General features: G+C 37.0%; 52 protein-coding genes (2 of these 52 only partly in view). 21 read left to right on the top strand and 31 right to left on the bottom strand.

What is annotated here, in order from left to right; genetic code table 11:
- From NAG76_05335 to NAG76_05400, 14 genes are all read right to left on the bottom strand, one after another.
- Nucleotides 1-777: the 5' portion of an iron ABC transporter permease gene (locus tag NAG76_05335; GenBank protein ID URN95669.1), read on the bottom strand. It extends 276 nt beyond the left edge of the window; only the first 777 of its 1,053 coding nucleotides appear in the window; it begins with the start codon at nt 775-777; the stop codon falls past the left edge of the window.
- Between the two features lie 63 nt (nt 778-840).
- Nucleotides 841-2,556: an ABC transporter ATP-binding protein/permease gene (locus NAG76_05340; protein URN95670.1), complete on the bottom strand. Its 1,716-nt coding sequence runs from the start codon at nt 2,554-2,556 to the stop codon at nt 841-843.
- Nucleotides 2,557-2,792: 236 nt separating this feature from the next.
- Nucleotides 2,793-4,775 carry an AraC family transcriptional regulator gene (locus NAG76_05345; protein URN95671.1) on the bottom strand — a complete coding sequence of 661 codons (1,983 nt, stop codon included), beginning with the start codon at nt 4,773-4,775 and terminating at the stop codon, nt 2,793-2,795.
- 75 nt (nt 4,776-4,850) lie between these two features.
- Nucleotides 4,851-6,458 carry an AraC family transcriptional regulator gene (locus NAG76_05350; protein ID URN95672.1) on the bottom strand — a complete coding sequence of 536 codons (1,608 nt, stop codon included), beginning with the start codon at nt 6,456-6,458 and terminating at the stop codon, nt 4,851-4,853.
- A 156-nt stretch (nt 6,459-6,614) separates the two neighbouring features.
- Nucleotides 6,615-7,631, bottom strand: a complete 1,017-nt coding sequence (locus tag NAG76_05355) for an ABC transporter substrate-binding protein (protein URN95673.1) — start codon at nt 7,629-7,631, stop codon at nt 6,615-6,617.
- Nucleotides 7,632-7,886: 255 nt separating this feature from the next.
- Nucleotides 7,887-8,621, bottom strand: coding sequence for a response regulator (locus tag NAG76_05360; protein URN95674.1), 735 nt, complete (start codon nt 8,619-8,621; stop codon nt 7,887-7,889).
- A 6-nt stretch (nt 8,622-8,627) separates the two neighbouring features.
- Nucleotides 8,628-10,367: a sensor histidine kinase gene (locus NAG76_05365; protein ID URN95675.1), complete on the bottom strand. Its 1,740-nt coding sequence runs from the start codon at nt 10,365-10,367 to the stop codon at nt 8,628-8,630.
- 69 nt (nt 10,368-10,436) lie between these two features.
- Nucleotides 10,437-11,489 carry an NAD(P)-dependent alcohol dehydrogenase gene (locus NAG76_05370; protein ID URN95676.1) on the bottom strand — a complete coding sequence of 351 codons (1,053 nt, stop codon included), beginning with the start codon at nt 11,487-11,489 and terminating at the stop codon, nt 10,437-10,439.
- A gap of 2 nt (nt 11,490-11,491) precedes the next feature.
- Nucleotides 11,492-13,102 (bottom strand): glycoside hydrolase family 43 protein, encoded by a 1,611-nt coding sequence (locus NAG76_05375; GenBank protein URN95677.1) that lies wholly within the window; start codon nt 13,100-13,102, stop codon nt 11,492-11,494.
- A gap of 26 nt (nt 13,103-13,128) precedes the next feature.
- Nucleotides 13,129-14,391 carry an extracellular solute-binding protein gene (locus NAG76_05380; protein URN95678.1) on the bottom strand — a complete coding sequence of 421 codons (1,263 nt, stop codon included), beginning with the start codon at nt 14,389-14,391 and terminating at the stop codon, nt 13,129-13,131.
- Nucleotides 14,392-14,470: 79 nt separating this feature from the next.
- On the bottom strand, nt 14,471-15,355 hold the full coding sequence (locus tag NAG76_05385) for a carbohydrate ABC transporter permease (GenBank protein ID URN95679.1): 885 nt from the start codon (nt 15,353-15,355) through the stop codon (nt 14,471-14,473).
- 12 nt (nt 15,356-15,367) lie between these two features.
- Nucleotides 15,368-16,255, bottom strand: a complete 888-nt coding sequence (locus NAG76_05390) for a sugar ABC transporter permease (GenBank protein ID URN95680.1) — start codon at nt 16,253-16,255, stop codon at nt 15,368-15,370.
- 247 nt (nt 16,256-16,502) lie between these two features.
- Nucleotides 16,503-17,489 carry a sensor domain-containing diguanylate cyclase gene (locus tag NAG76_05395; GenBank protein URN95681.1) on the bottom strand — a complete coding sequence of 329 codons (987 nt, stop codon included), beginning with the start codon at nt 17,487-17,489 and terminating at the stop codon, nt 16,503-16,505.
- A gap of 31 nt (nt 17,490-17,520) precedes the next feature.
- On the bottom strand, nt 17,521-18,324 hold the full coding sequence (locus NAG76_05400) for an alpha/beta hydrolase (GenBank protein URN95682.1): 804 nt from the start codon (nt 18,322-18,324) through the stop codon (nt 17,521-17,523).
- Nucleotides 18,325-18,616: 292 nt separating this feature from the next.
- Here NAG76_05400 and NAG76_05405 point away from each other — a divergent pair, with 292 nt between their 5' ends.
- The 3 genes from NAG76_05405 (at nt 18,617) to NAG76_05415 (ending at nt 21,517) form a co-directional block, all read left to right on the top strand.
- Nucleotides 18,617-19,123, top strand: coding sequence for an RNA polymerase sigma factor (locus NAG76_05405; protein URN95683.1), 507 nt, complete (start codon nt 18,617-18,619; stop codon nt 19,121-19,123).
- Complete coding sequence (locus tag NAG76_05410; protein ID URN95684.1) at nt 19,116-20,006, top strand: anti-sigma-V factor rsiV; 891 nt, start codon at nt 19,116-19,118, stop codon at nt 20,004-20,006. Before NAG76_05405 ends, NAG76_05410 begins: the two co-directional genes overlap by 8 nt.
- 350 nt (nt 20,007-20,356) lie before the next feature.
- Entirely contained in the window at nt 20,357-21,517 is a 1,161-nt protein-coding gene (locus NAG76_05415; protein ID URN95685.1) for a D-alanyl-D-alanine carboxypeptidase family protein, read from the top strand.
- A 73-nt stretch (nt 21,518-21,590) separates the two neighbouring features.
- Here NAG76_05415 and NAG76_05420 read toward each other — a convergent pair whose 3' ends face one another.
- On the bottom strand, nt 21,591-22,211 hold the full coding sequence (locus NAG76_05420) for a DUF3298 and DUF4163 domain-containing protein (protein URN95686.1): 621 nt from the start codon (nt 22,209-22,211) through the stop codon (nt 21,591-21,593).
- Between the two features lie 222 nt (nt 22,212-22,433).
- On the opposite strand from NAG76_05420, the gene NAG76_05425 reads away from it, so the two are divergent.
- A complete protein-coding gene (locus tag NAG76_05425; GenBank protein URN95687.1) occupies nt 22,434-22,766 on the top strand; it encodes a FlxA-like family protein in 333 nt (110 codons plus the stop codon).
- A gap of 172 nt (nt 22,767-22,938) precedes the next feature.
- On the opposite strand, the gene NAG76_05430 is transcribed toward NAG76_05425, so the two are convergent.
- Nucleotides 22,939-23,418 (bottom strand): DUF6530 family protein, encoded by a 480-nt coding sequence (locus NAG76_05430; protein ID URN95688.1) that lies wholly within the window; start codon nt 23,416-23,418, stop codon nt 22,939-22,941.
- Nucleotides 23,419-23,728: 310 nt separating this feature from the next.
- On the opposite strand from NAG76_05430, the gene NAG76_05435 reads away from it, so the two are divergent.
- The 5 genes from NAG76_05435 (at nt 23,729) to NAG76_05455 (ending at nt 27,575) form a co-directional block, all read left to right on the top strand.
- Nucleotides 23,729-24,157: an SRPBCC domain-containing protein gene (locus NAG76_05435; protein ID URN95689.1), complete on the top strand. Its 429-nt coding sequence runs from the start codon at nt 23,729-23,731 to the stop codon at nt 24,155-24,157.
- Nucleotides 24,158-24,478 (top strand): metalloregulator ArsR/SmtB family transcription factor, encoded by a 321-nt coding sequence (locus tag NAG76_05440; GenBank protein ID URN95690.1) that lies wholly within the window; start codon nt 24,158-24,160, stop codon nt 24,476-24,478.
- 132 nt (nt 24,479-24,610) lie between these two features.
- A complete protein-coding gene (locus tag NAG76_05445; GenBank protein ID URN95691.1) occupies nt 24,611-25,594 on the top strand; it encodes an aldo/keto reductase in 984 nt (327 codons plus the stop codon).
- Nucleotides 25,595-25,867: 273 nt separating this feature from the next.
- Complete coding sequence (locus tag NAG76_05450; GenBank protein ID URN95692.1) at nt 25,868-26,899, top strand: ABC transporter permease; 1,032 nt, start codon at nt 25,868-25,870, stop codon at nt 26,897-26,899.
- 1 nt (nt 26,900) lies between these two features.
- On the top strand, nt 26,901-27,575 hold the full coding sequence (locus NAG76_05455) for an ABC transporter ATP-binding protein (GenBank protein ID URN95693.1): 675 nt from the start codon (nt 26,901-26,903) through the stop codon (nt 27,573-27,575).
- Between the two features lie 60 nt (nt 27,576-27,635).
- Here NAG76_05455 and NAG76_05460 read toward each other — a convergent pair whose 3' ends face one another.
- The 6 genes from NAG76_05460 to NAG76_05485 form a co-directional block, all read right to left on the bottom strand.
- On the bottom strand, nt 27,636-28,016 hold the full coding sequence (locus NAG76_05460; GenBank protein URN95694.1) for a VOC family protein: 381 nt from the start codon (nt 28,014-28,016) through the stop codon (nt 27,636-27,638).
- Between the two features lie 206 nt (nt 28,017-28,222).
- Complete coding sequence (locus NAG76_05465) at nt 28,223-29,263, bottom strand: DUF3137 domain-containing protein (GenBank protein URN95695.1); 1,041 nt, start codon at nt 29,261-29,263, stop codon at nt 28,223-28,225.
- Between the two features lie 5 nt (nt 29,264-29,268).
- A complete protein-coding gene (locus tag NAG76_05470; protein URN95696.1) occupies nt 29,269-29,832 on the bottom strand; it encodes a LemA family protein in 564 nt (187 codons plus the stop codon).
- A 328-nt stretch (nt 29,833-30,160) separates the two neighbouring features.
- The gene (hxlB, locus tag NAG76_05475) at nt 30,161-30,718 is read right to left on the bottom strand and encodes a 6-phospho-3-hexuloisomerase (protein ID URN95697.1); all 558 of its coding nucleotides are present in this window, start codon (nt 30,716-30,718) and stop codon (nt 30,161-30,163) included.
- An 8-nt stretch (nt 30,719-30,726) separates the two neighbouring features.
- A complete protein-coding gene (hxlA, locus tag NAG76_05480; GenBank protein ID URN95698.1) occupies nt 30,727-31,359 on the bottom strand; it encodes a 3-hexulose-6-phosphate synthase in 633 nt (210 codons plus the stop codon).
- A 124-nt stretch (nt 31,360-31,483) separates the two neighbouring features.
- Complete coding sequence (locus NAG76_05485; protein URN95699.1) at nt 31,484-31,822, bottom strand: helix-turn-helix transcriptional regulator; 339 nt, start codon at nt 31,820-31,822, stop codon at nt 31,484-31,486.
- A gap of 285 nt (nt 31,823-32,107) precedes the next feature.
- Here NAG76_05485 and NAG76_05490 point away from each other — a divergent pair, with 285 nt between their 5' ends.
- The gene (locus tag NAG76_05490; protein ID URN95700.1) at nt 32,108-32,515 is read left to right on the top strand and encodes a hypothetical protein; all 408 of its coding nucleotides are present in this window, start codon (nt 32,108-32,110) and stop codon (nt 32,513-32,515) included.
- A 149-nt stretch (nt 32,516-32,664) separates the two neighbouring features.
- Here the strand turns inward: NAG76_05490 and NAG76_05495 are convergent, their stop codons facing one another.
- On the bottom strand, nt 32,665-32,937 hold the full coding sequence (locus NAG76_05495; GenBank protein URN95701.1) for a hypothetical protein: 273 nt from the start codon (nt 32,935-32,937) through the stop codon (nt 32,665-32,667).
- A 304-nt stretch (nt 32,938-33,241) separates the two neighbouring features.
- On the opposite strand from NAG76_05495, the gene NAG76_05500 reads away from it, so the two are divergent.
- The 8 genes from NAG76_05500 (at nt 33,242) to NAG76_05535 (ending at nt 40,552) form a co-directional block, all read left to right on the top strand.
- Nucleotides 33,242-35,305: an anaerobic ribonucleoside triphosphate reductase gene (locus tag NAG76_05500; protein ID URN95702.1), complete on the top strand. Its 2,064-nt coding sequence runs from the start codon at nt 33,242-33,244 to the stop codon at nt 35,303-35,305.
- A gap of 18 nt (nt 35,306-35,323) precedes the next feature.
- A complete protein-coding gene (nrdG, locus tag NAG76_05505) occupies nt 35,324-35,857 on the top strand; it encodes an anaerobic ribonucleoside-triphosphate reductase activating protein (protein ID URN95703.1) in 534 nt (177 codons plus the stop codon).
- A gap of 195 nt (nt 35,858-36,052) precedes the next feature.
- Nucleotides 36,053-36,382: a PadR family transcriptional regulator gene (locus NAG76_05510; GenBank protein ID URN95704.1), complete on the top strand. Its 330-nt coding sequence runs from the start codon at nt 36,053-36,055 to the stop codon at nt 36,380-36,382.
- Nucleotides 36,375-36,932 carry a DUF1700 domain-containing protein gene (locus NAG76_05515; protein URN95705.1) on the top strand — a complete coding sequence of 186 codons (558 nt, stop codon included), beginning with the start codon at nt 36,375-36,377 and terminating at the stop codon, nt 36,930-36,932. The genes NAG76_05510 and NAG76_05515 overlap by 8 nt, the downstream gene beginning before the upstream one ends.
- A gap of 1 nt (nt 36,933) precedes the next feature.
- Complete coding sequence (locus NAG76_05520) at nt 36,934-37,836, top strand: DUF4097 domain-containing protein (GenBank protein ID URN95706.1); 903 nt, start codon at nt 36,934-36,936, stop codon at nt 37,834-37,836.
- Between the two features lie 134 nt (nt 37,837-37,970).
- Entirely contained in the window at nt 37,971-38,786 is an 816-nt protein-coding gene (locus tag NAG76_05525) for a prolipoprotein diacylglyceryl transferase (GenBank protein URN95707.1), read from the top strand.
- Complete coding sequence (locus tag NAG76_05530) at nt 38,770-40,191, top strand: radical SAM protein (protein URN95708.1); 1,422 nt, start codon at nt 38,770-38,772, stop codon at nt 40,189-40,191. Before NAG76_05525 ends, NAG76_05530 begins: the two co-directional genes overlap by 17 nt.
- A 1-nt stretch (nt 40,192) precedes the next feature.
- Nucleotides 40,193-40,552, top strand: a complete 360-nt coding sequence (locus NAG76_05535) for a hypothetical protein (GenBank protein URN95709.1) — start codon at nt 40,193-40,195, stop codon at nt 40,550-40,552.
- A gap of 123 nt (nt 40,553-40,675) precedes the next feature.
- Here the strand turns inward: NAG76_05535 and NAG76_05540 are convergent, their stop codons facing one another.
- The 4 genes from NAG76_05540 to NAG76_05555 form a co-directional block, all read right to left on the bottom strand.
- Nucleotides 40,676-41,017 carry a zinc ribbon domain-containing protein YjdM gene (locus tag NAG76_05540; protein ID URN95710.1) on the bottom strand — a complete coding sequence of 114 codons (342 nt, stop codon included), beginning with the start codon at nt 41,015-41,017 and terminating at the stop codon, nt 40,676-40,678.
- An 80-nt stretch (nt 41,018-41,097) separates the two neighbouring features.
- Nucleotides 41,098-42,573: a YdiU family protein gene (locus tag NAG76_05545; protein URN95711.1), complete on the bottom strand. Its 1,476-nt coding sequence runs from the start codon at nt 42,571-42,573 to the stop codon at nt 41,098-41,100.
- Nucleotides 42,574-42,720: 147 nt separating this feature from the next.
- The gene (locus NAG76_05550) at nt 42,721-44,286 is read right to left on the bottom strand and encodes a sensor domain-containing diguanylate cyclase (GenBank protein URN95712.1); all 1,566 of its coding nucleotides are present in this window, start codon (nt 44,284-44,286) and stop codon (nt 42,721-42,723) included.
- A gap of 169 nt (nt 44,287-44,455) precedes the next feature.
- Nucleotides 44,456-44,992, bottom strand: a complete 537-nt coding sequence (locus NAG76_05555) for a hypothetical protein (protein URN95713.1) — start codon at nt 44,990-44,992, stop codon at nt 44,456-44,458.
- A gap of 96 nt (nt 44,993-45,088) precedes the next feature.
- Between NAG76_05555 and NAG76_05560 the strand changes: the two genes are divergently transcribed.
- Entirely contained in the window at nt 45,089-46,003 is a 915-nt protein-coding gene (locus NAG76_05560; GenBank protein ID URN96771.1) for a phosphatidate cytidylyltransferase, read from the top strand.
- Between the two features lie 142 nt (nt 46,004-46,145).
- On the opposite strand, the gene NAG76_05565 is transcribed toward NAG76_05560, so the two are convergent.
- Together NAG76_05565 and NAG76_05570 are read right to left on the bottom strand one after the other, a co-directional pair.
- Nucleotides 46,146-46,343 carry a YwbE family protein gene (locus NAG76_05565; GenBank protein ID URN95714.1) on the bottom strand — a complete coding sequence of 66 codons (198 nt, stop codon included), beginning with the start codon at nt 46,341-46,343 and terminating at the stop codon, nt 46,146-46,148.
- Nucleotides 46,344-46,492: 149 nt separating this feature from the next.
- Nucleotides 46,493-47,335 (bottom strand): aldo/keto reductase, encoded by an 843-nt coding sequence (locus NAG76_05570; protein URN95715.1) that lies wholly within the window; start codon nt 47,333-47,335, stop codon nt 46,493-46,495.
- 158 nt (nt 47,336-47,493) lie between these two features.
- On the opposite strand from NAG76_05570, the gene NAG76_05575 reads away from it, so the two are divergent.
- Nucleotides 47,494-47,856 (top strand): winged helix-turn-helix transcriptional regulator, encoded by a 363-nt coding sequence (locus NAG76_05575; protein URN95716.1) that lies wholly within the window; start codon nt 47,494-47,496, stop codon nt 47,854-47,856.
- A gap of 436 nt (nt 47,857-48,292) precedes the next feature.
- Here NAG76_05575 and NAG76_05580 read toward each other — a convergent pair whose 3' ends face one another.
- Nucleotides 48,293-51,079, bottom strand: coding sequence for a glycoside hydrolase family 3 C-terminal domain-containing protein (locus tag NAG76_05580; protein URN95717.1), 2,787 nt, complete (start codon nt 51,077-51,079; stop codon nt 48,293-48,295).
- A 282-nt stretch (nt 51,080-51,361) separates the two neighbouring features.
- On the opposite strand from NAG76_05580, the gene NAG76_05585 reads away from it, so the two are divergent.
- Nucleotides 51,362-54,490, top strand: coding sequence for an ATP-binding protein (locus tag NAG76_05585; GenBank protein ID URN95718.1), 3,129 nt, complete (start codon nt 51,362-51,364; stop codon nt 54,488-54,490).
- Nucleotides 54,491-54,625: 135 nt separating this feature from the next.
- Here the strand turns inward: NAG76_05585 and NAG76_05590 are convergent, their stop codons facing one another.
- Nucleotides 54,626-57,671: the 3' portion of an NPCBM/NEW2 domain-containing protein gene (locus tag NAG76_05590; GenBank protein ID URN95719.1), read on the bottom strand. The gene runs 2,120 nt beyond the window's last position; 3,046 of the gene's 5,166 nt are visible here — the last part of the coding sequence; its start codon lies off the right edge, out of view — the gene reads right to left on this strand; it ends in the stop codon at nt 54,626-54,628.

Below are 57,671 nucleotides of genomic sequence, written 5' to 3' on the forward strand. Positions count from 1 at the left end.
TATTACTCCTACAAACTTAACGAGTTTCGTTCTTTGCCCTAATCCAGCAGCAATATCTTCTCCTAGACTTAGTAGAGATATCGATCTGGAAAGAATCATCGCTGTAATTAATGCACCTATAACCCACGGTAGCATTATTTTCAGTTGATACCACTTCGTTCCTGCAACACCGCCTGCATAAAAATATGCTAGATCAAGCCCAATTTTAAAGTAAAGAGCTATTCCTTGACTTAGAGCAATAAGCAGTGCACTTACTGCTGCACCAGCGAGAACTAGCCTTATAGGAGTAAGTCCACCTACAGCAAGAGACCCAACGCCAAATACGATAATTGCTCCCATTGCTGCTCCGATAAAAGAGTATATAATAAGCATCGAGAACGAAAGTCCCGGAAAAAATGCAAAGCAAAGTGCAATAACAAATCCAGAACCAGCATTAATGCCAAGCAAACCTGAATCTGCCATTGGATTGCGCGTCATTCCCTGCATAATTGCTCCTGCTACCGCAAAGCTTGCACCAATCATTGCGCCTCCTATAACACGTGGAAGACGCAATTCTTGAATAATATTATGTTCCGTTATGTTCGGATTAAATTGAAATATTGCTTCCCACACTAACGACAAAGGAATCTTTGCTGCACCAAATGAAACAGACACAGCCATACTTATTAGCAATGCCGCAAAACCTCCAATTAATATAAGTGTTGCAGTAATTGGACGGGTTCTAAGTTTCACAGGTGATGTAGTTATCATATTGTTAGATTCCTGTATAGCTGCCATCTTACTCTCCCTATCTGTATATTTATCGTTTACGGCTTTTTGTGTGAACTTAACGGAATTTCATTACGCACCGAATTGAGCCTGATGTAGTCGACTATAAATTCCTTCCGATTGTAATAATTCTGCATGTCGTCCTTCTTCAGCAATTCCTTGCTCTGCTACAACAATAATGCGGTCAGCATTTTTGATTGTCGCTAGACGATGAGCAATTACAAGCGTTGTACGCCCTTCAGACAATTCTTCTAGCGCAGATTGAATTGCTGTTTCTGTTTCTGTATCTAGTGCAGAAGTTGCCTCATCTAGAATAAGAATTCGAGGATTTTTCAAGAACATTCGAGCAATCGATAACCGTTGCTTCTGCCCACCGGACAGTTTCACTCCCCGTTCACCAATCAAAGTATCCAATCCTTCGGGCATTGACTCAATCGTATCCACTAATTGTGCACGACGAGCTGCTTCACATATTTCTTCCTCGTTAGCATGTAACTTACCGTAAGCAATATTTTCACGAATAGAACCATCGAATAAGAACACATCTTGTTGTACGATTCCGATGTGAGAACGTAAAGAATGAAGTGTAAGATCCCTAATATCCAATCCATCTATTGTTATAGAACCTTCAGTAACATCATAAAAACGTGGAAGTAATGAACAAAGTGTAGTCTTTCCACCACCAGATGGACCGACAAGTGCAACAGTTTCTCCCGCTACAACATTAAGGTTAATATTTTTCAGTACAGGCTCCTTTTCATCATAGGTAAAGCTTACATTAGAGAATGATATATCTCCTTTAATCTGATCTAGATGAACCGCATTCGGCTTGTCATCTACATCTGGTACAGTCTCTAGCAGTTCCAAAAATCTACGGAAGCCAGCAATCCCTTTCGGGTATGTTTCAATAACAGAATTTATTTGTTTAATTGGTCCTAAGAAAACATTCGATAACATAACAAACGCAATAAATTCACCGTAGCTCATTTGCTTATTTAGAACAAACCATGTACCGAAGATCAACACAAAGATCGATACAAACTTCATCAGAACAAAGCTGAATGATGAGTTCCAAGCCATAATACGATAAGCAATTAATTTGGAAATTCTGAATCGATTGTTGTTATCAGCGAATTTCGCAATTTCATAGTCTTCATTAGAAAAAGCTTGAACAACACGAATACCGCTAATATTATTTTCAACCCTTGCATTGTAATCTGCGACATCTGAGAACATACGAGAAAATGCTCTAGACATTTTTTTACTGAAATAAAGCGATAGATAGATCATTAACGGCACGATGATAAAGGTAAGTACAGCAAGCTGCCAATTAATGCCGAGCATAATAGCAAATGCTCCAGTCAGCGTCATAATAGCAACAAACAAATCCTCTGGTCCATGGTGTGCAATTTCACCGATATCCATTAAATCATTAGTCATTCTAGAAACTAAATGTCCCGTCTTATTATTATCGAAAAAACGGAATGAAAGCTTTTGAACTCGATTGAATAGTTGCTTTCTCATATCCGTCTCGATATTTATTCCGAGCATATGTCCCCAGTATGTAACAACAAAATGTAAAACCGAGCTAATAATATAGATAACTAGTAATCCAATACAAGCATATAAAATCCAATTCCAATTACCACTTGGTAGTAAGTTATCAACTACACGGTTAACTGCAATTGGAAATGCCAACTCCAACAAAGCTGCCAATATCGCGCAGCCAAAATCAAGAATAAATAACTTCTTATAAGGACGATAGTATTCAAAAAACCGACGAAGCATCTTGTTCCTCCTTGAGCTAGTAATATTTTACGATGAAACCTAAACTTTTATGATAACGATTCTCATTATCAAGTATATAAAAAACTATAAATCATAATGAATGTTTATGCAATGGACGAAATAAATTAATCTTTTGTACAAAATATCGATGCCCTATGCTAATGGACGAATTAAATGACTATTTTACAAAGAAAAAAGGAGGTTGTGATTACCTTCGGTTTTCAAGTAATGTTCTATTATTTGTTGCTTTCTACTAATAGAGTTGTAATAGTATCAAGCTGCTGTTCAAGAGAATATGGATCTTCCATAACAAATTCATCTCCAAATTCTCCGTACATATAAACATTTCCTTTCTTAACAGCCTCAACACTATTCCACATAGCACTACTTAAAATTTCATCTGCATCTTCTTGGGAATTAATATATACAAAGATATGATCACCCAAATATTCTGGTAAAACTTCCTGTGATACCAATTCAAAGCCTTCAGTCATTTGTAGCGCCTGTTCAGTTGGTGGCAATTGAAGCATACTATAAATTGTCGGAGCTCCGTAGTTTCCACCTTCAGCTGCTAATACATACAACGCTTTGGAACCAATCTGTACAATCGATACCGTTTCACCATCTTTGACAATCCCTTTTATTTGTTCTCTAGCTTTCACTACGCTTGCTTCATATTCAGTGATCCATTGCTCGGCTACATCCTGCTTACCGAAGATTTCGCTAATTCTTCTAAATTTCTCAATAGGATCAGCTGTGGACAAACCTTCCCAATATGGAATGAATACTGTTGTGCCGACTTTTTCATATTGTTCAATATTATCTTCAATTGAGCCAATGATTAAGTCTGGTTCGAGTTCAAGTAATTTCTCTAAATTCATTGGAAAAGCACCTAAATTTTCAATCTTTGAAATCGTATCCTCTGTTATTCCTGCCTTTTCAAACCAACCCTCGTTCAACATACCTTCTCTTACACCAATAGGCATAATACCTAACTTAAGCAAGTGACCCATATATTGATCAGACGCCACACGTTGTGGATTTGCCGGAATTTCTACATCCCCCTTTAACGTCGATACAATTCTTGTATCGACTTGATCCGTTGCCTTGTCAGCTGGAATGTTATTTTGAGATGATGCAACTCCGCTATTCGCTACTGTTTGCGAATTTCCATTATTATTTTGTACGTTAGAACAAGCACTCAATAGCAAGGAGAGACAAAGCATCACCGTCATAGCCGTAACTTTCATATTTCTGTACATCTTAATATTCACTTCCCCTTCTAATTGATAATGATTTTCATTACTACTGTAATTGTAGCGTCTCAATTTGGAAGGGAGAATAGCATTTTTTCTTCTGTAAGGTGGCAATTCTTCACCTTTGTTCGTTCGCAGCCAATTATTTTTATATTGGATAGGCGATACTCCTTCTATACGCTTAAAACTCCGGCTTAAAGAATATCCATCCAAATAACCTACACTTTCTGCAATTTCTTGTAATGTAGCATTCGTTTCTATCAATAGTTTTTTGGCATGATAAATTCGTAACTCACTAAGATAGTGCATCGGACTTGTGTTCATATGTAGCTTAAATAATTTAGATAAATAACCTACGCTGCATTCAAGTTCTGTAGCCATCGTCTCTAAGGAAATGGATTCAGCATAGTGCTCCTGGAGATAGTGAATTACTTGAGCAGTCAAATCTGGTTTAACAGGCTCAATGCGTTGCATCTCCATTTGACGAATAAGTTCAACTATAAATTGATACATTAACGCCTTAACTTGTAGCTTCTCCCATTCTTTCTTTTGTTGCCATTGTTGAAACATGCTATCGAAGCTTCTATATAACGGTAGCGGATATAGTGGTTCGAATGCATACTGTGAATGAAATAAGCGAGTATTTCCCCATAATTCTATTAATTCACGACGTGCAGGAAGCGGCAATATCGCTTTATATAGCACCATGTAATATTCAAATGCTTCCTCTGCAGTAATATCTAGTCGTAGCCCCTTTCCTCCGTGAAGAAGATAGAAGCGTTCCACAAGTTGAACATACTCATTCATTTTTATCTGTGCTGTTCCACGAACTGTATATAAAAACGTACTTGTTGGAAATTGATAGTTAACTAACTGCTCTCCCATTTCCAACTTAATATGACGTACATCTATTATTTTTATATAGGCATTGTTCCATAGTAGAAGATGACTAGCCCAATTCATCGTGATCACTAACTCCTTTCTTTCATAAATTCAGGTGCACAAATCTTGCTTTGCTTCATATTAAATGTGGAATAACTATGCTAACACTCGCAAAATATCTTCAATTTTTCGATTATGAGATAACACTCCATAGTTCATCCAAGCATAGAAGTCTACCTCATATACCCGATTACCTTTCACAGCGGGTAGCGCTTGCCAAATGGAAGATTGCAATAACTCTCGACCTGCTCCAACCTCGTCCTCTTTCTCGAAAGTAATAAATATATGATCTGCATCTAACTTCGATAGAGCATCCATAGATAGATTGACTCTCCTTTCATCAGGAGAAATCCGTTGAACCATAGTTGGCTGTGCAAGACCGAGATTTTGATAGAGGAGTGGTCCGGTGTAGCCTCTTGTCGGACCACCATATAGATGAATCCTATTGGATGCAATACGTAGCACAGCTACTGATTCATTACCTAATGTTTGAGAAAGTTGAGCTCTTGCTTGTGCAATATGCTGTTCATGTTCATCAATAACGATGGCGACCTTATCCTTACGTCCAACTATCGTACCAATTGTCTGAAGTGTTTCTCGCCAATTCTCCGCACTACTAAACAGTTTATATACAGGAGATATTTGACTGCACTGCTGTAAACTCCAACGTTCATATCCTTCGCTCAATATGATGAGTTCTGTATCATATTCAGATAGTATTGACCAATTTTCTGCCGTAACATCAAATGTCGGTACCTCACTCATATTCAAGTATTCCTGCTGTCCCCATTGTTTGTGTGAACATTGCAATACCGGCTTAACGTCTAGCGCTATTAAAAAATCTTCGAGAAAAGGCGCAAATATGTTGGAGTTGGCTTTATAACCGCTTCGATATTTTCCCGGAGTTAATCCTACCTTATTTTTGAATTTCCTATTAAAGTAATATTCCGTACTATATCCGATCGTTTGAGCGATCTGTTGTAAATTATCTTCTGTCATCAGTAATAATTGCTGAGCTTTATCAATTCGTAGTGTATTCAAATAATCAATTGGAAGTTGACCTGTAATTTCCTTAAAAAGCTGAGTATAGCTTGAACGATTGGTAGAAGTCATCATTGCAAGTTCTTCAATACTAATCGATTCATGAAAGTTATTATTAATGTACTCAATAGAATCTTGAATATCTTTGCGTAGGTGAGTATCGCGATTAGTACTACGAAATTGCTTCAAAATATATAATAATAGCTTTTGGAATCTAAGCTGATTCTCCATCTGCTCTAGTTCATCTATGAGCATATGCTGCTTATATAACTCCTCTGCTAATAACAAGCAGGAAGAGAATGATTCACAGCTAATAATCGCTTGTTGCAACAATTTGTCTAGTAATGGCTGACCAGTTACAACGGATTCTGAATTGAGACTTCCGAATACTTCAAAGCCAATTCGATAATAAGTAAGAGCTTCATCTCCCACTTTAATAACAATTGCTTCGCCAGGGGGAAGAATAACACAGTCTCCAATTATTACTCTTTCACGCACTTTATTTTTCAGAAAGATGCCACTCCCACTAGTAATAAGCAGCATCGTATACGTTGAGGATACGATTAAAGGAGAACGTGATGCTGGTACTGTCACAAACTCAATATCTCGCCATTGATAGACTACGTTAGATACTTTGTACACATCTGGTTGCTGATCATCCATATTTGCCTCCCGTTATTAAATGATAATGATTATCAATATCTATTAACATAGTCTAATGTAAAAGTTTGTTTCTGTAAACAGCAAGAACCGCCACTTCTCTCAATTGAGAAATGGCGGTAAATATAAGTATGAATATATCATGTAATTACGGATCTGTTATTCCTTCACCAATAATTTCAGTAAATCATCAAGCTTCAAGAAGTTTGAATAGATTGCGCCAGATTGCCAGTGTGATCTTTCTACTTTATAGACATGATCATTAGCAAAGGCCGGTACCGCCTTCCATAGTGGACTATCCAGTAGCTCAATAGAATCTGCATTTTCTGGAGAATTCCAATCGCCGTTAGATACTAATACGATAATATGATCCGCATCAAGTGTGGCAAACGCCTCTTCTGACAGAATTTCTTGGAAATTTTCCATATCCTTTACAAGCTGATGTGGTTCAAGACCGAATTTACTATATAATTCACCAACAAACCGATTTTTAATTCCAAATAAAGCAATCGTTTTGTCACCAGTATTCACTCGAATAACAGCAACCGTTTCTTTCCCGATGGCTTGTTCAAATTTCACTTTTGCTGCTTCAACATCTTCTTGATACTGGGCCAATACACTTTCTGCCTTTTCAGGTATACCTAGAACGTCTGCTACCGCTTTTAACATTTCTTCTGAACTTGATAGTGCTTCATCAGGTATGCGGAACGTTGGTGCGATTTTGGAATACTGATCATACTTCTCTTTATCGCCCCCACCATCCAATATAATAAGATCAGGATCCTCTGCCATCAACGCTTCCAGGCTACCTGTTACATCAAATAATGGCGCGTCTAGCTTAAGATATTCCTGCGTACCCCACATCGGATTATACCATTGTACAACTGGTTCAACATCAAGTGCCTTCAAATAATCCTCGACATAAATACCCGCTACGCGCTTAGGGTTAACTGGAATCGTAACTTCGCCAAATTCACCCATTACTACTCTTGTTGCCACTTCTGTAGTATCTACATCATTATTTTTGTCCACCTTTTGCTGGGATGAACTTGAATTCTGTTCCGATGACTGTTCTGTATTGCCTTTATTGTTAGCAACTGAGCCACATGCAGTCATAACGATTAATAGCAACAATACAATCGCTGCCTTTATTCCTTTTGTTGACTTTCCTATCATTTTTAACTCACTCCTATAACGTTATTGTAACTGATTTTCATTCTCAGTTGATATGGACTATAATATTCCTTTACCCAACTAGAGACAATACACTTTTTATTTCAATATTTTATACTATTCGTAACCTATCTATTTTTTTATGAATGCAAATTACGATGACAAATGTAATTTGCATTCATATTCTTCAAATACTAAACATACTAAAAAGACCTTACATTACGTAATAATGTAAGGTCTTTTTAGACACCATTATTGCTATATATGTTGTCGATTCGTTTCACGATATTGCTTCGGCGTCAAACCTTCTAGCTTTTTGAACATTTTTATGAAGTAGCTAGTCGTTTGCAGCCCAATACTAGCAGTAATCTCATCTAAACTATCATGTGATTCCAATAGCATTTTTTTGGCGGCAATCATTCTGCAATCTGTTATATAATCTGAGAAGCTTTTACCCGTGTTCTCTTTGAAAAGCACACTGAAGTAACTTGGATTTAAGTGTACATGTGCAGCAACTTCTTTTATTGTAATTGGCATATGAAGATTAGTTAGTATATAATTCAATGCTGACTCGATATATGGATTTTGAATGTTGGGTTTTTGCCCTTTAGTTTCTTCATCCAAATTCAATAATAGCCGTTGTACAGTTTCAATTAGCTGCTCTTGTTGAATAGGCTTCAACAAATAATCTGCCGCTCCCAATTGCAAACCTTTTTGAGCATAGTTAAATTCAGCAAAACCCGTCAATAGAATCGTTTTCAGTGAATTATGTTGCTGGCGAATCGCAGTTAATAACTCCAATCCTGTCATGACAGGCATTCTAATATCAGTGATTAGAATATCGTAACTGTTGCTTTGGATAAGTTCAAATGCTTGTTGACCATTTTCCGCTGTATCAATTACTAGTTTATCTTTGCCCCATTGCTCTAACGTTATTGCCACTCCCATTCGGGAATTAAACTCATCATCTGTCACTAATATCCGGAAACTCATCGCTAATCACCTCTCAAATGCAGTCAATAAAGGTAGAGTCAATTTTACTGTAGTCCCTTTATTATGTTCGCTTTGCAATGTTAAACCATATTGTTCACCATAATGTAGCTTTATGACTCGATTAATATTGAATAAGCCAATCCCTTGGTTTTCAGTAACAAAATTCCGTTCAATAACTAACTGCTTTTGGATATGATTCAGATCTTGAGTTGAGATCCCTAGTCCATTATCTGAGACGATAACTTCAATGTTATTATTCTTTCTTTCTACCGTTACCGTAACTTTCCCTCCGTTTTCTAATGGCTCGATACCATGAACGATCGCATTTTCAACAAGTGGCTGAATAACTAATTTCGGTAGTATGCAACTATGCAGTTCATCATCACACGTTATAGATAGCTCCAGACGGTCTTGCCATCTCATTTTCATTAGATCGGTATAACGCTTTACTTGGTCTAACTCTTCTTTAATCGTCACTAATCCATCTGCTCGCTTGGAGTGAATGGAATATCGGAATAAGTCTGCTAATTGAATGATGGATTGTGCAAGTTCCTTCTCACCTTTACGAATATGATCCCAGTAGATGGAATCTAATGTATTGAACAAAAAATGCGGATTAAGTTGGGAGTGTAGTGCTTTCAACTCACTTTGACTTTTCATAAGTTCTTTCTCATATACCGATGTAATCAAATGATCAATCTGCCTAACCATCTGATTGTAGGTAAGATTGAGCTGATTCACTTCTTTATTGAAATATTGAACTCGATTTTCTTTCGGTGTACCATGTTTACTGCCTTGAATAATGGTTGTAAGTCCCTTTATTGGAGACGAGATAAGATTAGCTAAGAAGTACGATATGATCGCGAATACGACCACGCTTAATATGCCTAGCAAGATAAGTATATCTCTCAAGAAGTAAAGATCAGAGTAGACGGTGGCTCTTGGCACCATCATCTGTAACGCCCAGCTCGTCCCTTTAATTTTCCGCTCGAATACAAGATATTGATCAAGTTTCCCTTCTACCTTCCCTACCGAAAGTAACTCTTGTGGCTCAATCGCTTGTTGACTATGAATGGATTGATTTCCGCTATCAATAAGGCGCATAATCGCTCCTTGATCTTGAGCCCGCTCTGTCATCGCCAAATTGACCAATGACGGCTTCAGACGAACAACAAGATAACCACCATTACTATAGTTTTTCTTTTCTAATCTAACTTGCCGAATTGCGAGCAGATATTGGCTATCCAACTGGTCTACGCCTATCCATATCATCGCACCAGCATTATCTGATATATTAGCCTTATCGATATAGTACTGCGGAATTCGCTCCTCAATTGTAGTGTTTACAATTGGATAAACACTACTGCTCTTATTGTATATTTCAATATCATGTATCGTATCTGAATAAGCTGTCTTATCAAGTAATAGCTTTCTCAGTATCATTCTGTTCTCATAGGTCGTATTCTGACCTTCATATTCACTCGTCAATATATCTTGGGTACGATCATCGATCGCCAATTGTAATGTTAATACGTTAACTTCATTCAATAATGATTCTACTCTACCACTTGCTTGCTCTGCGATTTCTTCAATATAGAGCATCGTACTTTCCTTTTGTTCCTTAGCTATTACAATATAAATTATACTAACTGTTAGCGTTAATAGTATTGCTGTTGTCATAATAAATCCAATAAATATTTGCCCTTGTGTATATTCAAGTCCTAACTTCCGAAATATCCGCTTCATCCTTATACCTCCTTCCCGCTACATATAGATAGAGTCTACTCCCTAAAGTAGGAGCAGACTCTAATTTATTTATTGTCCTGGATAGATCATTACTTTAATACTTGTATCCTTTTGCGTTCTTGCCATTTCTACAGCGGCTTTAGTATCATTAAGACTGTATTTATGCGTAATCACTTTTTCAATATCTACGCTTCCGCTTGTAAGTGCAGCAATTGCTCCTGGGTAAGTATTAGCGTAACGGAATAATCCATACACATTAAGTTCTGAGTCAATAATTGTATTAATTTCAACAGAAATTTCATCTGCTGCAGGCATACCAACTAGAACGATACGTCCACCGCGTTTCACTGCTTTAATAGCATCTCCAATTGCACGACCATTACCAGAAGATTCTACAACGACTGTTACTCCGCGACCGCCAGTCAACTCTTCGATTGCTTCCTTAACATTAACCTCCATAGGGTTAATAACCGCTGTAACACCCATCTCTTTCGCAAGCTCTTGTCTGAATGGGACAATATCTGTAGCATAAATTTCACTAACACCATACATTTTAGCTGCTTGAATGGCAAGCAAACCTATAGGTCCTAATCCAGTAACAAGTACACGATCAGCTGGAGTTACTTTGGCACGATTCATCGCATGAATGCCTACAGATAGCGGCTCAAGCAAAGCACCTTGCTCATAGCTAATTCCTTCAGGTAGCTTGAATAAGAAGTCACTACGAATTGTAACATACTCAGCCCATGCTCCATCTACTGGTGGAGTTGCCATGAATACAACGTCGGGACAAAGATTGTAACGACCGGATTTGCAATATTCACAACGTCCACATGTAACGCCAGGCTCAACGGCTACGCGATCACCTACAACAACATTTTGCACAGCAGAACCAACCTCAACCACTTCTCCAGCTAACTCATGCCCTAAAATAATTGGTTGTTCTACCACATAACGACCAATGCGACCATGTTCGTAATAATGTACATCTGAGCCACATACGCCGATGCAATATACTTTAATTAACGCTTCATCAGCTTTTGGAACAGGGATTGGAACCTGTTTCATTTCCATATCTAGCGGTTTATTCAACACCGCAGCAGTCATTAATTTAGTAGTCATTATTATTCCTTCTCTCGATAGACAAAATAGTCAAAATCTGCGTAATTCCCACTACCACCTAAATCTTGAGCACATATGCCGATGAAAGCACCCGTAAAGCCTTGATCTAGTGCATATCCGTCTTTAATCAGCTCTGCATTTTCATCTGAAATTTTCGAAGCATCTAGCACTGGACCTATTTCGTTCCATTCTCCTTCAATTGTAGCGTAATAGAATTGGAGACTTTCGCCATCAATGACCGCCTTCAAGTAACATCTCTCGCTACCTTCAATCGAGATAGGTTCATCAATCGGCTCATCATAGATCCCTCGATCACTTTGCATAATACTAACGCATTTGCCTTTAGACTCATCCCAGCTAACATGCAAATAATAATAATTTTTCGTATTGTAATAATAAATAAGTCCCGCAAGTTGCTGATATGAGTTAGGAGTAAATTCCAATACCGTTTCAGCCTCTATCTCAAAAGCCTGCTGTCTACGTGCAATAAGACTTTGTCTATGCAGTGAATATAAAGATTCTCTACCTACTAATCGTAAATATCCAGGGCGAGCTTTCAGTGAAGCCCATTGTTCGTTCATTGGCTCTCTTAACGTACTAAAATCAATAGATAGCTTATCTTCATCAAAATGCTCAATCCACTCTGTACGTGCAGGCACATCTGCAATTTCCGCTAGTTGTGGCGCTGGTACTAACACTTCAGGACCATTATGACCGTGGCTTAGTTGTAACCAACCTGCATCATTCCACTCCACTGGCTGAATGGCCGTCTCTCTTCCTAGAATACAGCTATTAGAAGCAGTAGTTGGTCTACCACATAGATGAACCATATACCACTGTCCTTGCTGAGTTACAACTAAACTTGCATGACCAGCTTTTTGCAAAGGAAGGTGTGGTTTATCTCGTGATGTAACAATAGGTCCACTTGGATCAGTCTCATATTGCCCTAGCAATGTACGAGATCGTGCGACTGTCTCTGCGTGTCCAAAACGTGTACCACCTTCCGCAACTAACAAATAATAATAGCCTTCATGTTGATAAATATGCGGACCTTCTGTTAAGCCTAACGATGTCCCATCATAAATACAATGAATATCACCAATTAGCTTTTGTTGCTCTTCATCATATTGTTGAATAATGATACCACCAAAAGGATTTTTCCCTTTTCGATGATCCCATTTTAAGTTAACAATCCATTTGGTCCCGTCTTGATCATGGAACATGGAAGGATCGAATCCACTACTATTTAGATGAATAGGTTCGGACCAAGGACCACATATATGCTCTGCGGTAACTAAGTAGTTATGTGTATCCTTGAATTGACCCATATGACTTTTCACATCGGTATAAACCAAATAATACGTGCCATTACTATAGCTCAAGCAAGGTGCCCATACCCCACCGGAATCTGGGTTTCCAATCATATTCAACTGACTTAGTCGCTGCAGTGGATGCGTTAGCAAGCTCCAATTTTTCAAATCCTTTGAATGATGAATCTGTACACCTGGGAACCATTCAAACGTCGAAGTAGCGATATAGTAATCGTCTTCTACGCGAATGATGGAAGGATCGGGGTTGAAACCCCGAAGTATTGGATTTTGTATGAATGACATCGTCTAGTCCTCCCGATTAGCTCTCATTATTTTTGAACTTTTGCAAGTTCTTCGGCTACATTAGAATTTGCATCACTTACGATAGCTCCGACAACGTTAAGGAATTGATCCGCACGTTTCGCATCTAATGCTTGGTCATAGTAACTGAAGAAGCCTTTAAGTTGTTCACTAATAGCAGTATCATATTCAAAGGATAGTGGATGCATATTTGCTTCTTCTAGTCCTGCTGTTTTCATGGGACTAATGTTTGCACCTTCATTGATTTCTTTACGCTGTGCAGAATCTGTTAAGAATCGAATAGCTTTGTATGCTGCATCTTGATTCGCTTTAGCAGAAACCGCCATACCTACACCAAAACCACCGTGGTACACATTAGTGCTGCCTTTTCCACCCTCAACTGTTGGGAATGTTACGAAACCAATATCTTTAGAAATTTCATCATTTAGGAAAGCATCCATTGCCCATTCACCTTGCAAGTACATTGCAGCGCGACCAGTTGTAAATAGTGTTTCTGCAGCTGCATAATCTAGTCCTAAAAATCCATTAACGAAACCTTTATGATCAATTGCAAGTTCTTTCAAAAGTTCTCCAGCTTGTACAAAGCTTTGTTGAGTGAAATCAGCTTCACCACTCTTAGCTAACTCAAATGGCTCTGTTCCACCAATACGTTCTGCAAGATATGAATACCAGTGCAATACCGGCCAACGATCTTTACCAGATACAGCAATTGGAATGATATCGTTTCCATTCAATGCATCAACAACCGTTAGAAGCTCGTCAAATGTTGTTGGAGGTGTTAAGTTATTGTCTGCGAATATTTGTTTATTGTACCAAAGGGATACACCACTGAATAGTACTGGAATACCATAGTTTTTATCATCATAAGCAAATGTTTCTAGACCACCACTTAGTACATCCTCTTTGAATGCAGCATCAGCATTTAATTGCTCCGTAATATCGCCAAGCATATTATTAGCTACTAAAGTATCAAATGTTTCACCACTCCAGTACGTAATTAGGTCTGGCAATTGGTTACCTGCAATAGCAACTTTCATTTTTGTTTTTAGTGCTTCATCTTCAAAGAACTCTGCTTTTATCTTAATATCAGCATTGGCTTTGTTAAATTCTTCAATAGAAGCTTCAATCGTACTTTTATTTCTGGATTCCATACTCCACATCGTTAGGGTAGTCACATTATCAGACTTGCCACTGTTTCCAGCATTGTTACTCGAACATCCTGCAACGACTAGCATGATCATAACCATAACTAAGACTAAACTTTTCTTCATTGTATAAATCCCCTTTTGTGTTAGATTTCCTATTTTCATCTATAGTTGTTCATAAATATGTCAGTCAGTTGCTTTTTCTCTATCCTTTAACTGAACCGGCAACTACACCGTTTTGAATATATTTTTGCAAGAACATATATAAAATGATAATAGGCGCTGTTGTAATTACAAGTGCTGCACTAATTAATGAATAGTCCGCACTAAAGTTACCTTTGAAACTCATTAATCCAAGTGGTAACGTTTTAAGTGAATCCTGTGAAACCATAATCAATGGGAATACAAAATCATTCATAATATTGAAGAAGGACAGAATCGTTACTGTAGCCAGAATAGGCTTAGCTAACGGAAAATATACTCTAAAGAAGGTTTGGTATATGTTGCAACCGTCGACGATTGCTGCCTCTTCCAATTCCTTCGGTATCCCTCGGAAAAATCCATGAATTAGAAAGATTGCTACCGGTAAATTAAAGGCAATATACGGGAAGAATAATGACCAAAATGTATCGTATGCACCAACCTTATTGGCAAGTGTAAATAACGGGATTAATGTACTATGAACCGGAATTAACATCCCTAAGAAAAAGGCACCTAGCAATACTTTCGATCCTTTGAAAGGGCGTACCGATAAGTAGAATCCAATAAGAGTAGCCACTAATAGTAAGCCGACAACTGAAAAGAACGTAATGTAGACACTATTGAATAAATATTTGCTGATCCCTTGATTCCAAGCATCTAAGTAATTACTAAACTTCCATACAGAAGGTAAACCCCAAGGATTTTCAAAATATTCTTTATTGGATTTGAACGATGAAATCATCATCCAAACAAAGGGATAAGCTGTAAAGATCAAATGGACAAGCAGGATAATATATAATACAGCTTTGCCAATACCTCTTGAAAGCTTACTTTTTTTAGCTTTTGCTACACTCGGGTGATTTGTCTGCGCTTTAACAACTGAATTCATGTATTCATCTCCCTATTGAAATTTCTTCGTTCCTTGTCCCAATCCCTTAGAGATAAGGTAAGCTAATACTAAACCGAATAGGAGTAAGAAGGTAGAAATAGCACTTCCATAACCAAAGTCCATAAGACGGAAAGCATTTTTCATCATGTAACTGGCAAGTACTTCACTAGAATTATTAGGACCACCGCCAGTCATAATATAGATTAGATCAAAGTACTTCAATGAATTAATGACACAGTTCAATACGGTGAACGTAATCGTAGGCCAAATTAGTGGAATTTGAATGTTGAAAATAATCCTTAATTCACTTGCACCTTCAACTCTTGCAGCTTCCATAACTTCTTCGGATATACCTTGTAGTGCTCCATAATATACGATGATGTAGAATCCGATAAATTGCCATGCAACTACTGCAATAACTGAACCCAGTGCAGTTGCTTCCTCACCTAACCAAGTATGTGTCCACTCAGACAGTCCAAGATTCATGAGCAAATTATTCAGTAAGCCAAAGTTTGGATCATATATTTGCCCCCATAATATACCTAATACCGCTGTAGATAGCATTACCGGTGTAAAGTAGATGGACTTCAGGAAATTTGATCCTCTTAATTTGTAACTTAATACAATGGCAAAAAATAAACCAAGCGGTAATTGGACAGCTAATGCGCCAAGTGTAAGATATACTGAGTTTTTTAATGAGATCCAAAGAATTGGGTCATTTAGCAAACGTGTGTAGTTATCCAGTTCTGTGAAAATTTTCGCAGAAACTCCATCCCACTGAAACAAGCTATAGTACATACTCATTAAGATTGGAATAATAATGATTCCTGCAAAAATGAGTAATGCGGGACTCATAAAGAAAAACTGGCTACCTAGTCTTTTTATTCCCTTTTCATGCATATCAATATCTCTCCTGCCTCTGTAGACTAGGAACACCGATATGGTGTATCCGTTTACAATATTGTAACAGCGCTTACATTATTTTTGATGCAACATCGTTTGGCTAAAATAGCTCTTTGATTAGATATTTGTAATTTCATCATATAAATTTAATTTTTTTGAAATTTGTGCAACAAAAAAGTCTCTGTACGATGATTATCGTACGAGAGACTTTTAATTTATCATTTATTTAAATAGATCAGATAAGTTAAACAATATATGACTCATCTGCGATATGCGTTACTCGATTTCGACCGCTCTCCTTAGACCTGTATAAGGCTTGGTCCGCTTTCTTCATTAACCCCGCTGAAGTTTCATCTTCATAGAAGGTTGATATACCTATGCTCACGGTAATACGACCTGTTACCCATGAAGCATCCTCGATAAGTTGACGTAATTGTTCCGCCATAATTTTAGACTCGGCAATATCAGTCTTAGGCATCAGTAGTACAAATTCCTCACCACCATACCTAGCTGGAACATCGTCTGTTCTTGCAAATTTCCGCAAGATAAAGGCAAGTTGTTCAAGTACTTCATCACCCACTTGATGACCATAGGTGTCATTCACTTGTTTAAAGTGATCGATATCAATCATACATAAAGAAAATGGTTTTTCTTTACGTGTATAATTGAACATTTGATCTTCTAATTTTTCTTGGAAGTATCGTCTATTTTTCAATCCTGTTAATTTATCCGTTACAGATAGTTCGATTAAAGATTCATTAATCATGATAAGTTCTTCTTGTTTCTGTTCGATCTCATTATTCAGTTTCGTAAGTTCTTCTAACGCTCGATCTTTTTGCCAATAAGCTTCTTCAATTTGAATTTTCGCTGTGCGAAGTTCTTGCTCATAATTCATCCTTTGACCCATTTGAACAATAATAAGATCAAAAACTTCTACATCATCAACAAGTAGCCTTTTACCATTTATCAAACATGCAACAGCAATACCTTCGCTATTTTTCAAACTAATAATTAATTCATTGACATGTCCGTGCAAATTAATAAACGGATAGAAATACGAATGAAAAATAAGCTTATTGGCGGTGGACATTAATCCTTCGATATGCTGATTAAGCAAACTATGTTCGCTATATCCCATTTGCTTGAGAAAAGTATTATTCACAGAAATTATCTTGCCCTCATGCGTAATGGAAAGATATCCGCAAGGAGCATTTAGTAACCGATCATCCATTTCTTAATCCCTTTCATTACGTCATTACAAACTATATTACTTCAAGATATTGTGTAATGGTCGTAAGTGTTTCTGTAGGGTGGCTTATATGAGGATAATGTCCCTTTGCTTCCATTAAACATAGCTCACTATTGGCTAGATTTTTATGCAAATAATGACCTACTGCCTTCGGAACCACACTATCCTCTGCACATTGCATAATTAAAGTAGGCGTTGAACATTTCGCTAGTTCCGTTCGATAATCCGAGAAGAATGTTACTTCTGCAAATTGTCTTGCTATAACAGGATTGCTGCTCGCAAAGCTTTGCTCTAACTGTTGCGAAAATTGTGGCTGATCCAAATTATTCATAGCCATGGGAGCCATGAAGCTTGCCCATCCCGAGAAATTCATCTCCATCATCTCAAGCAGTTCCAAAATATCACTTCGCTCAAATCCACCATAGTAACCATTCTCATCATTCAAATAACATGGGGATGGACCTATCATAATCAGCTTTTGGAACAATTCAGGGCGCTCTATGGCAGCTAGCATACCAATCATAGAACTAATTGAATGACCAATAAATATAACATTTTTTAATTGAGCATCATCGATAATCTCTAGCAGATCCTGCTTATATCCGTTAAGAGAACTATAGCGTTCTGCTGTATACGCACTCAAATCCGATTGGCCGGAACCCACATAATCAAATAGAACAAGTCTATATTTCTTTGCAAGACTAGGGGTAATATATTGCCACATATTTTGGTCACAGCCAAATCCATGAGCAAGTATAATTACTTGTTCCCCTCCTCCTATCATCTTCACATTATTACGTACAACAACATCCAACATAATATGTTCTCCTCCAAAATAACGTATTCCTTTCATTTTAAACCACACTACTTAAATTTCAAGCTAATTATTGTGATTAAGAGTTATTTATTTTCCATAATTTTTCTGATCTGTATGAGTAGCTACTATAACAAATGGTAAACACTTATAAAGTTAGACTTTAATAATGTAGTGTTGCAAGAGAATTATTCGACATAGAATAGGAAACTTTTTTTGAGATCCTTCAACTTTTTCTCATGCTTAAGGCGTCTATAATATATACGTATTTATTACTTGAAAGAAGGATCCTACAATGAAGCCAAATTTGGAGAGAAGATTAATCGATTACATTATGAATAATAAAAATCGATTTTATCTTCTTGCGTATAGCTATACACATAATGAACAAGATGCGCTCGACATTGTCCAAGATAGTATTCGCAAAGCGTTAGAACATCTTGACAGTCTGCACGGCGAACCTCAAATGAAAAGCTGGTTTTATCAAATCGTTGTTCGGACATCTATCGATTTCTTACGTAAACATAAGAGAACTTCCGTTGTTGAAGATCAAGTATTGGAAACGATGATGACAGCGCAAATGGATACTTACACTGATCTAGACTTGCAGGTCGCACTTCATCAACTACCAACCATATATCGTGAGGTCATCATATTACGATTTTTTGAAGATATGAAAATTGAAGATATAGCCCATGTACTTAATAACAATATAAACACAGTCAAAGCCAGGCTATATAAAGCATTGAAAATTCTTAAAATAGAAATGCAAGACGAAGAAGGAGCGAGTTGTAATGGATAAACGATTAGAACAATTAGAAAAAGAATATACTTCCGTACAAATCCCCGAGCAATTAGATGATATGGTTCGTTCAAGTATCTCTAAGCATAGGCGCAAAAAACACTATGGACGCAGATGGGGATTTGGCTCGGTGGCCGCTGCAGTATTATTCACTGCTTGTCTTAATGTAAGTCCAGTTATGGCCAAATCTTTATCAGATATTCCTGTACTAGGTAATGTTGTGAGCGTGCTAACTTGGAAAACTTATACGGTGGATAAAGATAAATACTCTGCTAATATTACTGTTCCAGAGATTGAAAATAGCGGGTCTGATAAAATCACTGCTACTCTGAACGAGAAATACAAACAAGAGGCCGAAGCTCTTTACGATCAGTTTATGAATGACATGAAAGATATGGAGGCTATTGAAGGTGGAGGTCATCTCGGTGTTGATAGCGGATATGAGATTATTACTGATACTGAGCAATTACTGACTATAAGTCGGTATACAGTAGAAACGGTTGGATCATCTTCAACTGTTATTAAATATGATACGATTGACAAACAGAAGGAACTATTATTGACACTTCCTAGTTTGTTCAAAAATGACCAATACGTTCAGATTATTTCAGAGAACATAAAAGAACAGATGAGACAACAAATGATCGATACGAATAATGATATCTATTATTGGGTTTCTGGCGCTGGGATTGCTGATGAAGATTTGTTTGGTGAGTTCATTAGGATCGATCCCGAGCAAAGCTTTTATATTACCGAAGAAGGCAAGTTAGTAGTTGCTTTTGATAAATATGAGGTAGCACCAGGATATATGGGAAATCCAACTTTCGAAATTCCAAGTGAAATTCTTCAAGATGTACTTGTTAGTGATCAATATATTCGCTAACATGCATATCTGATTAACATTACACTCATTGTAAAACATAATGTATTATTAAACGGCTCTGCTTGCATTGAATGCACAGGAGCCGTTTTTATTTTTAGAGTATCTACATACTTCTAATCAATAAGAAATTGCAACTATTCCTTTATCCACTGCGTCTAATTTATACAATAACATTAAGGCAAAAGGAAGAAGTAAGGGCGGTCATGTACTAAATCGACGATGATATGAAACTAATTTGTTGACGATTGTTGAAACTCCTATGCGAGTTTGCATGTAGAATTCAGTAGAGGATACTACTTCCAGTAACAATTATTAATTCATTAGAATATAATCATATCGAGGTGTTATAAATGATAAAATTTAATAAAACAATGCTTAATAAAAAGATAGTATTAATATTATTTACTTTCACTATTTTATTTATAGGTTTATTCGTTATTAACAATGTAACTATTAAGGGATCGGAATCAAATATAGCTAATGCAGATACTGTGACCTATACAGCAACTGCCAACTTGAATATTCGTAAAGGTCCCTCTACTGCCAATAAAATTATAACAACCGTTACAAAGGGTACACAGCTAACAGTTACTGAAAAAGCCAAGGATGGATGGATAAAAGTAAATTTCAAAGGGCAAATAGGTTATGCCAGTAGTCAATATGTAAAAGTATCAAATTCTTCATCGAACTCTAGTAAGGCAACTACAGGTAAAGTAACCTATACAGCAACTGCTAACTTGAATATTCGTAAAGGTCCCTCTACCACCAATAAAATTATAACAACCGTTACAAAGGGTACACAGCTAGCGGTTACTGAGAAAGCTAAGAATGGTTGGCTTAAGGTTAGCTTCAAAGGACAGATAGGTTATGTCAGTAGCCAGTATGTAAAGGTATCGAACACGTCTTCTGATGCCATTCAGGTTATTGCAAAGCCTGAAAGTATTCCAGTTCTAGTCAATAAACAAAATAAGCTCCCAGAAAATTATGTACCAAAAGATTTAGTATATACATCAATACCGTTTACTTTTAAGGAAAAGACAGAAAAGAAAAAGATGCGAAGTGAAGCATCTACAGCAATTGGGGAATTATTTAAGGCTGCCAAGAAGCAAGGAGTAAATCTTCTCGGTGTGTCTGCATACAGATCACATACTACACAAACTGCCCTATTTAATTCTTATGTAAAAAGAGATGGTTATGATAAGGCAATCACATACAGTGCATTACCTGGAACAAGTGAGCATGAAACAGGGCTTGCGATTGATGTTACAGGAGGGGATGGGAAATGTGCTGCACAGGATTGCTTTGGGGGTACTAAAGAAGCAAAATGGCTACAAGATAATGTTGCAGAATATGGATTTATTATAAGATACCCTGAAGGAAAAGAATCTATTACTGGTTATAAATACGAACCATGGCATCTTCGATATGTAGGTAAATCAAAGGCTCAAACTATTATGAGTAAAGGTATTACTCTTGAAGAATATTTTGAATCTGAGCTTGTCTATAAGTAAGATCACTAAATAATTAACTATACCCTATAGAGTAGACATATAAATAGTCTACCTATAGGGTATTTTTTGTAAATTAATCATTAACTGCCATAACACCTAATGGACCATCATCAACGACGATATCTGCAATATCATAGACGGATATCGGAAATATTGGAAAGCCAAATACATAAGGTGTAATGTCATATAATTGATAGTAGAGCACTAATGTTTTATCAGCAATATAGAATGACTGTTCAGGATCAATTGTAGTAAATGGCTCAAATGTCTCAATGCCACGTTGCTTAATTTGATCGGCAACTAACTTAGATAATCGGCTTACATAATCACTACCGGCTATAAATAATTCAGAAAGTACATACTGCTTTTCTTTCCCCATATCGAACGTCATCGACTTCAAATACCGCATACCATGCGCGGCATGAGCATGATACGCCGAATTAGATTGCGTAATGCTCAATATATTACGCTGATTATTTTTCACTTCATAAGACCCCATCATAATGCTTAACGTTTCAGGAGAATCACCAATTAGCATATGAATAAGTTGCTGCGTCTGTTCTGCCAATCTGTTATTCACTTCTTGTTGCCACTCTTTATTAGTTACTCCAACAACTTCGGGATAAGAGACGATTTTTTCTGGCCCATTGGATACGATATTTGTCTGAATGCATAACGGAAACATCTCTGACATTATCAATCATCCTCTAACTTTTTTTCTATCTTATTCTAAATGGGCTTGTGTCGTGAGAGATGGCTAATTGTTTTGTTACGTTAATACTTTCAGCTAATTTTTAGTGCTTATATTGTTGAGTAGCTTTATAATAGTACATATAGAACATATTCCAAAAAATTACTATTATATATAATCTATGAACTCAATGTCTGTATACAAATAATTAAGGAAGTGACTCGTATGGGGATTTCATCAATTTCAGGAGGTAGTTCTTTTGCCGTATCAACATCTGATAACAGCACCTCAAGTCTTGAAAAACAATTGGTTAAACTTATGAAGCAATTACAAGAAGTTCAAAAGAGTGATGATGATGAAAAAACAAAACAAATGAAGATTCAACTAATTCAACAACAAATTCAGATGATTCAGCTACAAATTCAGCAAAAACAAGCAAATGCTGCTAAGGCTGAAGCGGAGCGTGCTAAGGCTTCTCAAGAAGTTAATAGCAACTCAACTTCAACAACATCTGCGAATAATATACTTAACAATAGCACGTTCGATTTACGTGTATAATTGTAAGTTATACACGTAAATCAAGAAGGGAACTATGCTTATATCGCATAGTTCCCTTTTTTAGTTCAACCTACGATTGATCCTTCCTGTACATAGTCATCTAGTCACCTCTTGGAAATAATGCCCTACAAAATATTATTCCCTTCTTTATCGCGAACCACGCTTAATTATATTAGTAGCCCAGTTCCTTAAGCATACGTGATAATGTACTTAATCTTTCTCCGATTAATTCACCATCTTCACTTAATACTTGATTGAATAGCTTAATGTCTTCGTCTATTCTCTCATTATTATCGCATACACCAATGGTCATCGCATCACCTTGTAATCCCACACGTTCGATGACAGGATTTTCTGGATTATACAGTTTCTCATAACGATATGCTTCTTGAAAATGTAATTTCGATTGGCACACCATAATCGCAAGATCGATTACACGATGTAAAGGTAGTTCTTCTGATTGTCTCGACCACTTACCTCCCGTATGTCTCCACACTTTTGCAGAAATATCGAGTTTCCCGCGATCATTCCACTGTGCCAATCCAAGTGAGATTCCTTTTGCATCACTATTGTAAGCATATTTTCCATCTACATTCTCATAATTTTCGCAAACAATTACCGGTTTATGTTTTAACGTTGTTGGAATTTTCATTGTTAATCCTCCTGGGATTCGAATTGTTCAATTTAGTAATTTACTAATTTACTAAATTACTAACTCCAAAAATATAATACTTCACTATACATCTAAAGTCAACAGGAGGATACATCTTGGATAATATCAAACTCCATTTTATCGCTGGATATTAACATACTATTGCGTCCATACTATTTTACAGTATGTCAAAATAGTATGGATCGATTTGCAGTGTTCAAAAACAACAACAATATAATCATTTGCCGCGTATAGATTTTCATGATACGATAACATAACACCTTAAGGTGTTACTTAAAGGAGGATAATTATGAATACTGAAGAAACTTTACAAGATATACGTAAAACAATTGTGCTACAAGCACCTATTGATAAGGTATGGAAAACCGTTGCCACATCAGAAGGTATTGCAAGTTGGTGGATGCCTAACACTTTTGTAGCCGTTGTCGGAAAACAGTTTATCCTACATGCCGCTCAATTTGGAGATTCACCTTGTATCGTCACCGATATTGAACCACCTTATCGTCTTGGATTTGACTGGGGCAAAGATTGGCATTTAGAATTTCAATTGAAGCAATTATCTGATACAACGACTGAATTCACATTGATCCATTCTGGCTGGGATGCTAATACGATGACCGAATTTGGTCAACCACATTCCATTATTCATAGTATTATGAACGGTGGTTGGGACAGTATCGTACAGGACAAGTTACCTTCAATTGTGGAGCAATCATAAATGACCGCTCCAGTACTAAAGCAAGATGTATTCCAAGCAATTTCTGACCCCACCCGAAGAACAATGCTTGTACTACTTGCAAATGGTGAATTGCCGATTACTGCGATTACTACTCATTTCCCTATTTCCCGTACTGCTGTCAATAAACATTTATACGTCCTGAATGATGCAGGGCTTGTAAGTAAGCGAAAGCTTGGGCGTGAAACACGTTATCGATTGGAGGCCGCACCGTTAGTTCAAATACAAGATTGGCTTTCATTCTTTGAGGTCTATTGGGATAATCGCTTATTAGCTTTAAAAAACATTGTAGAACAAGACTAACATAAGACCATTCCATTTCTATTGGAATGGTTTTATACTTCTATTGATACTTATTTTTCAATGTATCGTCATGACTTATTGCAGCATGAACATCTTAATATAATATCCTACTTTTGAAAGGAGTTAGTGACATTGAAATATAGACAATTAGGTAAAACAGACTTACGTATAAGCGAAGTTAGCTTTGGTACATGGGGAATTGGAGGGGACTGGGGGACAGTCTCGGATGAAGTCTCTTTACAAGCGTTACATACCGCTATGGAGCAAGGTGTTAACTTCTTCGATACAGCCGATGTATACGGTAATGGACATAGTGAAGAACTGCTAGCCAAAGCTACAGCAGGTAGGGAATCAGAAATCTATATCGCTACAAAATTTTGTCGCAAAGGCAATATTAATGATCCCGCCAACTATACAGAGGAAGCGGTTCGTGCCTATTGCGAAGCAAGCTTACAGCGGCTAAAGCGTGAGCAAATTGACTTGTATCAAATTCACTGTCCTTCATTCGATATATTAAAGCAAGGATTAGTATTTGAAGTACTTGATAAGTTAAAGGATGAAGGTAAGATTCGCTATTACGGCGTTAGCGTTGAAAGTGTAGAAGAAGGATTATTTTGCATGGAACAATCGAATGTTAGTGCTTTGCAAGTAATCTTCAACCTGTTCCGTCAGAAAGTATCACAACAATTGCTACCTGTTGCCCAGGAAAAAGGTGTAGGAATTCTTGCTCGAGTACCGCTAGCTAGTGGTTTACTTACAGGTAAATTCAATCAGCAAGCTTCTTTCGAGTCGAGTGACCATCGTAACTATAATAGTAATGGAGAAGCTTTCAATGTTGGTGAAACATTCGCTGGACTTCCCCTTGCGAAAGGTCAAGAACTTAGTCGTGAGCTAGCTTGGATTGCCGATGGTAAAGATAATATGACACGCGCTGCATTACGCTGGATACTAGATCACGAAGCAGTAAGCACGGTTATTCCTGGATTTAAAAATTCTCAGCAAGTACTAGATAACCTTGGTGCGCTAGATGTTCCTTCATTCACACAAGAAGATATGGCTCGCTTAGAGCAATGGTACAAAGAAAACGTTCATGCTCATATTCGTGGGTCTTATTAAGAGTACAATTGCACTTACTTTACTAATTAAGCAAGAAAAAATGTAGGTCTGACGAAATACACTAGGCTACCTCTGTGCATTATATAGAGGTAGCTATTTTTCTGTTTGCTGATATATATCAAGCAAACCATAACTCTACATGCACCTCTCCTCTATCACCGTTAACCGCAGGCATCCATCATAAATCGTACTTAATTTCGTCAACGTCTGTTCATACTGCGTTCATATTGCATCCTTAATATAAAGATGTAATCAAGAAAGGGATGAATAAATATGAACATGGCTTGGAAAGAAATTAAGAAGAGCAAAGCAAAATTTGTTATTGTTGGTTCAATCATTTTTCTTATTAGTTTTTTGACGTTTATTATTTCAGGGTTAGCAAATGGCTTATCACAAGATAATTCAGCACTTGTTAAAAGTATGCCTCAAGGACATTTTTATATGAACAGCGATGCGAACGACACTTATAATTTATCTAAAATAGATAGTGAGCGACAAGAAGAACTATTAAGTCAGTATCCAGAAGCATTCGCGTTATCGATTCAAATGGGTTTTGTAAATGATGAGAACGATAAACAACACGGTGTTGCTTTCGTTGCAGCTACGGAGTCTGATCTATTCCCAACTGTTCAAGAAGGGGAAATCATATTAAATTCTGATGTACAAGAAGATGGAATTACATTAAATGCGAAACTTACTAACGAACAATTTAGTGGACAATTTTCAGTTGTTACCTTTGCAGATGAACAAAAGTTCAGCCATGCTGATGTTGCCTTTATCCACGAACAAAATTATAAGGAAATGTATCGTACAAATTCTTTGCAAATGATATTTATTCCAGGAGATGAAGAGCCAGTTATTGAGGGAATGGTATCTTTCTCTAACAGCGCGTTTTTGAATACATTAGCTAGCTATAAGGCTGAGCAAATGACGTTAAATATGATTATATGGTTCTTGATCGCAATTAGCGGATTACTGTTCGCGATCTTCTTCTATATGATGAACGTTCAAAAAATCGGATTGTACGGAATACTGAAAGCGATTGGCGTGAAGACAAGCACATTATTCCGTATGATGTGGGCGCAAATGATTTTTGTAACCGTGATTGCACTTATAATATCGATTAGTGCCAGTCAACTATTCAATGCAGTAGCTCCTGCAGGTATGCCGTTCCACTTGACTATCGGGGCAACGATTATGTTATCAATACTATTCCTTATTATTGGTTTTATTGGTGCAACAATATCTGGTATTCAGATTAAAAAAGTTGAGCCACTACAAGCTATTCAGCAAGGAGAGATGTAATATGACTACACTAACGATATCGAAGCTAACGAAAACATTTTCCAATGGTGAAGTGAGTGAACAAATATTAAAAGGTATCAATCTCGAAGTAAATAGTGGTGAGGTTACAGCTCTTGTCGGAGCTTCTGGATCTGGGAAAAGTACTTTGCTAACGATTGCTGCTGGTCTACAAAGCGCATCTAGTGGACAGATTATGTTTCAGGGCAAGGATCTCACAACGATGTCACAAGAGGGTATTCGACAACTACGTGCCTCGCAGTTCGGCTTTGTGTTTCAATCAGCGCATCTCGTACCGTTTCTTACGGTTGAAGATCAGTTATTATTAATGCTTGATGTAGCCGAAAACAAGCTTAGTAAGCAAGATCGCAAAAAAACAGTTAGCAAAATGCTACAGCTTGTCGGGATGGAACATCGTCAGCACGCTTATCCATCTTCCTTATCTGGAGGAGAGAAACAACGTGTCGCGATTGCTCGAGCAATCATTCATCAACCAAAAATATTGTTCGCAGATGAACCGACTGCAAGCTTAGATTCTAGTCGTTCGAAGGATGTTATGACTCTTCTTCAATCGATTACGAAAAAGCTTAACATTGCAACACTACTCGTTACACATGATGAAGAAATGCTACCTTTCGCAGATCGTATCATTACAATGCGTGATGGTGTCATCCTATAATACGAAAAACAAAGGAGCTAACGAATGTAGTTTTACACTACATTCGTTAGCTCCTTTACTTTATTGTTGTTCCATTATCGCAAAATAATTATTTTCTTTATCGGCAAAGTTAAACACTTTCCCACCTGGCATTGTAACTAAGTCTCCGACCGTAATTCCTTTTTCCTTAAAGCTTGTATATAATTGCTCCAATTCACTCGCGAAGAACATTAATGATGGCGTACCAAGATTCATATCTGGTTGCATTTCCGCAACTAATGCTTTGTTATGTAGCACAAGACTTGTACCTGCTTGTAAGGACGGGGCAATTTCAATCCATTTCATACCTTGACCATTATCAGCTTCTGAAACAACTACAAAACCAACCTGCTCCGTCCAAAACTTAACCGATTCATCTTGATCATTAACATAAATCATTACTTGTCCTAATTTGGAAATCATCAATATCGCCCCTTTAACTAATTATAATCTTAGTATAATTGTCAGTATTTATGTTTGTCGATGAATTTATACTGCTCGCTTTACAAAAAGCATTACATGTTAACACCTCAATCGAGTGACCGCATCCATTTATAAAGAAAACACCAGCTATCGTCATTGGGGTTGATATTCACACTCCCACTGCCGAAACTGGTGTTTATGACTGCTTAATACTTACTCCAAATACGTGTATTTAGATCAAATTCTTCGATAAGACCAAAGAAAAATTTCAAATCTTCGTAAACTGCCTTCATCCTATACCCTGCGACATTGGTCTTATGCATCGGTTCTTCAAAATAATTAGAGTCAGAGGCTATCGCAATGCACATATATGAATCAACAAACGATATATCAATTTGTTCACTATGAGATTTTTTGAATTCTAATATTTGCTCCATCAAATTCGGAGACAATAAATATCTTGCCTCAATATCATTAGAAGTTCGCACGTTAAAATGTGCATTAAATTGTTCACTTTCCAGTTCAATCGCAATTTTCGCCGCTCTACTAGAACCTACCATTGAATATTTCTTAAACGAACCAAACATTTTTTTGAACAATCCACTACCTGGTGGAACAACATTCCGCGACTGTAATATTGTAATTCCTGAGAAATCCTTTTTGAAATCAGCAACGAACAATACTCCTGAAAATCTAGTTTCCTCTGTCGTTGATCTATTCCCTTTCGAATCCGTTGTTTCAGTAATTTCAATTAATGTTAACTCTGAAAACCGAAATTCAGTTAAGCCTAACTGCCCTATAAGCAAATCTTCGCCCGTTGTTTTATCAATGGTGAAATCAAATAATTTACAGCTTTGTATCCAGCGGTCGTCCATACGATCCTGAGGATAATAGTTACAATAATAAATATGTTTTTCACTATCTGAGAGTGTTGCACATAGTTCTACCATTTTCGATGCAAAGGGTGCAACAACATCCGACTTATACAGCGTTCGATATTGATCGGCACTTTTTTGCTTCGCTAGGTAGGCCATACTCGCTATTATTATTAATATAATCCAACCAATAATAAAATAATAGGAATGATAACTTAAACTAATAATCGTACTAATCACATTAATAAAGAACAGAATCCATAGTATTTTGTAATACTTCGATAGCTTCTGAGCAGCAAGCTCTCGAATATGATCTAACTCTTCAAGTGGTACAGTAAGTCGTGCATTAACTTCTCCGTAAGTTGGTAACATTGTTGTTACCTCCCTAATATATTTCTTAAATTAACTTCAGCTTTCTTCTCTTGCGCAATTTCTAGTAGGCTTTCTTCACGGAAGCCAAACATCCCAGCTACTATATTCGTCGGAATAGATTGAATTGCTGTATTATAACCCGCTACATTGGAATTATAGCTGCGACGACTAGCAGATAACTTCTCCTCTAGCTCATTAATTGTTCGTTGTAAGTGCAAATAATTTTCGTTTGCTTTAATTTCAGGATAAGCTTCTGCTTGAAAATTAATCGAAGAAAGTGCTCTATCCACTTCCTCATACTGCTTTATTTTCTCTGCTGATGGTGGCTGATTTTGTAACCCTGCGCGTAGACTAGTAACCTCGGCAAGTGTTTCACGTTCATGTGTCGCATAAGAAACGACTACTTCAGCTATTTGCGTCAAAGCATCATAACGATTTTGCAAATAAACATCGATAGCAACTAAAGCTTCTTTAATTCGGTTCCGTCTACTCACTAGACCATTGTATGTAGCGATTAAGAAAATACCAACAATTACAATAACACCAAGTAAAATACCAACGACTACCATTGTCATCACCTCATTCTTTTTGTGAACAACATCGATTGCATATTGTATGCATTACGTTCCATCCAAACAACTAGCCTCTAATATTACTCTTTGCTTAGTAACATTAGATTATCACATTAACCAACAAATGGTAACTTTTATGGATAAATTAACTATATTTAAATTTATCTTATATATATTCTGCTTTTGCACAAATTAGTTCACAAATGATACCAACATATTTATTTGCAACATATACTTGTATAAAAAAACTCCCTCTTCATATTGGAAATTTATCATCCAACATAGAGAGGAAGCTTATACTTTTTATAATTCTTTATTGAATTATTTATTCTAAATTTGCATGATTTCCGTACATTGTTCTGCCACTACTCGTTTGCTTATGCATTAATTTCAGAATAATAGTATCGCATACTAGCAATAATACTTGTTCAAATAAAGAGCCCATTGGTTGTATGGTCGACGCTTCTTGATCTAACTGATTTTTCGGTACCCCAGGAAGTTGAACGATGTGATCTGCTAGCCTTCCAATAGTAGAAGTCGAAGATAATGTCAATGTCGCTACATTAGCTTCAAGACTTCTTGCCTTTTCCGCCATTGGAATGAGCGATCTCGTCTCTCCTGAGCCTGTACCAATTAGCAATAAATCGCCCTTGTCAATACTACGTGTTACCGTCTCCCCAACAACGTACACATCTAACCCAAGATGCATTAACCTCATCGCAAATGCTCTCATCATCAATCCAGAACGACCTGCACCTGCTACAAAAATACGACCAGAATCTATAATAACCTCTGCTAACTGTTCTAACTGCTCATCAACCACTTGATCAGCTGCTGCTTGAAGTTCTGTAATAATCGTATCAATACTATAGTTATTCGTCATATCGTTTACTAACCTTGTTTAATCAATTGTTGCATTTGAGCTGCTGCTGCTTGAATATCTGCATGACCCGTAATTCCGCCACCAACAATGATAAGATCAGGTTGAACAGCAATGACTTCAGGTAATGTTTCTAACTTAATACCACCCGCTACAGCAATTTTGGCGTTTTTCACTACAGATTTAATCGTACGAAGATCTTCGAATGAATTTTTACCAACAGCTTGAAGATCATACCCCGTATGAACACAAATATAATCTACGCCGAATGCATCTATTTGCGCTGCACGCTCTGCTAAATTTTTCACTGCAATCATATCGACCAAAATCTGTTTTCCTTGTTTTTTCGCTTCTTCAACAGCTCCTTGAATACTTGCATCTTCTGCAACACCAAGTATTGTAACGATGTCGGCTCCTGCATCAGATGCTTTCATTACTTCATAGCCTGCTGCATCCATAACTTTCAAGTCAGCAAGAACTGAAAGGTTAGGAAAAGCTTCTTTTAAGGCTTTGACTGCATGTAAGCCTTCATTGATTATAATTGGAGTTCCAATCTCCACAATATCAACATAAGATTCTACTTGCTTAACTACTTCAATGGCACCTTGGATATCAACAAGATCTAACGCTAATTGTAATTTCATATATAATCTACTCCTCTAAAGTTAGGTTTATACTGCAACACCAATATTAGAGTTTAATGTTCCGATTGAAAAGTACGCACTTTTATGTAACGTAGTACCCATTTGGTAACTATCAAGTAGATTTTCACTCACCATTTGAGGAATCTGTCTTCATCTTAAGATGACTATCTCCCCACTCCGATAATACATTGAGCAGTTGTTTAACCGTTAAACCGTACTCCGTTAAGGAGTATTCTACTTTTGGAGGAACTTGCACATATATTTTACGCTCTATAATTGAATCTTCTTCTAATTCACGTAGCTGTTGCGTTAACATCTTCTGAGTAATTTGAGGCATTTCTCGCTTTAATTCACCGAATCGATGTGTACCTTCTGTCAAATGACAAAGGATAACAGGCTTCCATTTTCCACCTATGACCTTCAATGTTAATTCTACTGTCTCTTTAAAATGTAAATTACCCAAGTCACATGACTCCTTACTTAATCATAATTTGACCTCTAAATATGAGTTTATTAATGTTTTATATATACATCATACCATTTTCCAATAAAGGTTCAAAAAGCATGCTTTAAGAACCGAGAAGATGTCTAATACACTACATAGCAAAATGTCGTTATTAACGTCCACTATTTGAACTATCGCATACGACTGCTAAACGATATTTATGAAAACTAGTTAATATGTCCAAGCATCTACTCTACTAAAAACATACTATAAAACTATCAAATGAAAGGAAGTGATGATAGAATGCCGTATAAATCGAATAGACCGGGTATAACTGGGTATAGACCTGGTCCACCACCTGGTCCACCACCTTACCCACCACATCCAATTCATCGTGATCCTGTCGTTGTAACGTTCGAAAATACTATTGCCGTATCAGACACTAGTAATACGAATAACAATGTTGTATATTCTGTTGATTCTAGTTTTGTATCAACACTAGCTGCATCTTTTGTAAACATTGGATCTATTGGCTTCAATGTTAACTTAATTTTCAATAGTGGACCAAGTAGAACATTTACACTTGTAGCAGGCGACAGCATTACGTTTCTTTATGATGACATCCGCGAAATAGCATTAACTGGATTTTCTCCTACTGAACCATACTTTGGAACATTTAAGTATCAAGTTTCATATATTCCTAAAGTATAAGTTTTGCCTCAATCGGCTACAAAGATGAAGAATGCTAGGGTATTCCTTTATTCATAAAAGGGTTGGAAAGGTGAGTGCTAATTCTCACTTTTCCAACCCTTTTAATAATTACTTAATATGGCGGTCTATTTATTGTGATTAATATCTTACTATGAAGATTGAACGGTAATACTATAAGCATACGTTTGAGGTGGTAAGCTCATTGTCATTGCTAGACTATGTTGAACATGAATAACCATCCCAACTGCCAAATCATCTAACCCTATTACTTCTCCTGCCTGGTTCCGAATGACTGTGTTCTCATCAACATTGAGAACGACACCGTTCACGCCTATTCCGTCGATTTGTATCGACTTATACTTCCCTATCTTTCTTATGCTAGTAATGACACCATTTCTAGCGACCATCATCGGTTGTTCCATCTTTTTTCATCCTCTCCTTAGTTCATGTTCACATACTTAACTTATTTATATGAAATGTTTGAACATTTCTCTACAACTAACTATTTTTGAACATACGATGTGTCTAAATACCGAATCATCATTATTGTAGTCTAATTAGACTTAACTTTCAAAAATTATAAGATATAATACATATAGTGTATATGATCCAAACAAACAACTACATATAGTGTTTTGATATTTTTAAGATTAGTCTCATTCACTCTTTCCCATACACTTTGATGATGGATTATGAGCTGTTTGTACCATTTAGGGAGGTCTTCACTTGATTAATACCGATAATAAATTGATGAATATTATTTCTGAAATTACATTTTCAGATGCAGAGACAACAGATAGTAAACGAGAGAATGCCAATATTGACGGTAACACTGCAATGGGAACTATGCTCCAATATGGTAGTGTTGTATCCAAATATTTTTGTAAAACTAACGTGTTACAACCGCATCATGCTTATGCTCACGATCATGGCGATATCCATATTCATGATATGGATTTTATGAATATGGGTACGTTAACTTGTTGTCAAATTGATTTACAAAAACTATTTGCCAATGGCTTTTCTACTGGTCACGGGTTTCTGCGTGAACCTAACGACATAATAAGTTATGCAGCATTAGCTGCAATCGCTATTCAAAGTAATCAAAATGATCAGCACGGTGGGCAAAGCATCCCATTTTTCGACTATGGACTAGCTGATGGTGTCAGAAAAACATTCAAAAAAAGTTACACAAATTTCTTACGACAAGGTTTACAACTTCTTCTTGATTTTGAAGAGAAGCAATTATTACTAATGAACCATTGGGTTCAGAACATAGAGTCAGAATGTAAACATACTTTGCAAATTGAGATGATTGCACAGTATAAAGCATACGAACAAAAACAACTCATACAATTGTATTCAATTGATGAATCAATGGCGATTAAAATTCAAAAATTCGCTTATAAAGAAGCTTATAACGAAACAAATCGTAAAACATATCAAGCGATGGAAGCCTTTATACATAATCTAAATACGATGCATTCTCGTGCCGGGGCACAAGTTCCATTTTCCAGTTTGAATTTTGGGACAGACATATCTGCAGAAGGTAGAATGGTATCCGAGAATCTGCTTCGCTCGGTTGAAAAAGGGTTAGGTAATGGTGAGACACCTATCTTTCCAATTCTTATTTTCAAAGTAAAAGAAGGAATTAACTATAATGCTAGTGATCCGAACTATGACTTATTTCAATTAAGTTGTCGTGTGTCGGCGAAGCGCTTATTTCCTAACTTTAGCTTTCTTGATGCTCCGTTCAATGCTAAACATTATGTTGCTGGTAGACCAGAAACAGAAGCAACCTATATGGGATGCAGAACAAGAGTATTAGGAAACGTATATGGAGAAGAAATTGTAAGTGGAAGAGGTAACTTGTCATTTACAACGATTAATCTCCCTCGACTCGGAATTAAACATGGTATTATTTCTCACGCTGAACCGATGCTGCAACATTTTTTTGAAGCATTAGATCAACAGATCAAGCTAGTAATCGAACAATTATTGGATCGTATGAAGCTACAAGGTAATAAACGTGTGAAAAACTTCCCTTTTCTAATGGGACAACATGTATGGAAGGGCTCTGAACATTTAGATTGGAATGATACGATCGCTGAAGTGATTAAGGAAGGTACGTTAACGGTTGGATTTATTGGATTAGCGGAATGCCTAACCGCACTAATTGGCAAACATCATGGCGAGAGTGAAGAGGCTGAGCAACTCGGTCTTCGTATTATTACACATATGCGAAATCGAATGGATGAAGCATCAAGCCGATATCAACTGAATTTTTCATTAATTGCAACTCCTGCTGAAGGACTATCCGGCAGATTTACAGCCATTGATCGACTGCAATACGGCACTATTATTGGTGTTACTGATCGCGAGTATTATACGAACTCATTCCATATCCCTGTCTATTATCCATTAGCAGCATACGACAAAATTGCGAAAGAAGCACTGTATCATGAACTAACGAATGCAGGGCATATCACTTATGTTGAATTAGATGGTGATCCAGCTCATAATATTGAAGCATTTGAGACGATTGTAAGATCAATGAAAGAAGCCGGTATCGGGTATGGTAGTATTAATCATCCTATTGATCGTGATCCAGTTTGCGGATATTCAGGAGTTATTATGGGTGCTATCTGCCCTCAATGTGGTCGCAGTGAAGATAACGGGGCGATAAAGTTTGAACGTATTAGAAGAATTACAGGTTATCTTGTAGGAACATTAGACCGATTTAACAATGCAAAGAAATCAGAAGTTTACGATCGTGTAAAACATAACTAATGAAATGTGGCGATATTGATGAAACTAAGGATAGCATCACCACTTACTATAGATAGTATTGTAGATGGTCCTGGACTAAGAATGGTCATATGGACACAAGGATGTAAGCATTATTGCAAAGGATGTCATAACCCACAAACACATGATCTCAGAGGTGGTTATGAGATTGATAGCGATAATATTATAGAGCAAATGCACAATGTGAAGCTGCAAAAAGGAATTACTTTATCAGGAGGAGAACCTTTTCTACAAGCAGAGGCACTAATCCCTATTGCTCAAGTTGCCAAGCAACTAGGACAAGATGTGTGGGCATATACAGGGTTCACATGGGAGCAACTTCATACGCCCTCAAATCCGCAGCAACGCTACCAACTTAAGCTCTTACAATCGGTGGATATATTAGTGGATGGTCGATTTATGGAGCATAAGAAATCTGCCCAACTACTTTATCGAGGTTCTTCTAATCAAAGAATTATAGATGTGCAAGCGTCTTTAATTACTGGAAATGTAGTATTACACGAAGCTTTTTACCGTCATGATCAAACATCATGACGGTTTTTTGTAAGTTTTTTCTCCCTTATAACTGCACACTAGCATACTTATATGGATGGATAACATAATATTTACAGCAGTACCTTGCATTATTCACTACTACCGGTTACAATCATAATTAGGTAGTGAACAATAAACAGTACTGAACAATAATATATACTATGTCTGATGAATGTTGAATGGTGGTGCTAATTTATGGAAATTAATGTACAGTTTAAGAAAGGTGTATTAGAGCTTTGTGTATTAGTGTTAATTCATCGTAAAGAGCGCTATGGTTTTGAATTGGTGCAACAAGTATCTAACTATGTTCAGGTTGCAGAAGGAGCACTTTATCCTCTATTGCGAAGATTGGTTACTGAGGGTCGTTGCACGACGTATTTACAGGAATCAACAGAAGGCCCGCCAAGAAAATACTATAAGCTCACGGAAGATGGTGAGCAATATATGAACGAGATGCTTAAAGAATGGAATCAATTTGTAAGTGATGTTTCTAGTCTATTGGAGGATGGTGCTACACATGAATAAAGATCAATTTCTTACAATTCTTCGTAAGGAACTTAAGTCTATGCCCGGCAAGGATCAGAAAGAGTTATTAGAAGATTACGAAACGCATTATGCATTCGGAGAACAAGCAGGTAAGACGGAAGAAGAAATTTCGTTGGAGCTTGGCAACCCACTCGAGCTAGCACAAGAAGCTCTTGAAGAATATAAGAGAAATTCCCCTCCTCTAATGAAGAAGTCAGAGTCGGAATCAATGACCAGAACGGTATTTGCGGTTATCGGTCTGTTCTCTCTCAATTTTATACTTGCGGTCGTTCCAATTGGCTTGTCGATATGGGCTGTTTGGCTTAGCTTATCGCTAAGTGCTTTCGCTATGATTATTGCACCTGCGTTAGTTTTGTTCGATTCTATAATTAATAGTCAATTTTTACCTGGTAGACTGTTTGCCTCATTAGCGATTACTGGCTTAGGTATCTTGCTATGTATCGCATGCATTTACCTTGGTAAAGTGCTGTTGAAAATTACAAAGTCGTACTATCACTGGAACTTGCGCGTCATTAAAGGAGGAAAGTAATATGAGAAAACGTTGGATCCTTACCGCCATTATTCTATTTGTGGTCGGTATTACCGGATTAACTTTTAATAAATTCGAAGTAGATGACAAAAAGATTATAAACGTTGAAAAAGAATGGACTTTCGATGCACAAACTCTAAATAATATTACCGTTAATGGTACATCTAATGATTTGGATGTCAAATTCATAACTAGTGACAGTGCTACAGGTTCAATACTAGTCAATGGGAATACCGATCAAGACACTATTGATAAAATTAATATGGCTTCCATTGTAAATAACAAGTTCGAATTAGATCTAAAAACAGAGTTCAAATTTCAATTTCTCAATTTAAATTTTAAGAATACAAAAATATATATTACAGTTTCTCTTCCTAAGGATTATAAACTCGATGTTGTTGATATTGGGACTAATTCAGGAAACTTCAACATCGAGCAAGTCCTTGCCAAACAAGCAACATTTAATACAAAATCAGGGAATGTTAAAGTCGTAAATGTATTAGCAGATCAAACAACGATAACTACGTATTCTGGTAATCTTAAGGCGGAAGATATTCATGCTGAAACTATATCGCTATCAACTAAATCCGGCAATTTGACTGCTAATACAATAATGGGTGAACTTCAAGCATCTGTTAATTCAGGTAATATTAAAATCGATGATTTATCTGGTGAAGTTACTGCAAAAAGTAGCTCTGGTAACGTAACTATTTCACAAGCGACAGCCCATGCGGCAGATGTTACAGTAGCATCTGGAAATGTAACATTTACTACTGCTGAAGGATTTGGTGGTTTCTACGAATTACGTTCAAATTCAGGAAATATTCATGCACCCGATTCATTAGGAACTTCTACAGAGATTATCAAAATTAATACGAAATCAGGAAATATTAAAGTGAAATAATGTTTAGGCGTGTCTATTCCAAGCATCTTGGAATAGACACGCCTATTTTTAACATATTTAACAATAGGAAGGTATTTATCGTCTATAAGAGAATTACTATTATATGGTTACACACATCTCAATAGGAGGCAGCTATGACTTTTCCTGTCTGGATTAATCTCGGATTCATTACACTACATCCACACACAGTATTTGAAGCACTTGCCTATTTTTTAAGCTTCCGGCTATATTTGTACACACGAACAAAGGGCGCTCTTCGCATTGATCAAGGTATCTGGATTATTGTTGGAGCTATTATTGGTGCAGCTATTGGCTCTAAAGTACTGTACTGGTTCGAAGACCCTCAACAATTAATACAGCGTTGGAATGATTATGTATATATTATGGGTGGAAAGACCATTGTAGGAGGATTACTTGGTGGACTTATCGGCGTTGAATTAATGAAGAAAAAGTTAGGTATCACAAGTTCTACCGGTGACGATATGACGCTCCCTCTCATTATGGGAATTGCGATTGGTCGTATTGGTTGTTTCTTAACTGGTCTTGATGACCATACGTACGGAACTCCAACCACATGGATTACTGCTATCGACTTTGGGGATGGTATTCGCCGTCACCCTACTCAATTGTATGAACTGTTTTTCTTACTTCTACTCGCAACGCTACTACTATGTTACAAATATCAATTACGTAAGCGTCACTCTCTTGCCATTACTTCCCCTATGATTCTACCTAACGGCGCTATCTTCCAACTATTTATGACCTGTTATCTTACTTTTCGCTTTACAATTGATTTCATTAAACCAACACCTCATCCTTACTTCGGACTTAATAATATTCAGCTCGCTTGTTTACTAGGATTAATATACTATGGATCACTATTGTATCAATGGATTGGAAAACCACATCATAATTATACGGAGGAATCTAATTATGCCAACCAAAAATAGACCCTATATTTTCTATGAGTTAACAAATAGCATATGCTCCAAGTGTCTACGTAAAGTAGAAGCAAAAGTCATAATAGAAGACGACCAAGTATTTTTACTTAAATATTGTGGGCATCATGGGCGGGAAAAAGTATTAATTTCGACCGATGTTGAATATTACAAGAAGTGTAGAGAGTTTCTAAAGCCTGCAGAAATGCCTCAACATTGGAATACGCCCATTCGCTACGGCTGTCCGTATGATTGCGGATTATGTCCAGACCATGAGCAACATAGCTGTCTAACTTTGCTCGAAATAACAGAGCGATGTAATCTACAATGTCCAATATGTTATGCAGAGTCTTCTCCCCATCACGGATCATTTCGCTCATTAGAACAAATTGAGAAAATGCTTGATGCGATCGTTCGTAATGAGGAAGAACCAGATATTGTGCAAATTAGCGGTGGTGAACCAACGATCCATCCACAGTTTTTCGAAATTCTTGATCTCGTCAAAAGTAAACCTATTAAACATATTATGGTCAATACGAATGGATTAAAAATTGCTCAAGATCGTAAGTTTGCTGCGAGATTAGCATCTTATATGCCCGGCTTTGAAATATATTTGCAATTTGATAGCTTCGAAGAAGCTACACTACGTGAATTACGAGGTGTAGATCTACGTGAGGTTCGTCGTAAAGCATTAGACAACCTCAATGAATACAACGTCTCAACGACATTAGTCGTTACACTGAAAAAAGGTCTAAATGATCATGAGATCGGTGATATTATTCAATTCGGATTGAAACAACGTGCTGTCCGAGGCGTCACTTTCCAACCTATTCAAGCTGCTGGAAGACTAGAGGAATATGATCCCTCTAAGGAGCGACTGACTCTTAGTGAAGTACGTCAAGGGATTATCGATCAATCTGGCGTTTTTCTACCTGAAGATATCATTCCAGTACCTTGTCATCCAGATTGTTTAGCTATGGGCTATGCATTGAAGTTAGGAGATGAAGTTATCCCGCTAACCGGCATGATGGACCCCGCTATTTTATTAGAAGGTGGTAGAAATACGATCGTCTTTGAGCAAGATGCTGATCTAAAATCTAAAATTTTTGATCTATTCTCAACAGCTCATTCACCAACTTCATCGGCACTTTCACTCAAAAATCTATTATGCTGCTTACCGATGGTATCGGTTCCTCAAGATATTAATTATGATAATGTATTTCGTGTCATTATAATGCAATTTTTAGACCCTTATAACTTCGATGTTCGTTCTGTCAAAAAATCATGTGTACATATTGTTCATCCAGATGGTCGTATTATCCCATTCGATACGTATAATATGTTCTATCGTGGTGACAAAGAGCAAAAACTAATTGAGCTACAACGTGAATTTGAACTAAGGTCAAGAGGTGATTAGTGTGGATGATGAGGAGAAGACTGTTAAAGAAAATGAACCTTTGCAAGACTCAGAGCAAGAGATAGGGCATGACTCAAAACAACATACAACACAACCTACTATTCCTTCAAAAAAATCATCGTACAATCTCAAACATGTGTGGCTAGGCATTGGTATGCTAGCTTTACTTCATCCCATAATATTTCTTTTTGAAGGATGGATTTTCGCCATTGGTATTCTACAAGTCGTTTATTTAATTCCAGCTACGCTCATTTTCAAGAAATACCCTGGCATTGTTCAAGGCTTAATAATTGGAGGCGGCATTACTTTCTTATTAAACGCAGCTTGCTTTGGACTGGTCATCAGTGGTGTTCTATATTAACAGTTGAATGAAAGAAGGCTATCCATAGCTTGATCAATAACGATCATACTAAGGATAGCCTTTTGCTGTATTATTGTAACTGTAATATTAGCTTTACCTCACAGTAATGACTAGTCCACCGTCTTATACTTTTTTCACAAACTCGGACTTCAACTTCATTGCTCCAAAACCATCGATTTTACAATCTATATTATGATCACCATCGACCAATCGAATGTTTTTCACTTTTGTACCAATTTTCAATACGGAAGAACTTCCTTTAACTTTAAGATCTTTAATGATCGTAACACTGTCACCATCATTCAAAATATTTCCGTTCCCATCTTTTACAACTTCGGCACCCAACGTATTGTCGCTCTCCGATTCCAACGTCCATTCATGAGCACATTCTGGACAGATCAGCATGCTTCCGTCCTCGTATGTGTACTCAGAATTACATTTAGGGCAGTTTGGCAAACTAGACATATTGTTATATTCTCCATTCATTAATGTTCTTCTCTACTCTTTCGTCATGAGTGGGAATAATTCCTGTCCACAGTTGTGAACTATGTTCCACAAAATGTTCGGTACGGCCCGCATTCCTCTTCCGGTAAAGCAGCATACACCGCTTGCTTAGCAGAATGTTCGTATGGATTAGATAGCGCCTCTAGTAACGTAGTCATGACGGTATAATCGCTATGTTTAACTGCAGCTTCTAATGCTTCTTCCACTCGATGATTACGAGCAATAATTGCAGGATTATGATGACGCATCAACTGTTGCGCATCTTCTGGAATTTGTGACTGACGCTTAAGTCGCTCCTGCCAATTCGTATACCATTGTTGGAACTCTTCTTTATCCACTAGAACGGTATCTTCTAGCTTGTTGAAGGTTAACGCAATAAATGTATTCGTATAATCCGCTTCGTATTTATGCATCAATCCAAGTAAATCTTTTATTAACGACTCATCTTGTTCCTCTTCGTTATATAATCCAAGCTTTGCTCTCATTCCTGCCAGCCAACGATCATAATATTCCGTTGCATAATGAGATAACGCAGTTTGTGCTAATTCGACCGCTTCAGCATGATTGTCATGAAGTAGTGGCAACAGTGTTTCAGCAAATCGCGAAAGATTCCAACTACCTATATACGGTTGATTGCCGTAAGCATAACGTCCTTCTCGGTCAATGGAGCTGAATACTGTGGCAGGATCATAATTATCCATAAATGCACATGGACCATAATCAATTGTTTCGCCGCTTATTGCCATATTATCTGTATTCATCACACCATGAATAAAACCTACAAGTTGCCACTGGGCAATAAGATGTGCTTGACGCTTAATGACTTCTTCTAGCAAGTGTAGATATCGGTTATCATCTGTTGCAATATATGAATAATGACGTTTTATCGTGTAGTCCGCCAACTGTTTAAGTTCTTCGTCATTGCCCCATTGTGATACATATTCAAATGTTCCTACTCTCAAATGACTTGCAGCGATCCGGGCAAGTACTGCACCTGGTAAGTTCGTTTCCCGAACGACACTTTCTCCCGTTGCCACAACTGCTAAGCTACGAGTAGTAGCAATACCTAATCCATGCATTGCTTCACTAATAATATACTCACGTAGCATTGGTCCGAGAGCTGCTCTACCATCACCTCGTCTAGAATATGGTGTTGGTCCAGAACCTTTGAGCTGAATATCAACTCGCTCACCTAGAGGGGTGATTTGCTCGCTTAGCAATATCGCTCTACCATCACCTAACCTATTGAAATGACCGAATTGGTGTCCGGCATATGCTTGAGCTAGAGGTATTGCATCATCTGGAATGATATTTCCAGCTAACGTAGCTACACCTTTATCACTTACGAGCGCTTTTTCATCTAATCCCAACGCATTGGCTAAAGGTCCATTCATTATTATTAGCTTTGGTGAGCTTACTGGCGTTGGATTAATAATTGTATAAAGCGATTGGGGCAATTCAACATAACTATTATCGAAATTCCAACCTGCATCTACGATTTCATCGTTATTAGTCATTGTAAATTCCTTTCTATATATGTATATCTATAATTTTCTTCATAACATTAGGTTACACTCTCATCTCATTATTATACTCTATGTTGTTGCACATACAGAAAAGGTACTTTTGCTTTTCTCAAGCAAAGGTACCTCTCCTTGCACATTCTATAATTCATTACCTTTAACGATACATTGATTTCTTCCATTATTTTTGGCTTCATAAAGACACTGATCAGCCGCATCAAATAACTCTGAAAGATCGGTTGTCGTAGATGGATAGGAAGAGATTCCAGCAGATATCGTAATATAATCACCGCATGGACTCAATGTACTTTCTATCGTCATTCTTAATCTTTCAGCAACTAGATAAGCTTCATCCTCATTCATATGTTGAAGGAGTAATACGAACTCCTCACCACCATAACGACAACAAATATCTTCTTTCCTTGCTACTTCTTTCATTTTTTCCGCAAGAAATTTCAATACTTCATCGCCAACTGAATGTCCATATGTGTCATTCACTCGTTTAAAATGATCAATATCCAAAATAACAACTGAGAAAGCTGTTCCGTTATTTGTCCATTTTTGAGTTTGTTCATCTAACGTTCTTCTATTCGTTAACTTTGTTAATGGGTCTGTTTTGGATTGATGCGTAATAAAATCTACTTTCTCATGTAAGAATCCAAGACTATAAGTTAGAGCCTTTTTTAATTGAATCGCTTCATAATACCAAGCTCTTACTTTGCTTAAACTTTCAGTCTGATTTTTCTCTGTGCTAGATTCAATAAATCCAGCAAGTTTCTGCAACGGCTGAGCTATTAGCTGAGAGATTAATGCAATAATGAATAATGATAACATTAGATAAGGTAACGATCTCATAATCATTTCTTCCATCATATCTTTCGTTGGAACTAACGCCGCTTCTGCTGGTCGCTGTGAGACAACTCCCCAGCCAACCGTCGGAACATAAGAATAACCCGCAAGCATATCGACATCTTGTGAATTTGTAACACGAGACGAGCCACTTTGTTTTTGCATTAATTGTTGAACCACTAGATTATCTGATACTACATCATTAATTCGATCTTGATCCTGATGATAAATAACATGACCATCTTTATCTACAACATAGACATATGATCCATCTTGATAATAGTGCTGCCCTAGTATTTGATAGAGTATATTTTCTTCTTTTAAGTATAGGCTGCCACCAACAAGACCTAAATAATTCTGATTTTCATCAAAAATCGGATGAGAAATGAAGATAATTAATCGACCGGTGAGAGATAGATATGGTTTTGAAACAATTGGTTTTTTCTCACGCAACGCTTCCTTTCCGCCCTCGGTATCCATAATCTTACCAATTAGATCGAGAGTTTGAGGTGAAGTCGCCTTAATCTCCCCATCTGCATTGGCAATAATAACGGAGTTAAATGTATCTGTCTGATGTTTAAGGCGTTCAGTCTCTTGAAGTAACTTATCGTTTGCATCTGGATTTTTCATATATAAGGCAATCTCTTGCGCGCTTAATTCTAACGTTTGAAGCGTCATCTGAAAGAAGACATCTGTCGTATTTGCTAGTTTTTGCGCGTATACGCGATTAGTTTCTAATGTGTTATCTATTAGAGTATTCTTACTCATCTTATAGCCAGATGAAGTACTGCTAAATAGTGTTAATATTACGGAAAGCAATGCTACTGACATTATTAATTGTTTTAAAGAAATCTTCATGAATGTGATGGGTCTCCTTTTCAGTATCTCCAACCAAATATATCATATTTTTGTAATATTCATAGTTATATTTATTATAAAAAGTCGCACAAGAGCAGTAGCCCCCATACGACATTCTAACGACCATATACTTTTATTAAACTAGCTAAAACGTTACTTAAAACTTAACTCAAGATTTATACTGACTTAATTTCCCCTCATAAATTAACGCTAACCGTTCACTTTTCCGAAAATCATCTGGTGTAACCAATGCCGGTAACTTATCCCATAACTTAATACCTGAACGCTCTAATATTTCTGCTACAAACTGGGAACAAAAATAAGAGTTACTAAATTCAACCGGTTCTTTTAGTGCGATCCCGATCACACCTAATATATTGTAGAGATATTTTCGATGACTACGAATAAAAATATGCAGAACTCGCTTCATCTTTTCAATCTCTCGATTAGTTACATGAAGTTCGTAAATTACACATGTCGTATTAGGATATTTGCTAAAAGTTCCATTTTTAAGATCTTCCTTAACAAATCCACCATTGAGAGGATTACTAGGATGCTTTCTCCCAAAGCTATAGAGTTCAGATAGTTCTCGGTCAAATGAAATAGAGGCATGGTTATAAGGAGCCTTCGTATAGCCTTGAATAACCTTCGTAAACAACGTTCCTGTATTCGTAAGTAAAATATAAATTGCTCGATTATCTGACATCTATTAAATACCCCTTAACAAGAATGTATATTTACTTCATAATAACATATGATCCCTTTTATGGAATCGTATCTCTTACTAAGTTGGTGATTAGCACTGAATAACTCGCTATGGAAACTAGAATTAATTATAGCAGCCGTCGCAACAATTCAATTACTATATGTTGTAATACGTAAAGTACAACCGATTAAAGACTACGAAAATATTGGATCCCGCATCAAAATGTGGTGGGGGATGCTTATCATTTTTGGTTTGGCTACTCTATTCAATCCGATAGTATCCCTCATTTCATTGATGGGACTTAGCTTCTTTGCACTGAAGGAATATTTCTCTATGATCAAATCAAACAAAGCAGACAGAAGATTATATCTTTGGGCGTACTTATCTATTCCGTTGCAATTCTATTGGATCTTTATTGAATGGTATGGAATGTTTATTATCTTTATCCCTATTTATGTATTCTTATTATTACCTATCCCTCGATTAATTAATAAAGGTACTGTCGGATTTCTCCGTAGTATTAGTGCGGTTCAATGGGGACTTATGCTAATGGTATTCGGTCTAAGCCACCTAGCTTATTTCCAATTTGCAACGCCACAATATGGGGCTGGGCTTGTGTTGTTTCTTGTTATCTTGACACAACTTAATGATGTCGTTCATAACCTTGTATCGATATATTACACCAAAGGAAAAGTTGTTCCTACAGCTAATCCTAATCTAACTTGGGCTGGTTTCTTATGTGGATTTGTGGCAACAACTGTTGTATCATTTCTTATCTATCCATACCTAACACCACTAGACCTGACATTTGGCATTTTGTCTGGGATGTTAATTAGCTTAAGTGGATTCTTAGGCAGTCTAACTGTTTCTGTGCTTAAGAGAGATTTATTACTTGGCGATGACAACAAAATCGAGGCGTTGAAAAAGAGTCACTTAAGTAGAATTGATAGCTTAACGTATACTTCACCTGTATTATTCCATGTCATTCGTTATTTCTTTGATTTCATGTAAAATCTTGATATGTACAATAAATTCAATGTTTTGTACAACTTATACAACTGAATGTTGTTTTATCTACTCTTATAATATTGGTCAACCGAAGTAACTTACTTTATTAAGTTGCTTTGGTTGACCTTTGTTGTGACTATTTTATTTAATCATTTACAATATGTTGAACACGACCTACTCGGCCATCCTCTAATCTAACTTTAATACCATGTGGGTGTTGCGGTGAATTCGTAAGCAAATCTTTCACTATCCCACGTGATGTCTTTCCTGTGCGTTGGTCCTGCTTTAATACGATATCTACTTCAAGACCAGGCTTAATATTGCTTCTTAATTTCCCATCCATATTCTGTTTCATCTCCAGCTTTATATTATCAGCAATGCTTATCGTAACATAACTTATACTAACGTTCTATCAGAGTAAAATCAAAAGGGGATCTCTACTCGAATATATCTGAGTAGAGATCCTCTTTTAAGCTTACTTATTACTTAACATTAAAAATCGAAATTATCAGGATCTGGACCGACACGTACATGTTGATCCAAACCATTAATGCGTTCCATATCTTCTTTCGTCAATTCAAAATCAAATAACGATGCATTTTCAATAATGCGGTGTTCTTTCGTTGATTTTGGAATGGTAACAATGCCATTTTGTAAATTCCAACGTAAAATAACTTGCGCTACAGATTTACCATACTTAGCTCCAATCTCAGTAAGCTCAACATTATCTAATAATTTACCTTGCATCAATGGAGACCATGCTTCAAATTGAATACCGTTTTCTTTACAAAATGCTTGCAGTTCTTTTTGAATTAAGCGAGGATGATGTTCCATCTGATTCACCATTGGCTTAATCTCTGCATCCTTCATCACTTCTTCTAGCTGATGAACAAGGAAGTTACTTACACCAATTGCTTTTACGCGACCTTCTTTATAAAGCGTCTCTAACGCTCTCCATGTCTCTGTGAATTTACCAGCTACTGGCCAGTGAATTAGATATAAATCCAAATATTCAAGTCCTAACTTGCTGAGGCTCGTCTCATACGCAGCAATCGTTGACTCATAACCTTGATCAGCGTTCCATACTTTAGATGTAACAAATATATCTTCTCGTGAAAGACCCGTTAGTTCTAATCCTTGACGAATACCACGACCAACGCCTTCTTCATTGCCATAAATAGCTGCAGTGTCTATGCTACGATATCCATGCTGAATTGCTGTTTTTACGGCATTTTCTAGCTCAGCACCTTCTTCTACTTGAAATACTCCTAGACCGAGCATTGGCATTTTCACACCATTATGAAGCGTTGTTGTATCTTGTGAATTATTTACCATTATCTTTTCCTCCATTATTTACATCTATATTGTTACGAGTTATGAAGTAGTTATCATTGCTCGTTAATGCTATGATAGGACAAAATGAACGAATATAACAGTACGCACTTTTTAGTACTGTAGGCACTTAAAAGTACCTATATACCCGGAGGCATATCATGATTAAGAAAAAATATAATATTTCAGTCGAAGCAACACTTGAAGTTATTGGTGGGAAGTGGAAGTGTGTCATTCTGTGCCATCTTACTCATGGGAAAAAACGCACAACTGAATTAAAACAATTGATGCCACATATTACACAGAAAATGTTAACGCAACAATTACGTGAATTAGAAGCAGATGGTATCATTAATCGAATTAGTTACAATCAAGTTCCTCCAAAAGTGGAATATGAACTTAGTGAATATGGAACAAGTCTTAGTAGCATATTAGACTCGCTATGTAACTGGGGTGAGCAACATATTATTAGACAATACGGCGATAAGTATTCCGTACTAGAAGAAAATGTATTAAATACTTAATTTTTAGTGTAACTAAAAATACGCAAGAGCATCGTTTCCTTACAGGAAACCTGCACTTGCGTATTTTTGTTTTATAATCATTAATGCTTCATTCGATATCGAATAGGAAGAAAACTCATCGTGTTTACGAGGAGATGTTTGAACTTCCTCTATTATTTATGAAGTTTTACTACCTCTATTACAATGAGGGTTTACATACTCTATTGCAATGAGGGTTTTCTTCCCTTATTACAATTAGGATGTACTTCCCCTTCAAATGAAGGTTCAAAATGCGGGCTTTCAGGATCGAGAAGATGAAGCGCTACTTGAGGAAGGAGGACACGCAAATGTACGTAGTTGTACATGCGTACCGGACTTCCCAAGTTCGCTTCATATTCGATGTCGACTATGCTACGTTAGCCAATCGTCTTCATCAAAGTCCGCTTTTTGAACTACCTTATAGTTGCTTGAACTCAATCCATTCCACTTGCATGCCTGGCTTCACAAAATCAAGCTTCATCTCATATAGACCAACTTCTAGATCAACTTTTATAAGTTTCTGCTTAACCCATTTACCTTCAGTACCATTCATTGTAATCGTCGTAACTAACTGATTATTCATCATTACATTGGTTGCCGATTGAGCTGTATTGAATTCCGGTGACATAATATTAACGATAAGACGGTACTCACCTGCTTGATCTACTTTCACATAGACAGCTTCATTCACGATAGGTTTAATTTGTGCATTGTCAGACAATGACTGAACTACTGCTGGTGTAAGAGCAGGATCAGATGTTACTTTCGCAACAACATCCTCAATGACGTAATCTCTTGTAAATACAATAGAGTTCATAATAAACTCACAAATATTTATCGCACTACGCTGTAATTCACCAACTGTTAATGTACCATTCTCTAGTGATTCAATTGTATTATCATCTAAAGAGTTAATTTCAGCCCCATAGTTATTAACGACCATGAATAGATCATTTTGTGCTCTTACCATAAAGTTAGTGTACTTCAAGCTTGGTGCTCCACCATGGACAACATCATTCATCACTGCCCACCAGTCAGTCATAACAATGCCTTTGAAGCCCCATTCTCCACGAAGAATAGTTGTAGTTAGATCATAGTTAGATGCAGTCCAATGACCGTTAATCGGGTTATAGGCAGTCATAATTGAATCTGCTCCACTTTGTTTTACTGCGATTTCAAACCCTTTCAAGTAGATCTCACGTAGTGCACGCTCAGATACAACGGCATCAACCTTCGTACGGTATTGCTCCTGATTATTACAAGCGAAATGCTTCAGTGTAGCGTTAGATCCACCCTTTTTAATACCACTTGTACATGCCGCAGCAAAAGCTCCGGATACTAGAGGATCTTCAGAGAAATACTCAAAGTTACGACCGTTAAGTGGACTACGACGAATATTTAAACCTGGTCCAAGTAGAGTATCGATATCATTTCTAAGAAGTTCTTGACCTTCCATCACATAAAGTCTTTCAACTAATTCAGTATCCCATGTCGCAGCAAGTAACGTTCCGATCGAAACTTGTGTTGCTTTATGTCCACTATCCATACGAATACCAGAAGGACCATCTGCGCAAGAAGCAACTGGAATACCCAACTTATAAAGATTATCGCTAATTCCACCAAATGCAGAAGCTGTTCCTGGTGTTACAAGCGGACTACCCATACCTTCGCCTCTAACTATCGCAGCAAGATCTTGATTATTAAGTTGAGCAATAAATGTTTCGATGCTTACTTTTTTGTCATAAACATCTTGTAATTTATACCCTTGATCACCCGTTTGCTCGATTGTTTTTGGTAAGTTTTGCTGTATACGTTCAGCTAAAGAGATTTGTTGTGTTGGCACGTCAACAGCAATAAGTTCATACGTCCCATCTGATTTCAACGAACCTGGTGCCATTCTCTTAAAGTTTTTAGTTGGTGCCAATGCTTCCGTTAGTTGCTCTACTAATTGAATCGTTTCTACAACATATCCGCTTTGGCCTTCTAGGCTAACATTTACTGTGTTTTTCACGCTATTACCAACATGTAGCTTGTAAGTTCCTGCCTCTAATACATAAGCAGAACGATAGCCTGTAACACCACTATCATCATACGACGCCATGGAATTAACCGGGAAGCTTACCTTAACTGTTTGTGATTCTCCTGGTTGAAGTTCTTTCGTCTTACCGAAAGCTGCTAACGCTTTTACGGGCTGACCTAGTTTACCTTGTGGTGCTTCATAATAAACTTGGATAACTTCTTTACCAGTGAACTGATCACCTGTATTCGTAACCGTTGCACTAATTTCAAGAGATTCTACGCCTGCTTCTGAAACTAACTTCGCTTCCACTTGAGTTATGTCAAACTTCGTATAAGAAATACCGTACCCGAATTCAAACTGAACTTTCTCAGGACAGAATGTCTCGAAATAGCGATATCCGACATAGATATCTTCTTCATAAATGGTCATGTGCTCATTGCCGAATTGTGGGGTTGAAGGATAATCTTCAATTGCATAGGCAATGGTATCTGTTAGCTTACCACTAGGAGTTACATCGCCAACTAATACATCAGCAATGGCGTTACCACCCTCCATACCGCCGTGCCATGCATAGATTACTGTTGAAATAGGGTTAACGTAACTTGTATCATTCAACCAACTCATATCAATAATGTTCGATACGTTCAATACAACAGCCGTCTGCTCAAACTGTGTAGTTACGAGTTGTAGCATTGCTTTTTCATCAGCTGTTAATTGATAGCTTCCTGGCTCGTTGGCATTATCCTGGTCTTCACCAGCTGTACGTCCTATGACGATAATTGCTTTGTTTGAATCACTTTTTGCCGCTGCTACTAGCTCAGCAGTTAAAGGCATTTCCTTTTGGAACCATGGCTCAGCAGCCCAGCCACCTCCACCATTATCGAAAGGATTTTGTGCAATCCATTGCTCATACGTAGCTGCTAATTGTTCGTTAATTGTAATGTTTTGTTTACTACGAAGACCGTCTAGTAAATTCGTTGTATGTGTTACATTAACACTACCACCTGAACCTGTACCGCTACGGTAATAGTTTTTTTGTGTTCTACCGAAAATTGCAACCTTATCTTCTTTTTGAAGCGGAAGAACATGCCCATCATTTTTCAAAAGCACTGCACCTTGTGCTGCAACTTCTCTACTAAATTCCGCAAACCCCTCTAATGGAATTCCTAATAGTTGTGTACTCAATTTATCCACTCCTCATATCTAATAAATTGCATAATAATAGTTCAACCTTTGATATGAAATCTATGTAAATAGCTATTATAACAATACTCATCATGTTAACTCTCTTATTTACCTAAATTTCAATCTTACTTATATCATAATAGCCCATCAAAGATACAAATTATAGTCCGGAATAAAGTGTAAATTATATGCGATTTTGTCTTTATGTTCACGGTAGCCTCTTGCAATAAGCGCATTGAAAATAAAGGAAACAAGCTCGATTATGTCGAATCCCTTTGTACTATGATGAAATTAATAAATAAAACCACTCAGAAATACATTCTACTAATACTATTGTTTATTGGTGTGCTTCTAGGTTTTCGATGGGCATGGTCTGAATTATTTTCTACTGCGGAACATCCTGAAGCAGTTCTAGGTGTACTTGATGTGCGCCATTTGGATTTGAGCAATTCCGATTCTATACCATTAGAAGGAGAATGGATATTCTATCCTGACAAACTCATATCCTCCTTTGATATTAATTCATTGAACAACGAAGTTAATTATATTCAAGTTCCAGGTGACTGGCGAGGTTTGATGACTAACGAGGAAAATAGTCCGATAGGGTACGGAACATACCGATTACGCATATTAGTCGCGCCATTAGAGGAGCCAATCGCATTTTGGATACAAGGTATCGAAGCTGCATCTACTATAGTAATTAATGGGGTAGCTACAAGCAACGTTGGAGTCATTGCCGACAATGCTAATGACTACGAACCTAATAATGTTTCATACACGGCTTCATATTATGAAGAAGGAACAACAGAGATCGAATTGCTTGTACAAGTATCAAACTTTGATAATCCATTAAATGGTGGCATAACGCGCGCTATTCAATTTGGCTCTCAAGCTGAAATCGATTTTATACGTTGGTATTCTATCGGATTTCAACTTGTCATGTTTGTCGTATTAGTACTGCACTGTTTGTATGCCTGTATTCTCTATTTGTTTAATAGACGAGAGCTTAACTTATTAATTTTCGCTATACTCACGTTTATCGTCGGAATTTCTATTGTTGCCGATCATGATAATATGCTCATGCTTTGGCTGCCTATTAACTATGAATGGGTCATAAAGATCAAATTACTTAGCTACATGTGGCTTTCGTTTTTAATAGTCGTTCTTTTCAGAAGATTTTCGTCAACATATAAGCTGAAGAAGTCATTTCGAGTATACGCAATTTCGTTTATTATTTACTCTATATTTTTAGTATTTGCATCGACATCATTAGTGTATGCTTCTATGGAGCTCAGCCTATTTAAATTATATTATTTTCTTCCGTTTGGATTTTTGGCTTATCTTGTAGGGGTAGTATCATTTACGAAACCCAACAATACTGGCTCTATTTTCTTACTATGTTCCGCATCAAGTATTATATCTAGTGAACTATGGGGAGTATTTAGTTATGAAAGTGATGTTATTAATGTCTACTATCCGATTGATATTCTCGCTGCCATCGTTGGTTTCTCTGCTTACTGGTTCCATAAGTATTTCCGTAATGCACAAGAAAATATAATATTGAATGAACAGCTGCAACAATTTGATAAAGTGAAAAATCAATTTCTTGCCAATACTTCACACGAACTAAGAACGCCATTGCACGGTATTATTAATATTGCTCAAACTGTTGTTACGAAAGAGCAAGAGAAGATGAACACAAGTAGCGTAAAAGACATGGAGCTACTTATTACCATTAGTCGTCGCATGTCTCACATGCTTGGGGACTTACTCGATGTCGCTAGAATTCAGGAACACCGTATTTCATTGCAACAAGAACCGTTAAAGCTTCAATCCATAGTGCCTAGCGTAATTGGCATGTTAAAATTTATGATTGAGAATAAACCTATCCAACTACGCATAAATATTGCTGAATCTATGCCACCAATAATGGCCGACGAAAAAAGACTTGTTCAAATTCTATATAACTTATTACACAATGCTCTCAAATATACAGAAGAAGGTTCAATCACAGTGTCCGCTGTTTCTCATGAAGGATATGCTATGATTCATATCTCTGATACTGGTGTCGGCATGGATAAAGAAACACTAGATAGAATATTTCTCCCTTATGAACAAGGCTCTTATGGCATAAGCGATGGAAGAGGTCTAGGCCTTGGGTTAAGTATTTGTAAGCAGTTAGTAGAATTGCATGAGGGTACTTTAACCGTTCGCTCTGAACTAGATAAAGGTTCGACATTCAGTTTTAATCTGTCGTTAGCAGCCGAAGGCGACATTCCAGTATCACGAGATGCACATCCTATTGATGATTTAACAACTGATATTGTGGAACAGAACAATGAACTAGTGTTCCCCAATATTACACTGGGAGAAATAACGACCACTGTTCATATCCCACCGCTATTGAATAGTAGAAAGGTTAATATTCTCGCTATCGATGATGATCCGATTAATCTTAATGTGCTTGTTGGTATTCTATCAACCGAGCCGTATCAAATTACTACAGCCAACTCCGCTCGTCAAGCATTGGAGATATTAAGCACACAACAATGGGATTTACTTATTACCGATGCGATGATGCCTCATATGTCCGGTTATGAATTAACGCAGAAAGTAAGGGAGCTTTATACAGTATCCGATTTGCCTGTGCTGCTGTTAACTGCTCGCAGTCAACCTGCTGATATTTATACTGGGTTCTCATCAGGAGCTAATGATTATGTAACTAAGCCAGTAGATGCACTGGAGTTAAAGTATCGAATTAGAGCATTAATTACACTGAAGCAAACGATTAATGAGCGTTTACGCTTAGAAGCTGCTTATCTTCAAGCGCAAATCCATCCTCATTTTCTATTTAATACCCTGAATTCGATTATGGCACTTAGTGATATAGACACTGAGCAGATGCGAGATTTAGGTTATGCTTTTGCATCATATTTACGGATCAGCTTTAACTTCCTTAATACGGGGGAGCTAGTTGCGCTTTCTCATGAACTAGAACTTGCTGAAGCTTATTTATATATAGAAAAAGTACGATTTGAAGATCGATTGACGATTGAATGGGAAGTTGAACAGGGGATTAGTCTCCGTCTTCCTCCACTCACCTTGCAGCCTTTAATTGAAAATGCTGTTAAGCATGGCGTCCTTAGCCGTAATCAAGGTGGTACCGTTCATATTCGTATTACACGACAAGAAAACAATACACTAATTGAAGTCATCGATAATGGCAAAGGTATGGAGCAAGAGAAAGTTATGCACCTTTTGAATTCTACATTGAAAGGCAAAGGCGGAATTGGACTTACCAATACGAATAGACGATTAATACAATTGTATGGTCAAGGCTTGTCTATTGTTAGTAAGCCTAATGAAGGAACAACTGCATCATTCATCATTCCAGATCAATTTAGTAAGTAGCATGCTTTATACTATAGTATCCTAAGATATAACCATCAGAGTCACTCCAATATAATGAACAATAAAGAAGCAGTCCACCTATTTTTTACGAGGGACTGCTTCTTTGCATATTTAGTCTACTTAGCGAGATGGACTCTATTTGTTATCAATCATGTAAATCATCATGACATGGTTACCTGCCACTTCATAATTCAGCACAAATGTGTAAACTCCCTTATCTTCATTAGAAAGATCAAGTGTGAATTTATCTGGATTTGCTGCCCATTCGTTAACATCAAATATTGTTTCATTAAACGTTGCATTATTACGAACGCCTGCTGTAGTAGGGATAACATAGTTGCCGTCAATATTTTTAACTACATTCGCAACTTCAACGATCGGCCCTTGTAAAGTACCCACTTCAACAAATTGAGGATCTGCAATTAAGTTATCCAATTTCGTTAAGTCTTGCAATGGCGAGAAGTCTGCTACTTCATTACCTGCAATATCAAGAGTTACTAGATTTTTCGCATATTGTAAACCATCAAGTGATCTAACTCTTCTAGAGTCACAAGTTAGTGTCGTAAGGTTGTACATATCGCCCAGTGTGATCTCACCCGTTATTGCTAAAGTCTTTTTAATCGCTTCATTTAAATACTTGTCGCTTATCGTAATGACTTGAGTAAAGTCTATTAGTGTTAATTCCCCTGTAGCTTTCTGCAGAGCTACTAAGGCCGCATCAATTTCAGCTTGAGTAGCATCTTCATTTGCAAGCACTGCTTCTGCACTACTTAAACTATTTTGTAATGCTGCAATACTTTCAGAAGTATAACCATCTAGTGAAATAGCATTCGTCGCTTCGATTGCCGTTACTAGATCGCTCGTATACAGTCGATCTCCGTTTGCATAGTGGAATTTCGCATCTCCCCATACTGCGTGGTCTGATCCGTTACCATTCCCTCCATCTGTTACGACTAGCTTAAGCTCTTTTGCACCACTGAGATTAACTTCAAGTTGTTGAAGCACGTCTCTTGAATTCATCAATCCACTATCGAATTTCTTCTCTCCATCTACATAAACTTCAAAGGTAACTGAACCTACAGTGTTATACATTTGTCGATCAACACCTACAAATGAAGTGAAGTAATTAACGTCTTTATCGGTTAGATCGTATACAATCGTAGAATTAGAATGTGCGCCAATTCCTTTAGCATACGTAACTTCGGCATTGTTTTCATCCGTTAATCGTAATACTTTACCACTAATGGCGATGTCTTTCTTAGGAGCAGTATAGCTATTTTGTGTAGACTTCCAGTCATAATCAGACACATACTTGAAGTCTTCCATATCCACTACAGCAATGATTCTTGTTTTTGTAATCGTGTTGCCATCTTTATCAGTAATAGTGTACGTGATTGGATACTGTCCCGCACGATTGAAGTTAACTTTCTCTTCACCAGTAACGACAACTTGCGAAGTGATATTGCCATCTTCAGCATCGATAGCTAAATACTCAGCACTTACTGATATTGCTTGTCCTACTTTAGTTGAAGTAGACGCTCCAATTGTAAGCTCAGGTATACTATTCAAAATTAGAAACTTAGCATCTGCAAAGTTTCCGTGATCAGAAGCATTACCGTTACCTGCGTTGTCTACAATTAGTGTTAATTGTGCAATACCTTTAACTGGTATTCTAACGAATTGGGCTTCAGTATTGTATTTCATCAACCCACTATTATATACTTCTTGACCATCAGCCATAATCTTAAAGATGACACTAGAGTTATTTTGAGCTGAAATATTACGGTCAACGCCAATATACGTTTCGAAATACTCATAGTTCGTATTACCAACGTTATATACGATCTCTGAATTGGCATGTGTTCCTATCCCTTTTGCAAATTCTTTCGTTTCACCATTAACAAGTAATTTTATTGTGGCGTTAGTGCTTGATTTATCTTTTCTTACAACATTATAATCTGTTCTTGCAGAATCCCATTCCACATCAGTTGCGTATTGACTAGAACTGTACACGACAACTGTTCTTGTTTGTGTAACTGTATTTCCATCGCTGTCCGTAACTGTGAATTGTATAATGTAAGTACCCGTTTTATCGGTATTGAATTCGTTCAATTGCACATCAACTTGTTCAATTAAGTTTCCATCTTCGATATCAAATGCTTCTACACCACTTAAAATATCGAATTCATCATTTAACTTAACGACTCCCATCTCTTCAGGTACAGTTAATGTTGGCATACTAGAATTGTTAGTGAATTTGGCATCAGCCCATACCGTATGGTCATAATTATTACCATTATTATTAGCATCTGTTGTAACGAGTTTGATTTCTTTCGCTCCTGTTACAGCTACTTTTACATATTCGTGTTCCGTATTTGATAGGAATACCCCACTATTGAATACTTTTTCTCCGTCTACATATATTTCAAATGTAGCGGAAGATGGTCTACCTTTGGCTGCTTGATCGATACCAATATAACTTTCAAAGAAGTCATAACCTCTTCCTTCAATATTGTAAATCACTTCAGAATTGGCATGTGCAGCAAGTCCTTTACTATAAGTTACCGGAAGTCCATGTCTATTAAGTGTAATGATGCCTCCATTAGCGGCTTTATCTTTCTGGAAAGCCCCCGAGCCTACTTTGGCTGATTGAGCATTCAGATCAGAAGCATACATATAATTACTCGTAACTGTAACGTTTGTCGTCTTCGTTTCTGTTGTCTGTTCATTCTTCACTTCATATACAACCTCGTAATTCCCTTTACGTGATACATTAACATTATTGGATTTTACAACAACTTCACTCGTAATATCCTTACCTTGATAGTTCGTTGCCTTCACATAATTCATAGGATCAAACGGTTGATTCAGCTTCAATGTCACTTGATCTTCAACGGATAACGTTGGAATGAATGCCTTAACCGATAATGGATTAAGCGTATTTAGCTTCTTATCATAGCCGATAATCGTATAAGTATAGTTCACGCTCGGATCTATATTCTGATCAATGAATTGATCCGTACCAGTGAATCCTACAAGTTTATCGTTTCTATAAATCTCATAGCCTAAGAAATCTTCTTTAACGGATTTGTCTATCGTAAAGTTTAATGTATTAGACTTTGCAGTAGCATTAGCAGTAATACCTACTTTTATCGCTATATCTTTGCTAGTTATTCCCGTT

The sequence above is a fragment of the Candidatus Pristimantibacillus lignocellulolyticus genome, from assembly GCA_023639215.1.
Lineage (GTDB): Bacteria > Bacillota > Bacilli > Paenibacillales > Paenibacillaceae > Pristimantibacillus > Pristimantibacillus lignocellulolyticus.

Coding starts and splice junctions, on each gene's coding strand:
- NAG76_05340 (URN95670.1), bottom strand. CDS start 2,556: ATGCTTCGTCGGTTTTTTGAATACTATCGTCCTTATAAGAAGTTATTT.
- NAG76_05345 (URN95671.1), bottom strand. CDS start 4,775: ATGAATTGGGCTAGTCATCTTCTACTATGGAACAATGCCTATATAAAA.
- NAG76_05350 (URN95672.1), bottom strand. CDS start 6,458: ATGGATGATCAGCAACCAGATGTGTACAAAGTATCTAACGTAGTCTAT.
- NAG76_05355 (URN95673.1), bottom strand. CDS start 7,631: ATGATAGGAAAGTCAACAAAAGGAATAAAGGCAGCGATTGTATTGTTG.
- NAG76_05360 (URN95674.1), bottom strand. CDS start 8,621: ATGAGTTTCCGGATATTAGTGACAGATGATGAGTTTAATTCCCGAATG.
- NAG76_05365 (URN95675.1), bottom strand. CDS start 10,367: ATGAAGCGGATATTTCGGAAGTTAGGACTTGAATATACACAAGGGCAA.
- NAG76_05370 (URN95676.1), bottom strand. CDS start 11,489: ATGACTACTAAATTAATGACTGCTGCGGTGTTGAATAAACCGCTAGAT.
- NAG76_05375 (URN95677.1), bottom strand. CDS start 13,102: ATGTCATTCATACAAAATCCAATACTTCGGGGTTTCAACCCCGATCCT.
- NAG76_05380 (URN95678.1), bottom strand. CDS start 14,391: ATGAAGAAAAGTTTAGTCTTAGTTATGGTTATGATCATGCTAGTCGTT.
- NAG76_05385 (URN95679.1), bottom strand. CDS start 15,355: ATGAATTCAGTTGTTAAAGCGCAGACAAATCACCCGAGTGTAGCAAAA.
- NAG76_05390 (URN95680.1), bottom strand. CDS start 16,255: ATGCATGAAAAGGGAATAAAAAGACTAGGTAGCCAGTTTTTCTTTATG.
- NAG76_05395 (URN95681.1), bottom strand. CDS start 17,489: ATGGATGATCGGTTACTAAATGCTCCTTGCGGATATCTTTCCATTACG.
- NAG76_05400 (URN95682.1), bottom strand. CDS start 18,324: ATGTTGGATGTTGTTGTACGTAATAATGTGAAGATGATAGGAGGAGGG.
- NAG76_05405 (URN95683.1), top strand. CDS start 18,617: ATGAAGCCAAATTTGGAGAGAAGATTAATCGATTACATTATGAATAAT.
- NAG76_05410 (URN95684.1), top strand. CDS start 19,116: ATGGATAAACGATTAGAACAATTAGAAAAAGAATATACTTCCGTACAA.
- NAG76_05415 (URN95685.1), top strand. CDS start 20,357: ATGATAAAATTTAATAAAACAATGCTTAATAAAAAGATAGTATTAATA.
- NAG76_05420 (URN95686.1), bottom strand. CDS start 22,211: ATGTCAGAGATGTTTCCGTTATGCATTCAGACAAATATCGTATCCAAT.
- NAG76_05425 (URN95687.1), top strand. CDS start 22,434: ATGGGGATTTCATCAATTTCAGGAGGTAGTTCTTTTGCCGTATCAACA.
- NAG76_05430 (URN95688.1), bottom strand. CDS start 23,418: ATGAAAATTCCAACAACGTTAAAACATAAACCGGTAATTGTTTGCGAA.
- NAG76_05435 (URN95689.1), top strand. CDS start 23,729: ATGAATACTGAAGAAACTTTACAAGATATACGTAAAACAATTGTGCTA.
- NAG76_05440 (URN95690.1), top strand. CDS start 24,158: ATGACCGCTCCAGTACTAAAGCAAGATGTATTCCAAGCAATTTCTGAC.
- NAG76_05450 (URN95692.1), top strand. CDS start 25,868: ATGAACATGGCTTGGAAAGAAATTAAGAAGAGCAAAGCAAAATTTGTT.
- NAG76_05455 (URN95693.1), top strand. CDS start 26,901: ATGACTACACTAACGATATCGAAGCTAACGAAAACATTTTCCAATGGT.
- NAG76_05460 (URN95694.1), bottom strand. CDS start 28,016: ATGATTTCCAAATTAGGACAAGTAATGATTTATGTTAATGATCAAGAT.
- NAG76_05465 (URN95695.1), bottom strand. CDS start 29,263: ATGTTACCAACTTACGGAGAAGTTAATGCACGACTTACTGTACCACTT.
- NAG76_05470 (URN95696.1), bottom strand. CDS start 29,832: ATGGTAGTCGTTGGTATTTTACTTGGTGTTATTGTAATTGTTGGTATT.
- hxlB (URN95697.1), bottom strand. CDS start 30,718: ATGACGAATAACTATAGTATTGATACGATTATTACAGAACTTCAAGCA.
- hxlA (URN95698.1), bottom strand. CDS start 31,359: ATGAAATTACAATTAGCGTTAGATCTTGTTGATATCCAAGGTGCCATT.
- NAG76_05490 (URN95700.1), top strand. CDS start 32,108: ATGCCGTATAAATCGAATAGACCGGGTATAACTGGGTATAGACCTGGT.
- NAG76_05495 (URN95701.1), bottom strand. CDS start 32,937: ATGGAACAACCGATGATGGTCGCTAGAAATGGTGTCATTACTAGCATA.
- nrdG (URN95703.1), top strand. CDS start 35,324: ATGAAACTAAGGATAGCATCACCACTTACTATAGATAGTATTGTAGAT.
- NAG76_05510 (URN95704.1), top strand. CDS start 36,053: ATGGAAATTAATGTACAGTTTAAGAAAGGTGTATTAGAGCTTTGTGTA.
- NAG76_05515 (URN95705.1), top strand. CDS start 36,375: ATGAATAAAGATCAATTTCTTACAATTCTTCGTAAGGAACTTAAGTCT.
- NAG76_05520 (URN95706.1), top strand. CDS start 36,934: ATGAGAAAACGTTGGATCCTTACCGCCATTATTCTATTTGTGGTCGGT.
- NAG76_05525 (URN95707.1), top strand. CDS start 37,971: ATGACTTTTCCTGTCTGGATTAATCTCGGATTCATTACACTACATCCA.
- NAG76_05530 (URN95708.1), top strand. CDS start 38,770: ATGCCAACCAAAAATAGACCCTATATTTTCTATGAGTTAACAAATAGC.
- NAG76_05540 (URN95710.1), bottom strand. CDS start 41,017: ATGTCTAGTTTGCCAAACTGCCCTAAATGTAATTCTGAGTACACATAC.
- NAG76_05545 (URN95711.1), bottom strand. CDS start 42,573: ATGACTAATAACGATGAAATCGTAGATGCAGGTTGGAATTTCGATAAT.
- NAG76_05550 (URN95712.1), bottom strand. CDS start 44,286: ATGAAGATTTCTTTAAAACAATTAATAATGTCAGTAGCATTGCTTTCC.
- NAG76_05555 (URN95713.1), bottom strand. CDS start 44,992: ATGTCAGATAATCGAGCAATTTATATTTTACTTACGAATACAGGAACG.
- NAG76_05565 (URN95714.1), bottom strand. CDS start 46,343: ATGGATGGGAAATTAAGAAGCAATATTAAGCCTGGTCTTGAAGTAGAT.
- NAG76_05570 (URN95715.1), bottom strand. CDS start 47,335: ATGGTAAATAATTCACAAGATACAACAACGCTTCATAATGGTGTGAAA.
- NAG76_05575 (URN95716.1), top strand. CDS start 47,494: ATGATTAAGAAAAAATATAATATTTCAGTCGAAGCAACACTTGAAGTT.
- NAG76_05585 (URN95718.1), top strand. CDS start 51,362: ATGATGAAATTAATAAATAAAACCACTCAGAAATACATTCTACTAATA.